Raw genomic sequence first — 54318 nt, 5'->3', positions numbered from 1 at the left:
CACCACGTTGATCCGCCCGTCGTAGTCCTCGCGGATCCGCTCCATGACCGGGAACTGGGCGCGGCAGGCCTCGCACTCGAAGTCGAGGAACTCCACGACCGTCACCGGCGCCTCCTCCACCCGGTCGAGGTGGCGGCTGTCCTCGCGGACCAGGATTCCGGCCGGTGCGGTGGGCGCGGCCTGCGGGTCGGCGGAGTCGTTCGGGGCCGCGGGGGCGGCGGTGCCGCCCCGGTCGTCGAGGGCGATGAGGAGGCCGAGGCCGATGACGGCGACCATGATCAGGCCGAGGGTGATACCGAGGTTCTTGCTCATGTGGGTGTCCTGGGGTGCGGGGCGCGGCGGGGCGCGCCCGGGGAAGCGGTCACGTGGAGGGGGCCGCGCGGGGCGCGGCCGCGGACCTCCTCGCGCGGGGCGCGCGAGGAGGTCGGGTGACCGTGTTCTAGACCCGTTGGACGCAGAGCAGGGTCAGCAGCCCGTACCCGTGGGGGGCGAGGGGCGGGCGGCTGACGGGGCGCGGGGCCGGTCCCGGCCGCGGGGCCATCAGGAGCGCGAGGGCCAGGGCGACGCCGAGGGCGACGAGGAACAGGGGCGGCGCGGTGGGCAGTCCGTGTCCCTCGGTCACCTCGCACGCGTGTGCGGCCTGCGGAACCTGCGGGGCCGCGGCCGGGTCCACGACCGGAACCGCGGCGGCTTCTCGGGGTTGTTCCGGGCAGTCGGCGGCAGCGGCGGACGCGGAGACGGCCTGGGCGACCGGGCCCGTGCTGTGGCACAGGGCGCACATGAAGCACATGAGCACCAAGGCGACCAGCGGCACCGCGAGGGTGCGCAGTCGCCGCGTGGAGGTGTGCCGGTCCATGTCAGGAACTGTAGCGGTGGTGTCGCCGGGGTGTTCGGCGGCCACCCGACAAGTCCCGCCCAGGCCTGCCTCCACGGCGGAGAACGGCCGGTGCGTGCAGCGCGACCGGCGCAGGCGGCGCCGAGGTCCCCGGTGCTCGTTCCAGTGGCGCCTGGGCCGGGCACCGGAGCGGTGGGACTCCGGCAGGCGCGAACCGGCACGCAGGTCTGCGCCCCGAGCACCCGTGCCCCGGGTGGCCTGACACGTCGGTGGCGGCCGCTGTCGAAGGAGCGGTGCCGCGGCCCAGGGACGGATTACCGCGAAAGCGGTTCGGGGATGCGCTCCTACCAGCTTCGGTACCAACCGAGCTCCCCGCGGCGACGTTGACGGCCGGCCAGCGCTTTCGCTTCGCCGTGTGCTCGCCCCTCCGAAAGGCGGCTGACCCGTAGTCCTCTCGAATCGGGTGCCGCCAGTCGGGTACCGCGGTCCTCGGCGCTGGGGCCCGCCCGGTGCTCCGGGCGGGCCCCAGCCCTGTGGAGGCCAGCGGCGACAGAACAGCCACGACCCCGGGTCCGCGGGGAGGGCAGGGAGCCCTGACACGCCGTGGCCGGGCACCTTGCGGAGTCTCTCTCCCGACCGCGACCGCGGTTGCCCGCCTCAGGGCTCCCTTCGTCCCCTAAGTGGACTTTTTTCATCGAAAGGGACAAAAAAGGTGCCTGGCACCCATTTGTCAGTCTCTCATGAGAGAGGTCCTCGCAGAACCCCCGGTGTCGGTTGTTACAAAACGTTCCACCGACGGGGAGGGGAGTCCCCGTATGTACGTGACCAAAGAATTTCCACCGCGTAAGAGCAGGTGAGAAGGCACGTTACATAATGATACGCCCATCTTTGCCCTGACGCTCACCTGAGGGGCCAGCGGCCTGCCATAGTTCCCCTAGAGAGGAAAGGCATTTCTCTCCCCATAGCGCCATCTGTGCCTTCATGCGGGTTCTCTCCCCGTTTCGGCATGGTCACGCATCCATCGAAATCCGACAAAAGAAGCCTGCATCAACAGAGGAGCAAGCCCGTGTCCCATTCCCACGCCTGCGACGGAACGAACACCGTGCCCTGGTCCAGGGTGGTCGTCACCGTCGTCGTGATCGTCCTGGTCATGTACGCCATGGTCCTGGGTTACGAAGCGGTCGGCGCCGTCGCCCTGGCCTCGGCCGCCGGTTACACGGCGGTGTCCGTGTCCCGCCGCCTGGCGCGGTAGCCCACGACGTGGAAGAGAACCGCCACCCGCCGAAGACGATCCACGAGCTCCTGGAGGAGCACTTCCCCCTGCACCGCTACTCCCAGGAGGACCGCCTGAACGCCCTGCTCTTCGCGCTGCGCGTCGAAGGGCTGGTCGACGTCCTGCTGGCGGACCTCCTGAGGGAGACGGAGAAGAACCACCCCGTGGGCATCGTGCACGACCTGTTCAACGGGCGCACCGAAGCACTGCGCTCCGAGGTGGACCGCAGACGTGGCCGCGCGCTCCTGGAGGCCCTGTTCTTCATAGACGAAAAGAAACAAACCACCGAGCAGAGGAAGGAGAGGCAGAACAAGCCGAAGCCCGAACTGCGCATCGTGTTCGAGAGCGAGCTCACGCGGTTGCGGAACGACACCGGCCGACGGACCCACATCGGCACCGACGAACTGCACGAACGTGGCTACCGGCTGATGGGAAGGCGAGCCCAGCTGTCAGTGCACGAGCTCAGCGACCCCTGCAAGGTCAACTCCTTCCCCGAGCTGGTGCGGGCGTTGCAGGCTCTGCACAGGACCCAGGGCTCTCCCAGCCTGAGGGAGATGGCGGCAGGATCCGAGCAACGCTTCCGCGGAAAGTACAGGAGCATGTACCAGACACGCTCCCACGCCGCGCTGCGCAGAGTCACCCTGGCCGGAGCGAGGCCCACTCTGGCCTCGGTGCTGGCCTTCGTGCGCGGATGTAACATCCTGGGCTCCGAGGAGGCCCACGAGTGGATCCAGGCGCATGCCCGCGCGGTGACGTTCGCTGAGGAGTAACGGCCAGACCGGGGACCGTCTCCCGCACCGGTGAGATCGCGCAGGCGGACCCGGTCCGGGGCGATCGGCACGGTCCGCCGGAGGTCGCGGCCCGTCCGTCACAGCGGGCCGCGACCGCCCGGTTCCGCCTGAACGCACTGGCGCACCGCTCAGCCGTGTCACGACACGTCGCGTCGACAGCAGCCGCCGGACGGCCCGCCGCCCTCGTCCCCTGCCGGGTCGGGATCCCGACGGTGCTTGTGGCCAGAAGGGCCCGCCAGGACCGCCCCCTCCACCGCGATCTTGTACTTATAGCGAGGCTCGACCGTCCAACCTCGCTACAAGTACAAGATCATCGCAGTTCAGGGCACTCGTGACACACCAGCAACGGTTCCGGTCAGCCCGCTAGACGGCGCGGATCATCGGCAGGACGGCGTCGTCGAGGACCGCCTCCAGGTAGGCGTCCGGGACGTCGGGGCCGTGGGTGACGAAGTGATAGACGAGCATGGCCGGAGCGACGCTCACGGTCTGCTCGTTGGCCGCCCCCGGCCGGAACTCACCGGACTCGACACCCGCGCGGATGATCTCCAGGATGCGGGCACGGGTGGGTTCGACCACGCGTTCCTGGACCACCGGGCCCAGGCCGCCGTCGATGCCCTTCTTCGCGGCCCGGAAGGCGGCGTCCTGCGAGAGGACGAAGGCCTCACGGACCCCGCGCATCAGTTCGAGCATGTCGGCACGGGCCTCACCGGTCAGCCGCACCTCGGACGGTTTGGGCAGCGCACTGGTCAGGGCGTCCATGACCAGTTCGTCCTTGTTTCCCCAGCGCCGGTACAGCGCCGCCTTGCCGGTGCCCGCCGCGGCGGCCACCCCGTCCATGGTCAGGGCCGCGTAGCCGACCTCACGCAGCTGGTCCAACGCGGCGGCGAGGATCGCGGCGACCAGGACCGCGCCGCGGCGGCGGGGCCCCGACCGGTCGACCGGAACCGAGGCCGTGCCCGACGAACCCATCAAACCCTCCGATGACCGATCGCACCCCTGGCCGGCGCGCAAGGGGCGTGCAATAGTGAACGAGGGTGTTCACTATTTTCTGACTCCTCCGTCATTATGTGACGCCCGGGAACCCGTGTCCACAGCACGGAGCACCGCCCGCGGCCACCCGCAGGACCTGGTCGACCGGGCACCCTCCCTCCAGAAGCCAGCGACGCCTGTCGGCTCCACCGGACAGGACAGGGTCAGTGAAAGGAAACGGCAATGCGATCTGTTCCTCTCGGGGGATCGGGGTCCGAGGTATCGGCCCTCGGTCTCGGCTGCATGAGCATGAGCGACCACTACGGTCCGGTCGACGACGAGGAGTCCTTGAGGACCCTGGCGCGCGCCGCCGACCTCGGCGTGACCTTCTGGGACACCGCCGACGTCTACGGGGCCGGCGCGAACGAGCGGCTGCTGGCGCGGTTCCTCACCGCCGGCCGACGTGACGAGATCACTCTGGCGACCAAGTTCGGCGGCGTCCTGGACGACGACGGCAACATGACCATGGACGTCCGCGGCGAGGCCGCCTACGTCCCCCTGGCCTGTGACGCGAGCCTGCAACGCCTCGGCGTCGACCACATCGACCTGTACTACCTCCACATCCCCGACCCGAAGGTGGAGATCGCCGAGACCGTCGGCGCCATGGCCGAACTGGTCGCCGCCGGCAAGGTCCGTGCGCTCGGCCTGTCCAACGTGTCCCCGGAACAGATCCGTGCCGCCGCCCGGGTGCACCCCGTCGCCGCCGTGCAGATGGAGTGGTCGCTGTTCGACCGCGGCGTCGAGGAGTCCGTCCTGCCCGCCTGCGCCGAGGTCGGTGCCTCGCTGGTCGCCTACTCACCGCTCGGCAGGGGCTTCCTCACCGGTGTCCACACCTCTTCGGAGGGGCTTGACGAGACTGACGTGCGACGCTCCGTCCCCCGGTTCAACGAGGAGAACCGCGACCACAACACCTCCCTGCTGCGTCCGCTCCAGGAGGTCGCCAAGGCCCACGGTGCCACGCGCGCGCAGGTCGCTCTGGCCTGGCTCACGAGGCAGCGGGAGAGGTTCGGCACGCCTGTCGTCCCGATCCCGAGCATGCGCCGTCTGTCCCGGCTGGAGGAGAACTCGGGTGCGGCCGGGGTGGAGCTCACCGGCGCGGACCTCGCCGCGCTGGAGCCCCTCGCCGACCAGGTCCGGGGCTCCAACCGTCCCCCGCTGCCCCCGGAGGTCGCGGAGCGGTTCGGCCTGAAGTAGGGCCTCGGGCACACCCCTCCCGCTCCGGCACACCGCGGTGGCGGTCAGCGGCCGGTGCGGCCGTCGACCAGCTCGCGGAGGATGTCCAGGTGTCCGGCGTGGCGGCCGGTCTCCTCGATCATGTGCACGAGCGCCCACCGCATCGACGGGGCCGTCTTGCCGCGGTGCCCCGCGTGCGCGGGCCGGCCGAGGTCGTCGCAGTCGGCGATGGCCCGGTCGGCGGCGGCCACGGCGGCGCGGTACCCCTCCAGAACGCCCGCCGTGGTCTCGCCCGCGTCGGCGTGGAACGTGGCCTGCCAGTCGCTGACCTCCTCCCCGAGGAAGAGGGAGCGCTCGACGTGGGCCAGGTGCTTGACCAGGCCGAGCAGGTTCGTGCCTGAGGCGACGCCCGGGGCGCGCACGTGCTGCTCCGGCGCGCCGTCCAGCTTGGCGAGGACGCTCTCGCGCAGATAGGCCAGGAACCCGGTGAGGACCTCCTTCTCCCCGGTCCCGGTCCTGGGCGGGGGCTGGTCTCGTCGGCGCGGCTGTGCGGCGGGCGTCCTCGCGGGCCCCTTCGGCGTCGCCCCCGTACGGCGCCGGGCCACCACCACGTTGTCGCTCACCCGCGCGCTCCGGCCGTCGGGGCCGTGGGCCGTCCGCGAACGCCGCTCGCACACGAGGCCGGTCCACTCGGCTCCCAGGTCCAGCGACCGCCACAGGTCCTCGGGGGCGGGGAAGTCGTCGCGCTGCTCCCAGGACCAGGGCGCGCTGGACGCGTGGTCGAGCACGACCAGCAGCCCGCCCTCGCCCACCGACCGCGACACCCGGCGCAGAACGGCGTCACGGTCGATGTCCACCGGGGTCTGGAAGTAGTTCGCGTAGACGAGGTCCCACGACCCGGTGTCGGGGACGGACAGCGCCAGGTCGTGGCGCCGTGTGGTGAGGCGGTCCTCGACTCCGGCCCGGCGGGCCCGCTCGCCCAGCACGGCGAGGACGTGTTCCGAGACGTCGACGGCCGTGACGTTCCATCCCCGGGCCGCCAGCCACAGGGCGTCTCCGCCCCGGCCGCAGGCGAGTTCGAGGGCGCGGTGTGCGCCCGTTCCGCGTTCCGGTTCCCGCAGCGGCACCAGAGCCAGTTCCCCGGCGAGTTCGGCGAAGGCCGCGTTCGGTCCGGGCGGTGGCGTCGAGGGGTCGTCGCCCCGGTAGTGGCGTTCCCAGAACTCCCGGCTGGGTGAGGCGTCCTTGTCTGTTTCCATGGATGCCAGTGTTCGCGCTGCAGACGCCCCGGGACCAGCTCTCGTGCAGAAGTGCAAAAGCGCGTGTGCGCGGCGCGAGCCGGTGGCCCCCGGCCTCTCCCCCCGACGCCCCCGCTTCCGGCGGACCGCGGGCGGGGCCGCCACGGGCGGGGCCGCCACGGGCGGGGCCACCGACCGCTCCGTGCGACCGGCCCCTCAGCTCCCGTGCAGGTGCACGCGTTCGCCCTGGGTCCCGAAGATCGCGATGGCCTCCGCCGGTCCGTGCTCGGAGGGGTTGCCGATCCAGTGCGGGGTCCGGGTGTCGAACTCGGCCGCCTCCCCCGCGCCCAGCAGCAGGTCCTGCTCTGCGCCGAGGATCAGCCGGATGGTTCCCGAGAGCACGTAGAACCACTCGTGTCCGTCGTGCGTGCGCAGCTCGGGCGGCGGCAGCGTCCGTGCTGGCGGGTAGAGGACCTTGTACGCCTGGACCCCGCCCGCACGCTGGGTGAGCGGGATGAACGTCAGGCCGAAGCGGCGCACCGGGTGCAGGTGCACCCGCGGATCGCCCACCCTGGGCGCGTCCACCAGCTCGCCGATCGGCACCCGGTAGGCGCGCGAGAGCGGGAGCAGCTGTCCCAGGGTCGGCTGCACGCGCCCGGTCTCCAGGCGCGACAGCGTGCTCGGGGTGATCCCCGTACGCTCCGACAGCTCGGCGAGGGTCAGCCCCGCCCGGTTGCGCAGACGTCGCAGTCGCGCGCCCACGGCACGCAGCACCTCGGCGTCGCCCTCGTCGGCATGATGGTTCGCCCTCTCACCCATATCCGCAACCTACCTTGCATCGGTGGGAACATCGTCCCGCCCCGGGCGGGACGATGCGTCAGGGGGTACCTCGCGCCGGTCGTGGCGTACGGGTTCTTCCGTTGCATCCGACGTTTCCGACAGAACGGCACCCTCTCGTCCCAGGACGCCCAAACCGGTACGCAGTGCCTCCGATTAGGCGTACTGCACACCTTGTGGCAGCACTCCGCTACACATAGCATCAGGCCGACCCCACCGGGTCACCAAACAGCATCAGCCCCCTCACCCCCGGGAGACCCCCATGCTGAGACGCGTCCTCATGCCCGTCCTGATCGCCCTGAGCGCTCTGGCGCTGACGCTGGTGGGCACCGCGCCGGCCACCGCCGCGCCCGCGGAGCAGACCCAGCCGCTGCGCCAGACCGTCCTGTACTACGACGCCAGCCAGGCCGCGGAGTACACCTCCGCCGTCGCCTCGGCCGTGCGCGTGTGGAACTCCAGCGTCAGCAACGTCCGCCTGGAACCGGCCTCCACCGGACGGCGCGCCGAGATCCGCGTCATCGCCGACGACGGCTGGCCCCGCGCCCACCTGGGCCCGGTGCGCCCGGGCGGGCAGGTCACCGTCTGGATGGGCCGCCAGGGCACCGCCCAGGGCTACGACGCGGTGCGCATCGCCGCGCACGAGCTCGGCCACAGCCTGGGGCTGCCCGACGCCAAGCCCGGACCGTGCTCGTCGCTGATGTCGGGCTCCACCGGCGGCGTGGACTGCACCAGCGTCCACCCCAACGCCTCCGAGCGCTCGCGGGTGGAGGCCAACTACGGCAGCGGCCGGACCGGCCAGCGCGCCGCCGACGGGCAGCTCCTGGTCGACCGCTTCTGAGCCGACCGCGCCTGGACGGGCGCACCGGCTCCGGGCCCGACGGCCCCGGGCGCGGGCCCGCACCGACGGGTCGGCGCCCGGGGCGTCACGCTCCCGGTGCGCCCGTGCGGGACCGGCCCTCGCGGACAGCGAGGACGCCCGCCTTCCTCCACGTTCCCGATGCCGCGGCTCCCGCACCGCCTGCACACCGCACGTCCCCGGACACCGCCGCCTTCTCCGAAGCCGACCCCATCCCCAGCGAGAGCGTTCGGAGAAGGAAGCGGAGAAAGTCGCCCCCGGCACGGGACAACCGCCTTCTTCCGGCGCGCACGAAGCACACGCCTACTCCTCGTCGCAGCGCTCCAGAACCAGACGTACGGAGCCCTCTTCGAGGCCGTTGTGCTCCTCCAGGTGCAGATGGGTTCCGTCTCGGGTTCCGTCCTCAGCGAGTGTCAGCAGATGACGGGCCAGGGTGCGCAGCCCTGCGGCATTCGCCTCGATGACGATCTCGCCCCCGAGATCGCGAACCCCGATACGGGCGTCGTCCCCCCATACGAAGCCCCTCATGACCCCATCGGTCACCACGTTGACGTGAGTGCTTGTCGGCGGAACACCGGTCGGCCCATCAGACATGGCTCCATCATGGACCGCCGGCCGGCCACGCTGCGCCCCATCAGTTCGGACGTCTCAGCCGGCACGGACACCCCGACTCATGGTCCTCCTCATGGCGGAGAAGCCGCTCGCGGTCCTCCGGGATGCTCTCGCCCTCGATACGGCCGACGCCCAGGATCCTCCCGCTCCGCACGGACCGCCACCCGACGCCGAACCTCCCGATGAACCCAGGAGTCAGGCGACGATAAGGTGTCCGCATCTTCCCCCGGTGCCTCTGCGCCGCCGATCCCCGGAGGGCGCCTTGCGAAGACCCGCGCCGTGGGCCGCGCTCACGCTCGTGGCCGTCCTCACCTCCCTCGTTCTGGGCGCCGGGTACCTGCTCGTACCGGCGCACCGCCCTTTCGAGTACGGCGGCGGAATCAGGCTTCAACTCCTGAGCATCTCCCACGAGAACGTCAACGGGGAGGAGAGGGTCACGTGGGGGGTGCAGGTCATCAACGGGACAGGCGCACCGCTGGACCTGAGCTTCTCCTCGACCTGCCGTGACGGCGTACCACCCCGCCAGTCCGGCCCCTCCGCCCTGGCCGAACGGGGCGGTGAGAGGGTCTGGCTACCGGCGGGCCTGGTCACGAGTGTCGCGGACTCCTGCCCGTCACCGGCGTCGGGCCGGTGGTGGGCCTACACCCTCACGTTGGAGAGCGACACGGGCGACGTCGGCTCCCGCAGCGTCACCTTCATGGGCAGGGCCCACTGACGCCGCGGTGTCGAACCGGCCGGCGGCCTGTCAGGGCTCTGCCGCCGCTTCGATGACGGTGACGCCGTCCGGATTCCCGCGCGCGGATGGCTGGTCACGGCCGCCCGGCGGCCGGTTCGTTCGGCGGACGGAGTCAGTCCTGTGCGCCCAGCCGGGAGATCTGCCTGCTCACCGCGCGAAACCCCTGTTCGAGGGCGCGCAGGTCCTCCATCGGCAGGCCCATGAGGATGTCGTCGCGAAACGGCCGCGCCACCATCAGGCGCCGCACGACCGAGGCCCCCAGGGGCGTGGCGCGGACGCGGCGGACGCGCTGGTCCTCGGGGTCGGCCGAGCGCACGGCGACGCCGTGGGCCACGAGCCGGTCGAGCACGCCGGACATCGACGCCATGGAGACGCCGAACGAGTCCGACAGACCCCTGCCCGTCGCGCCCTCCTTCGTGGTGACCAGGACCATGAGCACCCTGAGCTGCTGGATGGTGAGGTCCATCGACAGCAGGTTCTGGAGGAGGGCGGCCATCACGGTCTCCTCCATGGCCCCGTTCAGGGTCTGGATCTCGCGCACGATGCGTTCGCGTTCGTGTTCGCCCTGTTCGGACACCTGTTGCCGCATGACGCCATGATAGGGCGCCGCAACGGGCGCCCCCGGACCCAAATGCTTAGCCTGATGCTAACCTTTTTGGTGCACGGTTCAACAACACCGCCGCCGCATCGGGATGGCAGCCGCCCGGATCCCGTTCCACGCTCCCGTGAGCACCACGGCCATCCCCCGCGCGAGCCCGGCGCCGCGTCCGCGTCGCGATGCGACGGCAACGAAGTGAGGACGGCACATGGGCACAGCCTCCGACACGACCGCCGACACCGACGACCGCACCGAGGAGATCGACCTCGACGCGCTGCGGGCCAGATACGCCCGCGAGCGCGACCGCCGCATCCGCCCCGACGGCACCGGCCAGTACCGCTCGGCCGCGGGCGAGTTCGGCTACTACGCCAAGGACCCCTACACCCCGTGGACCGAACGCGAGCCGCTGACCGACACCGTGGAGGTGCTCGTGATCGGCGGCGGCTTCGGCGGCCTGACCACCGGCGCGCGGCTGCGCCAGGCGGGCGTGGAGTCGATCCGGATGATGGACGAGGCGGGCGACTTCGGCGGGACCTGGTACTGGAACCGCTACCCGGGCATCCACTGCGACATCGAGTCCTACTCCTACATGCCCCTGCTGGAGGAGGTCGGCTACGTCCCGAAGTGGCGCTACGCCCCCGGCGAGGAGATCCGCCGCCACGCCGTGGCCATCGCCGAGACCTTCGGCCTGTACCGCGACGCGCTCTTCCACACCCGCGCCACCGCGCTGACCTGGGACGAGGACGCGGACGAGTGGGTGGTGGAGACCGACCGCGGCGACCGGATGCGCGCGCGGTTCGTCATCACCTCCTCGGGCACGCTGACCCAGCCCAAGCTGCCGGGCATCCCGGGGATCGACGCCTTCAAGGGCCACACCTTCCACACCAGCCGGTGGGACTACGGCTACACCGGCGGCGACCAGACCGGCGGCCTCGACGGCCTCGCCGACAAGAGGGTCGCGGTCGTGGGCACCGGGGCGACCGGCGTGCAGGTCATCCCGCACCTGGGACGCGACGCCCGGCACCTGTACGTGTTCCAGCGCACCCCCTCCTCGGTGGACGTGCGCGACAACCGCCCCACCGACCCGGAGTGGGCGGCCTCCCTCAAGCCGGGCTGGCAGCGCGAGCGCATGGAGAACTTCCTGGCGATCGTCTCCGGCGAGCAGGTCGAGACCGACCTGACCCGGGACGGCTGGACCTCCACCGCCCGGCTCCAGCGCAAGATGATCTCCGGCGCTCTGGACACCAGCGTCTCCGCCGAGGAGCGCGAGCGGATCGACGAACTCGTCGACGCGCGGAAGATGAACCAGATCCGGGCGCGTGTGGACGAGGTCGTGGACGACCCGGCCACGGCCGAGGTGCTCAAGCCCTGGTACCGCTACATGTGCAAGCGGCCCTGCTTCAGCGACCACTACCTCCAGACCTTCAACCGGCCCAACGTGACCCTGGTGGACACCGCCGACCACGGCGGCATCACCCGCATGACCGAGGACGCGATCGTCGTCGGGGACACCGAGTACCCCGTGGACTGCGTCGTCTTCGCCACCGGGTTCGACGTCGGCGTCTCCGGAGTGATGTCGGGCACGCTGCCGGTGCGCGGGCGCGGCGGACGCGGCCTGCTGGAGTCCTGGAGCCGCGGACCCAGCACGCTGCACGGCTTCTACAGCAACGGGTTCCCGAACCTGTTCCACCTGGGCCCGCTCCAGAACGCCAACTCGGTGAACTTCGCGCACATCCTGCTGGAGCAGGCCGAGCACATCGCCGCCGTCGTCGCCGAAGCGCGCAAGACCGGGGCCCCGGTGGTCGAGCCCTCCCAGGAGGCGGCCGACGCGTGGGGCCGGACCGTCCGGGAGAGCGCGCACGACAACTCCGCGTTCCAGGCCGAGTGCACGCCCGGCTACTACAACCGCGAGGGCGCGGGCGTACACGGCGGGTCCTCCTACAGCCCCGGGCCCGTGGCCTTCCACCGGCTGCTGGCCGACTGGCGCGAGAGCCGCATGCACGAGGTCCTGGAGACACAGCCCTAGGTGCGGTGACCGGAAAGGTTCGCCGGGGAGTGCGTATCGAGGATGATCTTGCTTCCAGAGGCACTGTCGACGGTCCACAGTGGCACCAGGAGCAAGATCACCGGGGAGGAAGGTCCCCGGCGCCACACCGGCAACACTTTCGGCCAGCCCACTAGCTGACCCCGGCCCGGCCCTGACTTCGCTCGGCCCCGGCCGCCCGGGCCGGGAGCCTTCGCGGACGTCCCACGACCGAGACCCCGAGACCCCGAGACCCCGAGACCCCGAGACCCCGAGGGAACCGTATGGAACCGCACTGCCCCAGGCCGCGACGAACGGTGGCCGCCCGCGCACTCGCCGCGCTGGCCCTGACCGGCGCGGCGGCCGGATGCGCCGCCCCCGCCGCCACGAGTGAGGACGGAGAGGACGGCGGGACCGAGCGCACCGCCGAACTCCTGGTCCAGGTGACCTCCGTCCACGAGGAGACGGGGATGACCCTGCTCGAAGGCCCGACCTTCGACGCCGACGGGCGTCTGCTCGTCGTGGACGTCACCGCCCCCGCCGGAAAGCCCAAGGTGCTCGGGGTGGACACCGAATCCCGGGAGGTGACCCCGGTGTTCACCGACGAGACCAGCGCCTACACCTCCGCGCAGTTCAGCCCGCACGACGACCGGCTCTACCTGACCGACTTCGCCGGTGGGAAGATCGACAGCATCACCCCCGAGGGCGAGGACCAGACCACGTTCTTCTCCGGGGAGGTCGACGGCGCTCCGATGCAGCCGGACGACCTGGCCTTCGACGAGGCCGGGAACATGTACGTCAGCGACTCGTCCGGATTCGACGGCCCGGCGTGGGAGGCCCGGGGCAGGGTCGTGCGGATCGACCGCGACACCGCGGAGGCGACCGTCCTGGCCGAGGAGCTGCCCGCGCCCAACGGCATCTCGTTCACCCCGGACTACGCGGGTCTGTGGGTCGGCCAGTACGGCGCGAACCGCGTCGACCACCTCGCGCTCAACGAGGACGGGACCGAGGTGGAGACCTCCCACCCCGCCCTGTACTTCGACGGCGGCACGAGCCGGATCGACTCCATCGCGGTGGACGCCGACGGGAACCTCTACCAGGCGGTCCACGGCCAGCCGAGCATCTTCGTGTACAGCCCGCTCGGTGAGCACCTGACGACGGTCGGCGTCCCGGCCGACGCCGCCGAGGGGCTGGACTCGGCGACCAACGTCGCCATCGCGCCGGGGACGACCGACGCCTACATGACCGTCAGCGGTTCCGACGGCGGGTTCGTCTACTCCTTCGACGCGCTCGCCGAGGGGGTCCGCCAGTCCAACGGCGGCTGACCGTACGTTCCCGTGCCGGGGGGGCGTGGAACCCATCGCACGTCCTGCCCGGGGGCGCGTCGGCCAGCCCCCGGGCAGGAGAGGAGAGACCCAGGTCACGCCCACCCGTGTCACAGGGCGTCGGGCCACCTCGTCTCAGGGGGTGTAACCACCGACGACCACGAGGGAGCACCCCATGGACGCGCGTCTGAACTACTTCACCAGCCCGACCGCCGGCAAGGTCATCAAGCCCTTCATGTCCGTGGGCAGGGCGGTCAAGGACTCGGCGCTGCCGGCCGCGACACAGGAACTGGTGGCGCTCCGCGTGAGCCAGATCAACGGCTGCGCCGTCTGCCTCGACATGCACACCAAGGACGCCGCCGCTGCCGGTGAGACCGCCGTGCGGCTGAACCTGGTCGCGGCGTGGCGGGAGGCCACGGTCTTCACCGACGCCGAGCGCGCCGCGTTGGAGCTGGCGGAGGAGGGCACCCGGGTCGCGGACGCGGCCGACGGGGTCAGCGACGAGGTGTGGGAGCGCGCCGCCAAGCACCACGACGAGGAGCAGCTCACCTCCCTGGTCATGCTGGTCTCTTTCATGAACGCCGTGAACCGGCTCAACATCATCACCCGGCAGCCGGCCGGAGACTACGAGCCCGGGCAGTTCCACTAGGTTCTGGCACGGGGCGCGGCTGCGGACCTGGAGTCCCGGCCACGGGCCCCGGGGCGCCGGTCCGGCCCGCCCGCGGGGGCCGGACGGCGCGAGCCGCCCGCGCCGGGGAGCACGGCCGGGCGGAAGGGTTCGGGGAGAGGGGCGGGTCGGCGTGGGCAAGGTGGAGGACTTCGAGGAGCTGCGGCCGCTGCTGTTCTCGATCTCCTACCGGATCCTGGGCAGCGTGAGCGAGGCCGAGGACGCGGTGCAGGAGACGTGGCTGCGCTTCGACCGCTCGACGACCCGGCCCACGTCGACCAAGGCCTTCCTGTCGGCCGCGGTGACACGGATCTCGATCGACGTGCTGCGTTCGGCGCGGGTGCGGCGGGAGGAGTACGTCGGACCGTGGTTCCCCGAGCCGCTGCTGAGCGACCCGTACCAGGACCCGGCGCGGTCGGTGGAACTGGCCGACTCGGTGTCGATGGCGGCGCTGCTGCTGTTGGAGCGGCTCAGCCCGCTGGAGCGGGCGGTGTTCCTGCTGCGGGAGGTCTTCGCCTTCGGGTTCGACGAGGTCGCCGCGGCGGTGGGACGCTCGGAGTCGGCTTGCCGACAGCTGCTGGTGCGGGCGCGACGGCACATGGCGACCGGGCGGCCGCGGTTCGCGGCGGACCGTCGCGAGCAGCGGGAGCTGGCGACGCGGTTCTTCGACGCGCTGGAGAACGGCGACGTGGACGCTCTGCGGGACCTGCTGGCCGCCGACGTGCGGTTGGTCGGGGACGGCGGCGGCAGGGCCCCGCAGCTGGCCAGGGCCGTCACGGGTGCGGCGAGGGTGGCCCGGCTGCTGGGCAGGGTCTTCCCCGAACTACTCCGGGTCGGCGTGGTGTTGGAGCCGCAGGAGGTCAACGGCCAGCCCGGCGCGCTCCTACGCGACCGGGACGGCGGGGTCATCCAGGCGCTGGTCCTGGATGTGCTCGACGGAAGGGTCCAGACCGTCCGCGGGGTGGCCAACCCCGACAAACTGGGCCACCTGGGCCCGGTCGCCGACGCCTGGGCCGTCGACCGCGAGGTGAGGCGGGCCCGCACACGGTCGGACTGACCCCGGCCGGGACCGGCCTCGACCGGGGGGCGGGCCGAGGACCGGGCCGGAGGATCCTACGGCGGCTCCTCGCGGAACCCCGTTCAGACGGTCTGGTTGACGCGCACGAGGTTGCCGGACGGGTCGCGGAAGGCGCAGTCGCGGACCCCGTAGTCCTGGTCGATGGGTTCCTGGACCACGTCCGCCCCGGCCGCCTCCAGGCGCTGGAAGAGGCCGTCGAGGTCGTCGGTGGCCAGGGTGATCGCGGTGTAGGTGCCCTTGGCCATCAGCTCCAGGACGGTGCGGCGCTCGTCCTCGGTGACGCCGGGGTCGACGGCGGGCGGGTGCAGCACGATGGAGGTCGCGGGATGCCCGACCGGCCCTACGGTGATCCAGCGCATGTCCTCGTAGCCGACGTCGTTGCGGACCTCGAACCCGAGGAGGTCGCGGTAGAAGGCCAGGGCGGCCTCGGCGTCGGTGTGCGGCAGGAAGGCGTGGTGAATGGTGATGTCCATGCCCCCAACGCTAGGACCGGCTACGGGGTGCGCGCTTCTTGATTCCTGACCGGTCTGGTCACCTGTTTGGCCAGGCAGGGCGGGATGCCCGCCGCCGCCCGCGAGTGGTCGCGGCGGTAGACGCTCGGCGGCACGCCGACCAGCTCGGTGAACCTCGTGCTGAACGTGCCCAGCGAGGACGAGCCCACCGCGAAGCAGACCTCGGTGACGCTGAGGTCCCCGCGCCGCAGCAGCGTCATCGCCCGTTCGATCCGCCGGGTCATCAGGTACGAGTACGGCGACTCACCGTAGACGCGGCGGAACTCCCTGCTCAGGTGCCCGGCCGACATGTGCGCCCCGCGGGCCAGCGCCTCGACGTTGAGGGGCTGGGCGTACTCGCGGTCGATCCGGTCGCGGACACGGCGGATGGCGGCGATGTCGCGCAACCGCTGTTCCTGTGCGTCCCTGTCGGCCATGGACGCCATCATCCCACGCCGCGCCCGGGGCGGGCCGGTCGCGCTAGGCGTCCGAACGCGGGGAGGAGGCGGCCGGGTCGCCGTCCCGTCTCTCACCCGCGGCGGGGCCGAGTGACGTGGTCGGTCAGGGGTGCACGGACCATGCGCAGGTTCGGAAGCCTGCCCCGCCAGAGCTGCTGTTCGCCGGTGGCTGTTAATCCGTAGCGCTGGTAGAAGCGGATGGCACGCTCGTTGCAGGCCGTCACCCACAGGCGCATGGGAGCCTCTCCGGCCCAGTCGAGGAACGCGTTCATCAGCAGACCGCCGATGCCGCCGCCCTGGGCCTCTCGCAGGAGGTACATCGGTCCGAGGTCGACGGTTTCCTCCTCGCGGCGTCCGCACAGGACCCCGACGATCTCGCCTCGGCACCGCACGACACGGCAGAAGAACTGGTCGGGCTGGCGCGCGGCGCGGACGATGAACTCCCGCCATGGGGCGATCGCCTCGGGCGTGGTGACAGAACCGCGGTGTTCGCGGATCCAGGCTTCGTCGATCCCGGCTTGCCTGTTGGGATAGGTCTGGATCCAGGCGGTCAGCAGTACCCGCGCGATCGCGGGTGCGTCCTCGGCGAGGGGGCCGTCGATCACGTGGTCCACAGGACTCCTTCCGAACGCACCCGGAGGTGGGCGTTGTTCGAGCCGCCCTCCTCCGCAGCTCCCAGGAGCCACGAGGCCGGAAGGCCCTTCGGCTCAACGGTATGCACGACCGACGGCGGGGACGCCTCTCCTCCGCCCGGACCAGACAGGGTGACCGCCGCGCCCTGGCGCATCCGTGCCGTGCGGCGTTGGCCGTCCGCCCGGGAGGCGCGTGTCGGAATAACAGGGGACGCCGTCCCGCCCGTGGCCCGGGCGGGACCGCGCTCCTCACAGCCTCAGGAGGAGGCGGGCTCGCCCGCGCCGCGCAGGTGGGACATGCTCCCGTACAGCTCCTGGAGCCGCCGCACCTCGTCGGCGTCGACGAAGCGGGCGATGCCGCGGCCGTAGTCCTTCGCGGTCTCGATGACGAACCGGACCGCGCTCTCCACGCTGCGCAGGTCCGTGGCGCCGGTGGCCGACCCGGCCACGGCCTCCTCGGTCACGATGGCCACGCCCACGACCGGGGCGCTGGTGGCCGTGGACGGCTGCAGGATCGAGTTGACGTGGTAGACGCCGTTGCCGTACGGGGTGATGTCCTGCATGGTCAGCGGCATGACGACCGGGGCACGGCCGGTGGTGCGGGAGACGATGTCGAGCAGGCTCTCCGGAACCCGGACGATCCACCCGTCGACGACGGCCGGGGTGATGGCGATGCCGTGGTGGTTGCAGATCCGGTTGCCCTTGGTGGTGTCCACGGACAGGATCGCGTCCATGGCGGGCAGGACCTCGTGCCGGTTGCTGACGTCCTGGTCCACGACCGAGCCCATGAACGGAACGGGGTCGTGGGGCTGGGTCGGGGCGTCGGGGTCGATGTGGGTGGCCAGCACGACGTCGCCGGGCAGGGTGTCGCCCCGGCGGCGCATGTCCAGGAGCTTGGCCGCCGCGGAGACGGCGGTGAGGGCGCCGTCGCCGTCGCTGACGAAGCCGATCTGCTCCGGGCGCGCGCCCAGGCCGCCGAGGCGGCCGAGGATGCCCAGGGTGGGCGCGGAGCCGCCGGAGGCGGCGCCGTCGGTACCGGCGATCGTCACCCGGACGAAGTCGGTGGACCCACCCTCGCCCGCGACGGTCTCCACGAGGACCTCGCCGTCGGCCGCGCCGTGGCGGCGCAGGTACTCGGCCACGGACGCCCCGTTCGCGGCCGGGGTGTCGAGCAGGTCGTGGGTCTCGATGACGTGGCTCCAGGACATGGGTTCCCTCTCTCAGGTGGTGGACCGCCCGGTCCGGCCGGGCGCCGCGGTCGGCGCCCCGGCCGGGGCGGTCGTTCGTGTGGTCGCCGCGCGGCCTGTGCTCGCGGGCGACACGGCTTGTCGCGCCGCCGTGTTGTCGCGGTTTCGGACTCAGCCCCGGGCCGCGCCCTCCGCCGCGCCCTCCGCCGCGCGCACGGCGGCGCGCGCCCCGGCGCGGACGGCGTCCACGACGGGGACGCCGACCCGGTCGGTGAGGCGGGCGGCCAGGCCGATGGTGGTCATGCCGGTGCAGGCGAACATCAGGGTGTCCGCGCCCATGGCGACCAGGCGTTCGGCGGCCCGGACCGAGGCGGCCAGGCCCGCGTCGGTGCGCAGGTCGTGGGTCCGGCGCACGCCCTCGGGCACGAGCGCGGCGACGAGGGCGGACCCGAGCACGGAGGTGACCGAGTCCGGGGTGCGGGTGGTCAGGTCCAGGACGCCGACCTTCGAGCCCAGTTCCAGGGCCCGGCGGGCCGCGGCCTCCCCCGCGCCGACGACGGGAACGCCGACCGCGGCGCGGGCCCGGGCCAGACCCGGGTCGGCGGCGCAGCTGACGAGCAGCGCGTCGACGCCGTCCTCGCGTTCCATGCCCGCGGCCAGGTCGGCGACCTTGGCCGAGGCGAGCGTGAAGGTCGTGTCGTCGTGCACGCCGTCGGGCTGGTCGGGCAGGCACCGCGAGACGGTGTCCACGCCGAGCTCCCCGCGGATGACGCGGCCGTGCGCGTCGAGCTGCTCCTGGTCGTCGGTGGTGACCACCCGGATGACGCCGATCCTCATACGGCCGCCTCCGTCCGCGCGCCGAGCGAGTCCAGGACCTCCGAGGCCAGGCGCACGCACACCGACCGGGCCAGGACCACCGGAAGGCCCGAGGCCGCGGCCGCGCGGGCGCGCATCCGCTCGGTGTAGCCGACGCAGTCCAGGGCCAGGAGGTCGGCTCCGGCGTCGGCCAGGCGCCGCGCGGCGGCGGCGAGGTCGTCGGAAGTTCCGGTGTAGGGGGAGCACACGTCGGTGAGCACCCGGGACCCGGCGGGCAGGCGGCGGCCGAACTTGGCCTCGGTGTCGCGCCTCTGCTCGGGCAGGGGGCACACGACGCCCAGGCGCCCGGTGTCGCCGAGCAGGGCCGCGGCCCCGAAGGCGATCATCCGGTCGGGCACGAAGAGCGGCTTGGTGTGCTCCAGCTCCGGGAAGGCGCCGGTGCAGGCGAGCAGCACCGCGTCCACCTCGTGTTCCAGGTCGGCGAGCAGTCCCGGCAGGCGCTCCATGACCAGGGACTCGCCCAGGACGACGGAGGTGCCGTCGGCGAGGCGGGTGGTGAGGGCGTGGTCGTCGGGGGCGAGTGGCCGCGCCTCGATCTGGGCGCGGGTGAGGCCGTCCAGGACGCCCCGCTCGACCACGGTGGCCTCGGGCACCAGGGCGGTGATCTCCGGGGTCAGGTCCGTGCGCGGCGCCTGGCCGATGGTGACGACTCCGAGTCGTGTCATGGTTCCTCCCGGGTTCAGCGGCTGAAGATGGTGCCGACGGAGTGGACGGAGTCCCCGGCGATGAGTCCGGCGCCGACCAGGGCGATCTCCTGCTCGCCCTTCTCGCCGCGGCGGCGCTCCCACACCAGGCGGATCGCCAGCCCGGCCAGGACGAGCCATCCTGCGTTGGGCGTGGCCACGAGCAGGCCGGTGGCGAGCAGGACGCCCATCTGGCGCCGGGGGCCGCCCAGGAGCTGCACGATCGCGCCGGGCACGGCCCACAGGGCGAGCTGGAGCAGGACGGAGGGGTCGCTCAGCCCGGCCTTGATGGTGTCGGCGTAGACGATCGAGGTGGGCGGCACGGCACCGTCCTCGAACAGGCCCTGCCAGAGCAGCGCGACCATGCCGATGGCGACGGCGAACCCGATCATGGAGGAGATGAGCTGCTGGCGGCGTCCGTCGAGCTCGTAGGCGGTGTAGGGGCGGCGGTCGCGGCGCAGCACCCACCCGGCCTTGAAGTCGTAGCCCATGTCCGCGAAGGCGGGGCCGGTGGCCGCGCAGTAGCCCACGAGCAGGGCCAGCGGCACCCCGGGGATGCCCAGCGCCAGGCCGAGGATGAGGAAGATGAGGGTGACCGCGAAGGCGGGGAACCAGCCCGCGTGCATGGCGGCCAGGCCGACGATGAGTTCGTGGACCAGGGCGGCCACGGCGGCGAACAGGACGAATCCGAGGATGCCCAGCCAGCTCATGTCCGCCCAGATCCCGCCGGTGACCGCGAGCACGAGGGCGCCGAGGGCGAACAGCACGTAGCCCGAGCCCAGGGCCCGGCCCAGGGTGGCGCGGTCCACCGTGTAGGCCAGGGACGGGTCGTCCTGGGCGGCGCGGTCGCGGGCGGCCTCGCGCTCCCTCTCCCGGCGGCTCTGGCGGCCGGCGAGGATGACCACGATCTGCGCCAGCGCGACCACGCCCGCGCCGATCATGACGCCGTGCGGCACGTAGACGGAGTTGAGGTCGATCCCGATGACCGCCGGGGAGTACTGGGCGACGAGCAGGCCCACGGCGAACATGAGCAGGGCCCAGACGTTGCCGATCATGGCGATGCCCGCCGCCGACATCGGCATGCCCAGGAAGGACGCGCCGAGCCCGACCGCGCCGCCGCCCACCAGGATGGCCGCATGGCGTCCGCCCCGGTCACCCGCCTTGATGGTCTCGGCGGCCGCCACCCCGGGCGGCCAGGCCGCGTCGGCGGGCAGGAACCGGGAGCCGAACGCCTTGTACAGCACGAACACGTCGATGAGCAGGCCCAGGGACGCGCCCAGCAGCATCGGCCACACCAGGTCGGGGCGGCCGAAGAGGAAGGGGATGGCGATCGGGGTGAGCAGGGAGTTCGCCGAGGCGAAGGTCGCGCCGGAGATCGAGGACTGGATGAGGTTCTGCCGGTGGGTGTCGCGCATCGAGCGCAGCCCCAGGAACCCGATTCGGCCGATGAGCATGGCCACGACCGCGCCGATGACGCTGGTGTTGGGCGAGACCCCGAGCGTCGTGATCATGTGAATGCCGATCACCGCCCCGAGGAGGCTCACCAGGACGGTGACGATGACGACGACGGGTTCGAACGCGCGCGGGTGGCGGGCGTTTCCCGGGGTCTGCGGTTCGGTGGACGAACCAGGTGCCGACGGTTCCATGTGTGTCCTTCGGGGATGACTCACGTCCGTCGAGGACGGAGTGTCGCTGGTCAAAGGCCTGCGGTGCGCGGCTGCCGCGTCCTGGCCCGTCACGCCCAGGCTGCCTTCCGTTCACCCGCCGGAGCAAAGGTTTCCCACTATGTGGGAGTTAAGATCACATTTCGATCCCCGGAGCCGGGGTGCCGGTCCCTGCGCTGCACGTAGGGTGGGCTTCCATGTCCACCGGTTCCACGGAACGCACCGGCCCGCTCCAGACGGTCGACCGGGCGCTCGACGTCCTCCTCAGCTTCGACGAGTACCGCACGAGCTGGGGCGTCCTCGAACTCGCCGCCGAGTTCGGCCTGTCGAAGTCGACCGCCCAGCGCCTCCTGGCCTCCCTGGCGGGCAAGGGGTTCCTGCGCGCCGACCCCGACACGCGCCGCTACAGCATGGGCCCCGCCATGTGGCGCATGGCCGGGCTGTGGGAGCGCTCGGGCGGCCTCTCCGTCCTGGCCGAGCCCCTGCTCGCCGATCTGGCCCGCTCCAGCGGCCGCACCTGCCTGTTCTGCGTCCCCGACGGCGCGCACGTGCGCTGCATCGCCGCGGTCGGCGGCTCGGAGGGCCCGCGCCGCTCCCACCCCTTCCTCGACGAGCTCTACCCCGCCCACGCCGGGGCCACCTCCCGGGCCTACTTCGCCTTCCTGGACCCGGCGGAGCGCAGGGCCCTGCTGGCGGGGCGCCCCTCCGCCCGCTTCTCCGACCTCACGCCCTTCGACGAGCAGCAGGTCGAGGAGCTCTTCGACGAGGCCGTCGAGCAGGGCTACGCGCTCTCCCAGGGCGAGTACGACGCCGCGTCCCGCGCGCTGGCCGTCCCCGTGTTCGGCGGCAAGCGCCCGGTCGGCTCCGTGACTCTGGTGGAGAACAAGCACTCCGACCACGACGACGACCTGCTCGACCACCTGGCGCCGCTGCGCGCCGCGGCCGACGGTCTCACCGGGCTGCTGTCCAACCGCCGCCCGGCACCGCCCACGCGCAACTGGAGGCGGGGGCACGGCTCCCGCCCCTCCCCGCGCCCGACCGCTCCCTGAAGGGGGACCATGCCCGAGCTGCTGCTCTTCTCCAACTCGACCAACCACGGCCGGGGCTACCTCGACCACGCCTGGGGGGATGTGGAGGCCTTCCTCGACGGCCGCGACACCGTGGCGTTCGTGCCGTTCGCGGGAGGCGACCACGGCGCCTACACCGCGCGGGTGGCCGAGGCCTTCGCGGCGCGCGGGGTCCGCGTGACGGGGGTCCCGGCGGACGCCGGGGCCGCGCGGGTCCTGGACGAGGCGCAGGCCGTCTTCGTGGGCGGGGGCAACACGTTCCGCCTCGTGGCCGCCCTCCAGCGCACCGGGCTCCTGGAGGACCTGCGCGACCGCGTCCTGGCCGGGCTGCCCTACATGGGGGCGAGCGCGGGCACCAACATCACCGCTCCCACGCTGCGCACCACCAACGACATGCCCATCGTGGAGCCGTCGTCCTTCACCGCGCTGGGCTTCGTCCCGTTCCAGATCAACCCGCACTACCTGGACGCCGACCCCCGGTCCACGCACCAGGGCGAGACCCGTGAGACCCGGCTGACGGAGTTCCTGGAGGCCAACGACGTGGACGTCCTCGGCCTGCGCGAGGGGACGCACCTGCGCGTGCGGGGCGCGGGGTCGGACGTGGTCCGCGCGACCGTGGGCGGCGCCGCGGTGCAGCCGGACGCGCCGGGCCCGGCGATCGTCTTCCGCCGCGGCACGGCCCCCTTCGAGGTGACGGGCGAGGTGACCGACCTGTTCGCGCGCACGCCCCGCTTCGACCAGCCGGTCTAGGGTCCGCGGCGCGGGACCCCGCGAAGGGGTGCGGGGCCCGCGCCGTGCCCGTCGGGCCGGGACGGGGAGACGGCGGTGCCGTCCCCCGTGTCCCGCTCCCGGTCACCGTCGTCCCGCACCCGGTTCCCGCCGCCCCCCCTACGCGATCCCCCGTCCCGTGCACGCCCCTCGCTGTTCCGGGCCCTCCCCACGCCGTCCCGTGTGCGGTCGTGCGGCCGGGAAGCCCCGCGGCCCGCGTCCGGTCCCCTCGCCCCGCGTGCGACCAGTCCGGCCAGGAAGCACCGAGGGCCCTCAGAGCACGGAAGTCACCCGCCTTCACATCAGTCGGTCGGCCCTGGGCAAAAAGTGCTACACGAACGTGTAGTTCGCTACATGAACGTGTAGTCTGACGACATGAGCTCCACACCACCGCCGCCCAACGAGGACCTCACCGGGCGGGCGCGCATCCGCGACGCCGCCCTGGCGGTCTTCGCCGACCGCGGGGTCAAGGGCGCCACCGTCCAGGCCATCGCCGCCGAGGCGGGCGTGTCCACCGGCCTGATCCGCCACCACTTCGGCTCCAAGGAGGGCCTGCGCGCGGCCTGCGACGCGTACGCCATCGGCACCCTGCTCGAACAGGCCCGCAGCAGTCTGGGCGAGGACGCGGCCGCCCCCGGGTTCGGGGCGGCGATGTACCGGGCCAGCCACACCAGCACCCGTTACCTCGCCCGAGCCCTGGTGGAGGGGTCCGACTCGGCCTCGGAGTTCTTCGACACCGGCGCCGACTTCGCCGAGCGCTTCCTCAGCGAGCACTGGCCCGACCGCTATCCGCCGGGAGCACGGATCACACGGGACACCGCCGCGGTCATGGGCGCCATGCACCTGGGAACGCTCGTCCTGCACCTCCACCTGTCCCGCCGCATGGCGGCCGACTCGCTCGATCCCGAGCACGCTCCGCGCGTCGGCGCGGCCATGGCAGGGGTCTACACCGCCATGGCCGACTTCTTCTCCGGCGAGCAGGGACGGCGGATCGCCGACGCCCTCCCCCACCCCGAACCCGACTCCGACCCCCCGGGAGAAGAACCATGACGGACGCGATCCATGTCGCGGGCCTGACCAAGCGCTTCGGGCCCACCAGGGCCCTGGACGGCTTGGACCTGCGCGTACGAACCGGGGAGGTCCACGGCTTCCTCGGGCCCAACGGCGCGGGCAAGACGACGGCGATCCGCGTCCTGCTCGGACTGGCCCGGGCCGACTCCGGCACCGCGCGCCTGCTCGGCGGCGACCCCTGGCGGGACGCCGCCGTCCTGCACCGCCGACTGGCCTACGTCCCGGGCGACGTCGCCCTGTGGCCGGGGCTCTCCGGCGGGGAGGTCCTCGACCTGCTCGGCCGCGTGCGCGGCGGGACCGACCAGCGGCGCCGCGACGCACTCGTGGACCGCTTCGAGCTGGACCTGCGCACCCGGGGCCGCGCCTACTCCAAGGGCAACCGGCAGAAGGTCGTGCTGGTGGCCGCGCTGGCCGCCGACACCGAACTCCTGGTCCTGGACGAGCCCACGTCGGGTCTGGACCCGCTCATGGAGGAGGTCTTCCGCCACGCCGTCGCCGAGGAGAGGGCCCGGGGCCGCACCGTCCTGCTCTCCAGCCACGTTCTGTCCGAGGTGGAGGCGCTCTGCGACCGGGTCAGCATCATCCGGGCCGGACGCACGGTGGAGAGCGGGACCCTGGACGAGCTGCGCCACCTGTCCCGTCTGACCGTGACCGCCGAACTCACCGGGTCCCCCGACGGGCTCGCCGCCCTGCCCGGTGTGCACGACCTGGCGGTGGAGGGCTCACGCGTACGCCTGCACGCCGAACCTTCGGGGCTGGAGCCCCTGTGCGCGCGACTGGCCGGGCTGGGGGTGCGCGACCTGACCGTGCGGCCGCCCACGCTGGAAGAGCTGTTCCTGCGCCACTACACCGCGGTCGAGCGCGGCGGCGAACACCCGGAGCGGGTCCGATGAGCGCGCCCGTCGCCGCACGGCCTCCCCGACCGGCCTTCCCGCTAGCGACCGGGACGCGGCACCTGGCGCGGCTGTCCCTGCGCCGCGACCGGATCCTGGTCGCCGTGTGGCTGACCGCCACGGCCGGTATCGCCCTGGGCGGCGCGGCGGCGGCCGACGCCACCTACCCCACCCCCGAGGCGCGCCAGGAGCGGTGGGAGCAGCTCCAGAGCGTGCCCGTGTTCGTCCTGTTCCAGGGACGGGCCTTCGCCGCGAGCGCCGAGGCCCTGGTCGCCCAGCAGGCGTTCGCCGCCGCCACCATGTGCGCCGCCCTGGGCGCGGTGCTGCTGGTGGTGCGCGGCACCCGCGCCGAGGAGGCCTCGGGCCGGAGCGAACTGCTCGGGGGCGCGCCGCTGGGCAGGCACGCGGATCTGGCGGCCGCGCTCACCGTGGTACTGGCCTCGGCGGCCGTACTGGCGGCCGTCGTCGCGGCGGGCCTGCTCGCCCTGGGGCTGCCCGTGGCGGGCTCGGTGGCGCTGGCCCTGGTCACCGCCGCCGCGGCGGGGGTGGGCGCGGGCCTGGCCGCCGTCGCGGTGCAGTGCACCACCCGCCCGGGGACCGCGGCGGGGCTGGCTCTGGGCGCGTTCTACGCCATGCACATGGTGCGCGGCACGGGCGCCATGGCGGGCGGGGACGCCCTGTGGCTGACGTGGGCGGTGCCCAACGGATGGCTGGAGAACGTGCGCCCCTTCGCCGACGAGCGGTGGTGGGCCCTGCTCCCGGTCCTGGCCTGGATCGCGCTGACCGTCGTGGCCGCGTTCGCCCTCGCCGGTCGGCGCGACCTGGGATCCGCCCTGCTCTCCCGGCGGGGCGGCCCCGTGCGGGCGGCCGTGTGGCTGCGGTCGGTGCCCGCCCTGGTCTGGCGGCTGCACCGCGGCTCCGTGCTGGTGTGGACGGCCGCCCTCGCGGTCATGGGGCTGGTGATGGGCCGCACCGGCGCGGAGGCCATGGCCGAGTACGCCGACATGCCGTGGGTGCGCGCGATGGCCGCCGAACTGGGCGTGGCGCCCGCCGACACCTTCTTCGTCTACGTCGTCTTCGCCTTCGTGTTCCCCGTCGCGGCCCACGCCGTGCTCACCGCCCTGCGCGTGCGCACCGAGGAGAACGCCGGAACGGGAGAGCTGCTGCTCGCCGGGCCGACCGGCCGGACGGCCTGGGCGCTGGCGCACGCCGCGGCGGCCTTCGCCGCGCCCGTGGTCCTGCTGGCCGCCCTGGGCGCGGCCGTGGGCCTGGGCGCGGGTCTGGGCGGCGAGCGGGTGTGGGCCGACGTCGGGCGCTTCACCGCGCTGACGCTGTCCCTGGCCCCGGCCGTGTGGGTGGTCGTGGCCGTCACCCTCCTGGCCTACGGGACGGTTCCGCGCGCGTGCGCGGCGGTGGGCTGGGGGTTCCTGTCCGTCGGGATCCTGACCGAGATCGCCGTGAAGGTGAGCCTGGTGCCCGATGTGGTGTTCGTACTGGTCTCGCCCTTCGCCCACGTCAATCCGTACTACCGGGAGACCCCGGCCGCCTACGCGCTGCTGACGGCGCTGGCCGCGGTGCTCACCGCTGTCGGGCTGTGGGCGCTGCGCCGCCGCGACCTGCCCTCCTGAACGGAACCGGATGGCCTCTCCCCCGGCCCCGGGAGGTCCCGGGGCCGAAGGACGGCGTCCCCTGCCCGCGGTCTCGCCGCGGGCAGGGGACGCTCTCCGGCCGCGCGTTCGCCTACGCGCCCTCGATCCGCCGCAGGGTGCGCCGCAGGAAGAACGCCAGCGCGGCGGCGGCGACCAGGATCCCGCCCGCCAGGCACAGCCACGGTCCCAGCGGTCCGGCGTCGTAGCCGGGCAGGGCCAGGGCGGGCCAGGACGGCGGGAGCGGCAGCAGCAGGAGGTTCCAGGGCGCGGGCAGGGCCCATGCCGCCACGGGGGTCAGGACCAGGAACGCGCCGATGCCCTTGACCACGACCAGGGCCTCCACCTTGTTGGCCGCCAGAGCCGTCATGGACGTCGTCAGCAGGGGTGCCTGCAGGGCCGCGAGCACGAGGGCGACCCCGACCGGCGCGGACCACCCGGAGGCCATGAGCCCGCTCAGCGGGAGTGCCGCGGCGAGCCCGGCCAGGGACAGGGCGGTGACCAGGGCCGTCCGGTAGCCGAGGTAGGCGGGCACGGACACGGGCGAGGCGCGCAGCACGAGCAGGACGTTCTCGTCGGAGTCCTCGACGGCGCGCAGGCCGCCGACCACCCCGAACATCATGGGCACGTGCAGCAGGACCAGCGCCGCCAGGACCACGGGGGTGTGCGGTGCGAGGTCGAACCCGTAGGAGCCGAGGACGAACTCCGAGGCCGCCGGGAAGGCGAAGCGGATGACCAGCGCCAGCAGCACCGGTGCGCCGAGCATGAGCAGCAGCAGGGGGTCGCGCCCCGTACCGAAGAGGTCGACGCGGGCGAAGCGCGCGATCGCCGGGAGGCCGCCGCGTCCGGTGACCGGCCGGACGGGTCCGGTCGCGCCCTGGCCGTTCGCGCCCCTGACGTTCGCCCGCCGCCGGGGCTCGGGGGCCGCTCCGCGCTCGACCGCGCGGGAGGCGGCGACCACCCCGGCCGCCGCCCACGCCGTCGCGTAGACGGTGCCCGCGGCCAGAGCGGCGGGGGACGCGTCGAGGGAGCCGGGCGCGGTTCCCATGCGGATGAGGTCGGCGCCGACGGTGGTCGGGACCGCGTACAGGAGCGGGTGCTCCAGGATCCCGCTGACGTGCACGAGGGGGACCAGGACCAGCGGCGCGACGGTGAGCGGGGCCGCCAGGAGGAAGCCCGACAGGTCCCGGGCGCGGGCGCCCACCGCCAGGCACACGGTGAGCAGCAGCAGGCAGGTCAGCGCCACCCCGCCCAGGACCGGCGGCAGCGCCTGCGCGAGGTCGGCGAACCGGCCCCGCAGCGCCGCCGCGAGCATCGGCACGGCGATGAGCAGCGTCAGCGCGGTGAGCACCGCGAGCCGGGCCGCCACCCCCTCCCCCGCGCGCAGCGGGGTGACCGTCAGCGCCGAACGCGTTCCCTCGGTGCGTTCGAAGAGCAGCAGGGCCGCGGCGAAGAGCGCGCCGAAGCCCGCCGTGTCGAGGAAGAGCAGGTAGGCCGCCACCGTCCCGGCCGCGTCGGCGGGGACCGCGAGCAGAACCGGGGTCCACACGGCGCAGAGGGCGGCGGCCACGGGAACGATGCCGTAGCGCAGCCCGATCCGCGACTCCAGCGCGGCGGCCGCGAGCAGGCGGTTCACAGCCTCTCCCGGGTGACCGTCGCGAAGACCTCGTCCAGCGAGGCCTCGCGGGTGTGCAGCGTCTCCACCTCGCCCCGCCCCAGCAGCGCCAGGAGTTCGGAGTCCTCGGCCAGGGCCTCCATCGGCATCTCCCTTGGCGCCTGTCCGCGCACCCGGGCCACGAGCCCGGGTCGGCCGTGGCGGAGCTTGAAGTCGCGCGGTGTGTCCACGGCGGCGATCCGCCCCCCGGCCACGAAGGCGACCCGGTCGCACAGCAGGTCGGCGGTGACCATGTCGTGCGTGGTGAGGAAGACCGTGCACCCCCGGTCGGCCGCCTCCCGGATGACCTCCCGCAGCAGGGCGGAGCGCACCGGGTCCTGGCCCGAGGTGGGCTCGTCCAGGAAGAGGAGCTCGGGTCTGTTGACCAGCGCCCGGGCCAGGTTGAGCCGCATGCGCATGCCCTTGGACAGGTCGTCGACCCTGCGGTCGGCCGCGTCGGCCAGGTCCACCCGGGCCAGGAGTTCGCCGGGGTCCTCGACGGGTCCGCGGTACAGGGAGGCGAAGGCGGCGAGGTTCTCGCGGGCGGTGAGCTTGCCGAACCCGGCCGGGAGCTCGAAGCCCACGCCCACGCGCTCGAAGTAGTCCGCGCCCCGGTCGCGCAGCGGCTGCCCGAGGACGCGCACCTCGCCCTCGTAGCGGCGCAGCAGCCGGGTGAGCACCTTCTGGGTCGTGGACTTTCCGGCGCCGCTGGGGCCGAGGAACCCGAAGACCTCGCCGCGGGCCACGGAGAAGCTCATCCCCGCGACCGCGGGCCGGTCGGCGTTCGGGTAGCGGACCAAGAGGTCCTCGACGGTGATGACCTGGTCGGTCATGGGGGTCCTCAGGATCGGTGGCGGGTGGGTGAGAGTGCGCGCAGGGCCAGGAAGGCCCGGTCGACGAGTACGGGGAGTTCGTCCTGTCCGCCCGAGTCGACCCAGGCGACGACGGCCTCCGACAGCGCCGCCGAGCAGGCGGCGGCGACGGCCCTGGTCTCCAGGTCGGGTTGGGTCCCGGGCGAGGGCGGAGCGGGGGCAGGGGCCTCGGGGCCGGGCGGGTCCGGGTCCGGCTCGGTTCCGGGCGGGGCCAGACCGGGGGCCTCACCCCGGGCCGGGGCCAGACCGCGTTCGAAGGCGGTGCTCGCCGAGGCCAGGTTCTCTCCGACGCGTGAGCGCAGGGCCGGGATGGACAGCAGGAGGCTGGCCCGGGCGAACAGCGCCTCCCGGCCGTGCTCGTAGACCTGGCCGAGTCCGACCAGGGTGGCCCGGTGGATCCGCTCGACGGCCGGGAGCGTGTCGGGCTGCTCGCGGACCAGCTCCTCCAGCATCGGGTCGTACTCGTCCCGCAGGACCACGTCCTCCTTGGAGGGGAAGCAGCGGAAGAACGTCATGTGAGAGACGCCCGCCTCACGGGCGATCTGGGCGACCGTGGTCGCCTCGTAGCCCTGCCGCTCGAACAGGCGCAGGGCGGCCTCCTGGATGGCGGCCCTGTTGCGCTGCCTGCGGCGCGTGCGCTGGTCCATGTCCGCCCCTCCCCGACCGGCCCCGGCACAAGAAGTGTTACTCGCTAACACGAGTTCGTCAACCTCTGCCGTGACGGCCCAGAGCCCCGAGGAGCCGCGGGGCCGCCCAGCGGAGAGAACGCGCGCATGGGCGTGTCCAGAACACTGGTGGCGTCCGACGACATGCGCGCCCACCCCGTCGGCCGCTGGATTCGGCTCTGCGGCGACCCGGGACGCACGGGGGCGAGCCCCCGCCCTGCGCATGCCGGTGGACCACCTGCTGTTCATGGAGCGCGAACCGCAGGCGCGGGACAGGTACCAGCGGCTTCCGGAGGAACGCCGGGCGTGGTCCCCCGCCGGGGTCACGGGCGTGTTCCGACAGCTGGTCCCGGACGGCGGCCACGGGCACGGCACGGCCTCCGTCCACGCCGAGTTCGCACACTGGCGCGGCTGGCCGGAACCCGACCGCGTCCTGGACGCCCGAGCCTCGACGCCCACACGTGCGCGCAGCGCCGCCGCCAGACCCACAGCCGTCCGGTGCGGACCGTCTTCGTCCACACTCCTCGCCTCCCCGCCGGGAGGGGTCTACGGGACGGGCTCGCCGTTCTCCAGGTAGAGCGTCGTGCCCTCCTGGCGGGCGCGTACGGCCTGGGTGACCCTGCGCACCAGCGGAGGGATCGTGACCTGCGCGATCGCTCCCACGTCGTGGAACCCGAATCCGGTGAGCTCGCCCGGGTCGAGGACGATCCGGTCCAGCCACTGCTGGTCCAGCACTCCCCCGTCGAAGACGAACAGCTGCTTGTCGCCCTCGGCACGCGTGGGCGCCCAGTCCACCGCCAGGAGGCGTCCGATCGGCGGAACGATCCCCAGCTCCTCCTTCACCTCGCGCGCCGCGGCCCGGCTCGGCGTCTCCCCGCGCTCCATGTAGCCGCCGGGGATCTCCATGTGGTCCTTGTAGGAGGGGACCACCAGCATCACCCGGCCGAGGTGGTCGAAGAACAGGGCGCCGGCGGCGACCCGGGGGCGGGCGAAGGACGCCGTGGGATCAGAGGCCATGCCCCGACACTAACGGCTCCGGGGCGACCGCACCCCGCCGCTCCGGGCCTCCTCGGGCGGGTCGGGCCCACCCGTGCCGCCGAGCGGACGGACCGGTGCCGGTCAGCGGCCGCGTTGCGTCGCCGGGGTGCGGTCTCCGCCCGTTCAGGACTCGACGGTGACCCGGACCTTGTCCGGCTGGAAGGCGACGTGCCCGGCGATCTCCGCGACCGCCGGGTAGGGCTCCTCGTACGCCCACACCGCGTCGACCAGCTCCTCACCCTCCCCGACCGCGAGGGTGCGGTAGGTGGCGGTCCCCTTGTAGGGGCAGTGGGTCGTGGTCGGGCTCGGCCGCAGAACTCCGGGGTCCACGTCGGCGAGCGGAACGTAGTGGACCGGCGGGTAGGCGGCCTCCCGCAGCACCAGCGCGGCCTCGGTGTCGGCGACGACCCGGTCCCCGACCCGCGCGACGACGCGCGCGCCGGAGGGTTCGACGGTGATGGGGTGGTCGGGTCCTGGTGTCCTGCCCTGTCCTGTCATGGTGGTCCTCCCTCTCCCCGCCGAGGCTACTCCGCGCCCGAGGGGGCCCGCGGGTCGGCGACACGCCCCTCCCCCGCGGAACCCGGGCACCGCGGAGGCGGTCGTCCCCGGGCCAGGCGATCGTCCGTCCGTCTCCGGGGTCAGGCGGCCGTCTCGGCCAGCACGGCGGCGAAGGCCGCCAGCCGCGTCCCCCGGGACGCGGTCCGCCAGACCAGCCCCAGCTCCGACGCGGCCAGCCCGGTGACCGGCACGTAGGTCACGTCCGGCCGCCGGTTGTACTCGGCGGCCGCTCCGCACACCAGCAGGGCGCCCCGACCCGCCGCGACCAGCGACAACCCCTCCTGGAGCGTGCCCGCCCCTCCCTCCTGGGGGATGGGCGCGCCGCCCGGGGTCACACGGGGCGAGTTGACGTGCCGCCAGTACGCGGGCGCCTTCCCGGCCAGCGGGACCAGCCGCACACGGGCCAGCTCCTCCGCGCCGATCCCGTCCCGCCCGGCGAACGGGTGGGCGCTGGACAGGGCCAGGGTCTGCGGCTGCCGGGAGAAGGTCAGGCCCAGGGTCAGGTCTGGTTCCCGCACGGGCGTCAGGACCACGGCCGCGTCCACCCCGCCCTCCCGCACCGCGCCGAAGGGGTCGGCCAGCGGGATCTCCACCAGGTCGACCGCGACCAGCGGGTTGCGCCGCCCGAACACGGTGAGCGCCCGTGCCAGCGGCTCGTAGACGGCCCCCTGGAACCCGATCCGCACCCGTTCGACCGTGGAGCGCGCCCGGGTTCGGGCGTCCTCGAACACGCTGACCAGCGCGCCGTAGGACGGGCGCAGGGTCTCCAGGAAGTCGGCGCCGAACTCGCTCAGCCGGACGCGGCGGCTGGTGCGCTCCACCAGGCGTGCGCCGACCCGGCCCTCCAGCGAGCGGATCAGCTGGCTGACCCGGCTCTGGGAGACGCGGAGGCGTTCGCCGGTACGGCCGAAATGGAGCTCCTCGGCCAGCACCAGGAAGCACTCGATCTCGTGGAAGTCGATCTCACGCGCCACGGCCGCCCCCCTTCCGGCGTCGGTGCCCGGGCGCCGCGGCCGCGGACTCCGGGATCGATGAGCCCGGCTGATCGAAGTATGAGGGATTCGCCGTTGTTCGGCGACCGGGAGGGCACTTGACTCTGAGCATGTCCACGACCCCGTCACCACAGGCCTCATCGCCGCAGGTCCCGCCACCGCGGACCCCGCCGCCCCTGTCCTCCCCCGTCCGGGGGTGGTCCGCCGTCGTCGCGGTGGCCCTCGGCACCTTCACCGTCGTCACCACCGAGATGCTGCCCGTCGGGCTGCTGACCCCCATGGGCGCCTCCCTGGAGGTCACGGAGGGCACCGCCGGTCTGACCCTGACCGTCACCGGCCTGGTGGCGGCGGCCACCGCGCCCTTCGTCCCGACCCTCATCGGCCGCGCCGACCGCAAGGTCGTCCTCGTGGCGCTCATGCTCCTGCTCGCCGCCGCCAACCTGTTGTCGGCCTGGGCGCCGGACTTCACCGTCATGGTCACGGCCCGCGTGCTCGTCGGTCTGGGCATGGGCGGCGTCTGGGCGCTGGCGGCGGGGCTCGCGCCCCGGCTGGTGCCCGAGCGGTCGGTGGGGTCGGCGACCTCCACCGTCTTCAGCGGGATCGCCGTCGCCTCGGTGTTCGGCGTCCCGGTGGGCGCCTACATCGGGGCCCTGGCCGACTGGCGCGCCGCCTTCGTGTCGTTCGCGGTGCTGGCCCTGCTCGTCGCGGCCGCCATGGTCGTACTGCTGCCGCGCCTGCCCTCCGAGCGGGCGGCCCGCCTGAGCGGGGTGACCGGCCTGCTGCGCAACCCCCGGGTGGCCACCGGCCTGCTCCTGGCGGTGCTGCTGGTGACCGGCCACTTCGCCGCCTACACCTACGTCCGCCCCGTCCTGGAGACGACGGCGGGCGTCAGTGCGGGGCTCGTCGGCACGATGCTGCTGGTCTACGGCCTGGCCGGCGTCGTCGGCAACTTCGCCTCGGGCCCGCGCGCCGTCCGGGCCCCGCGCGCCACCCTCGTGGTGCTCGGCGCGGCCCTGGGCGGATCGGTGTTCCTCCTCCCCTGGATCGGCGTCACGGTCCTGGGTGCCGGGGTGCTCATGGCCGTGTGGGGCCTGGCCTACGGCGGGGTGTCCGTCAGCGCCCAGACCTGGATGATGCGCGCGGCCCCCGAGAAGCGCGAGGCCGTCTCATCGCTGTTCGTCGGCGTGTTCAACGGCAGCATCGCGCTCGGCGCGCTGGTGGGCGGTCTGGTCCTGGACGGCGCGGGCGGCACCGCGCTCCTGTGGCTAGCCGCCGCGCTGGCCCTGGGCGCGCTCGCCACGGCCCTCCTGGGCCGGGCGCCCGCGCGGACGTCCTGAGCCCTCCCTCCTCCCGGACGGGTGCGCCCGGCAGCCGCGCCCGCATCCGGGCCCCGTCCCGCTCTTCGGCACACGGCCGCCCCGGCCGAAGCGGAGTCTCCGCCCCGGCCGGGGCCGGGCCGGGGCGGCCCCGGGGTCACGCCTGCTCAGGGGTCCGGGGCGCGTGCGGAAGGACGTCCTCCAGCAGGGCCGCGAACTCGTCGGCGTCGGGTTTGGTGTCGCTGAGCAGGGTGTGCAGGAGGATGCCGTCGATGACCGCCGCCACGTTCCGGACCCGCACGGGATCGTCGGTGTAGCACCGTGCGAAGGCCGAGACCGCGGCCAGCCAGCGGTCCGTGGCCCCGCGCAGGTGGGGCTGGCGGGCGGCCAGCAGGAACAGCTCGTACTCGGCCAGCAGGCGGCCCGGGTCGGCGGCGACCTTGGACAACAACTCGGCCAGGTCGCGTCGGCGGTCGCCGCCCGAGGACATGCGGCGCATCCGCTCGGAGTCCTCGTCCATCACACTGGTCAGGGCCTCGGTCAGCAGGTCTCCCAGACCGGTGAAGTAGTAGGTGGTCGCGGAGGTGGGCACCCCCGCCTCCTGGGAGACCGTGCGGTGGCTGACCCCGGCGACCCCGTCGCGTTCGATGACGCGCAGGGTGGCCTCGATCAGGGCCTGGCGGCGCTGCTCGCCCTTCAGGCGGCGTCCGTCCGAGTGTTTCAACGCTTCTCCTCCGGTTCGGGACGGGTGTGCCGCGGGGCGGAGGCCGGTGCGGGCCCCGGAACCCGCTCACCCGGCGGCACCGGCCGCCTCCCCCTCAGCGGCCTGCTCCTCCTGCGCCTGCCTGGTCCGCTCCTGGACCCGGCCCAGGAGCGGGGCGAACGCCAGGGCCAGGACCAGGGCGAGGGCGCCGGCCGCGACCGCGACGAGGAAGCCGCCCGTGGCGCCGCTCTCCTCCACCGCCAGACCCGAGGAGAAGGTGCCGATCGCGGTACCGATGGTCAGACCGGTCAGGGCCCAGGTCATGCCCTCCGTCAGCCTGGACGGCGGGACGGTCCGCTCGATCAGCGTCATCACCAGGATCATCGTGGGGGCGAAGAAGATCCCCGCGAAGAACACGGCCACGGACAGGGTCCAGATGCTACCGACCACAAGGAGGGGAAGGGTGGTCGCGAACGTGCCGGCCACGGCCACGATCAGCATCCTGTGGAGCCGCCAGGGCAGGTTCAGCACTCCGAAGGTCAGACCGGAGATCGCCGACCCCAGCGCGTAGGCCGACAGCACGACGCCGGTGGCGCTGGTCACGCCGAGCGACTCCGCGAAGGCCACCGCGACCACGTCGACCGCGCCGACGATCACGCCTCCCGCGAGCAGGGTCAGGACCAGGACCAGGAGGGTGCCGCTGAACGCGGTCGCGCCCTTGTCCCCCTGCTGCTCGGCGGCCCGGAGCGGCGGCTCCGTACCGCGCTGGGCCACGAACAGGGTGACGCCCAGGGCCAGGAAGGCGGCGGCGGCCAGCGGACCGGCCTGAGCGAAGGCCATGGTGCTCAGCGCCACCGACAGCGCCGGGCCGGTGATGAAGGTGAGTTCGTCGGCCACGGACTCGAAGGAGTAGGCGGTGTGCAGCCGGGGCGAGCCGCGCAGCAACTCGGTCCAGCGCGCGCGGGACATCGCGGACATGTTCGGCATGGCCCCGGCGGGGACCGCGAACGCGAAGAGTGCCCAGTACGGCGCGTCGAACCGCACGCACAGCAGCATCAGGAGCAGGGACGCGACGCTGACGGCGGCAGCGGGGGGCAGGACGCGGCGCTGGCCGTGGCGGTCGGCCAGACGCGAGACCTGCGGCGTGATCAGTGCCATGGACAGGGTGAAGGTGGCGGCAACGGCGCCTGCCAGGGCGTAGCTGCCGTGGGTGGTGGACAGCATCGTGATGATGCCGACGTTGGTCATGGCCACGGGCATGCGCCCGATGAGCCCGGCGGCGGTGAAGCCCTTGGCTCCACGCACCGCGAAGATCCGCGCGTACGGATTGGGCATGACGGAGGGGTCCTTCCGCGTGTACGGGATTCGTGGCCGGGGAGCACCCCGCCAAGAAACTGGGACGTCCGTCCCAATTTCTACCCGGCGCCGCCGGAACGCAAGCCGAAGTGACGCACGGCACATGACCGCGCACTGCCGCGCGACTGCGCGGCTCCGCTCTGGAGGGCCGTGAACACCCGGACCCGACCCCATCCCCCGAACGGCACGGTCACGCCGACCGCGGAGGGCGGCGGCACCGTGTCACGGGACCGGGAGGCACCGACGAAAGTCGGTCGGCGCACCGACCAAAGCGACGCCGGGCCCCCGGGACGCACCGCCTTAGGAGCCGCCCCGGTGGGTTCCCCAGGTGGATGCGCTCCCGCAGGTCACGCCCCTAGTCTGGTGTTCGTCCCCGCGGGGGCGCCCGGTCGGCCCGCACCGACGGACCGCCGGGAGCCCGTCCGCCCGCGGATCCGCCGCGGCCGGACGGGGACACGACGCCCGACCCGGACCTCGAAAGGGAACGACATGCCACTCCTGGCGCTGAACGACTCCGGCCTCCTCGCCACCGGACTCCCCATCCTCCTGCTGATCGGGTTCGTGGTGGTGTCCCTGGTTGCGGTCGTGCTGATCATCGCTGCGGTGTTCAGCATCCTCACGTCGCGGGTGGACGGGGCGATGAAGGTCGTCTGGCTCATCTTCGTCTGCATCGCGCCCCTGATCGGGGCCATCCTGTGGTTCCTCGTCGGGCGCAGCCGCGTTCCCTACTGACCGGCGTCCCCGGCCTCCCGGGAAACGGGAGGCGGGATGCGGAGCGCCCGCGTCTTCCCCACCGGCCGCGGGCCAGGCCCAGGGCGGGGCGGGGCTTCACCCCTCCCCTGGTCCCCGTCCCCGGCGAAGGCGCGACCGTGCCCGGTCACGGGTTCACCGTCCGCCGAGGTGGCGCGAGAGGAAGCGGTCGATGGCGCCGAACATGGTGATCAGGTTCTCCGTCGAAACCCCCGGAGGGGTCGAGGCCCTGGACCCAGACGTTGAGCCGGTCCCTCCACGGCGCCAGGCAGGCGATGCGGGTGCCGTCCGGCGAGATCGTCGCACCGGCGCGCTCCGGCGCACCGCAGAAGTCCTCGACCGGGACCAGGTCGGGCAGCGCCATGTCATCCCTCTCGTCGGTGTCCGGTGACGGGGGCCGCAGACGGGAGGGCCGTGCCCTCGCGTCCGTCCGCGGCGTCGGGTGGACCATGTCTTTCGGTGTTCTCCCGGCCGCGGGGCGCCACCAGTGACACCGCGCCAGGAGGCGGGAGGGGAAGCGTCGTGCCGGGGCGGTGGCACCGTCCCGTCACGGGAGCGCGTCACGGCTTGCGGTAGGTCAGCCTCCGCAGCAGGACCTCCGCCGGTCCGCGCCTGCCCGCGCGGTCGAGCCAGAACGCCGCCGCGACGGTCAGCAGCCAGGTGCCCACCGCCACCAGCACCGCCGACCAGCTGGACAGGTGCACACCCAGGCCCAGTCCCCAGGCGGCCAGGAACGGGGCGAAGGCCACCGACTGGGCGAGGTAGCCGCTCAGGGAGCGCCGCCCCAGGGACACCAGCGCCCGGACCGGCAGGGACCGCCGGGTCCCCCGCGCGGAGAGCCGGTGCGCGATGAGCCCGAAGAGCGCGGCGTAGCCCACCCCGGTGAAGATCCCGGTGTAGAAGTGCACCGAGGAGACCGCCGAGATGTGGGTGGCGTCCAGGACGCCCACGTGCTGGAGGCCCAGCACCGCTCCGGCGGCCCACCCCGTGGAGATGCCCAGGACCGCGACCCGGCGCAGCAGCGTCAGGTGTCGGGCCGGGTCCTCCAGGAACCGGTGCCGCGCCGCGAGCAGGCCGATCAGGAACACCGTCGGCAGGGCCAGGGTGAACAGGCCGGAGAAGAGCCCGAAGAACCAGGCCGGGAGGCGGAACACGGCGGAGAGCAGGTAGCCCGTCTCGGCGATGCTGGCCCTTTGCATGTCGGTCGCCGCGGCCGTGGACACCGCATCCGGCGCCAGGAGGACCGAGGCCACCGAGACGACGGTGACCAGGGCGCCCAGGGCCAGCAGGACGGACAGCCAGATCTTGAGGGTGCGGTCGCTGCGGTTGAGGAACAGCGGCACCATGACGAGCCCGATCAGGCCGTAGGTGCCCAGGATGTCGCCCTGCCACAGCAGGGCGGCGTGCACCGCGCCGAAGACGAGCATCCACAGGTGGCGCCTGCGCAGCAGCCCGTGGGCCTCCTTCCCGCCGGTGCCGCGCGCCCTCTGCCGGCGGTACATCTGCCCGATGCCGTAGGCGAAGAGGAAGCCGAACATCGTGTGCGTCCGGGCGTCCACGACGACGATCGTCATGAACTGCGCGACCCTGTCCGCGAGGTCGCCGTCGACGGGGTGCAGCATGGCCAGGCCGGTGGGCGCCTGGTACAGGAACCACGGCACGTGGGCCAGCGCGATCAGCAGCAGCATCATGCCGCGGGCCAGGTCCGGGGCCAGGGCGCGTTCGGCGACCGGCGTCGAACCCGCCGGGGCCCGGGTGTCGGCGGCGGCTGCGGGCGGGGCTTCGGCGCCGGGGACGGGGGGCGGGCCTTCGCGGTCGGTCGTCATGGTGACGGGCTCCAGAGGGTCTTCGCGGCGATCGGTCTGCGTTCGGGGGACTGGTGTCCATTGCAGCCGTCGTCGCGCTCCGGGGGCAGTGGGACCACGTCACCACCCGGCCGTGACGTTTGTCGGGTCCAGGCCATGACGCGGCGTCACTGGTGCACGCGGCGGAGTCGGAAGGATACTGGGGGCGCACCCGGCGCCCGGGCACGGAGAGCGCCCTCGCGCGGACGCGGCCCCCGGCCGTGTCCGGGGAGGGCGGCACACCCGCGCTCCGCCCGGCCCCAGCCCGGGCACCGCCGCTCCGACGGCGGAGGGACCTGCGCGAGGAGCGTGCGCTGTGGTGGACGCGAACCTGGAGGGGACACTCTTGACGTCCGAGAAGACCGAGGAGACGCAGGGACGGCTGCGCAGGCTCCACGTGGACCTCGTGTCCGGCGCGGTCTCCGCCGTCGGGGCGCTGCTGGTGGCGGTGAACGCCACCGCATGGCAGGACGCGCTCCTCATGGCCGTGAGCCTGGCCGTGACCCTGCTGGTCGTCAGCCGGTGGCACGTGGGCCGCCTCTCCCGAGCCGCGTTCGCCGGCCTGGTCGTCACCGCTGCCCTGTGGCTGCTCGGCATGCTCCTGGTGGACGTCTCCATGCCCGCCTACGGGTTCGCCATCGTGGCCACCGTCATCATCCTCGACCTGCCGCGCCACCAGTGGGCGGCGACGGCGGGGATCGCCGCCTTCGCCGTCGCCGGGCTCACGGCGAAACTGGTGGTGTCGCGCGACGGCGTGGTCGACTTCCTGCTGCAGCACGTGGTCGCCTCGGCGGGCGTCGCCCTGGGAGGGGTCGTGCTCACGATCCTCGCCCACGCGATACACGGCCTCGTCTCGGAGTTGGCGGCGGCGCGTGAGCGCGAGGCGGAGCTGGCCGTGGCCCAGGAGCGGATGCGCTTCGCCAGCGACCTGCACGACATCCAGGGCCACACCCTGCACGTGGTCAAGCTCAAGACCGCGCTGGCCCGCAAACTGGTGCGCGCCGACCCCGACCGGGCCGAGGAGGAACTGGGCGAGATCCAGACCCTGGTGGGCGAGACCATCACCCAGACCCGGGAACTGGCCCACGCCCAGCGGCGCCTGAACCTGTCCGCGGAGCTGGAGAACGCCAAGAACCTCTTCGAGGCCGCCGGCATCGACGTGCGCGTGGACCGCGGGGCCGAGGCGGCCCCGGGCGCGGGCGAGCTGCTGGGCCAGGTCCTGCGCGAGACCACCACCAACATCCTGCGCCACGCCCAGGCCGCGCGGGTGCGCATCACCCTGACCGAGACCGGCATCAGCATCGTCAACGACGGCGCCTCCCAGGAGCCGCCCGCACGGCTACGGGGACTGGCCGCCCTGCGCGAGCGCGTGGCCGACAGCGGCGGCGAACTGACGGTCCACCACGACCAGGGCCGGTTCACCACCGCCGCGGAGTTCCCGCACCTGACCTCCGTGCCGGGTCCGGAGAACACCGCGCGGGGGCGGGCGCTCCGCCCCGGCTCAACCCGGTGAGGCCCCGGGCGGGGGCGTCCGGGGCCGGGGCGCCGCCGTCCGCCGCGAAGGGCTCCCCCCGGTTCCGCCCGACACCTCGGCGGGTCAGACCACGACCTCCCTGCACACGTCGACGAAGGCCTCCATCCGCCGCACCGGTTTGCGCCCGGAGAGCCGCATGACCTCGATCCCGAGCCCCTCGGACCGGATGTCGAGCTCCCTGGTCGCGTAGGGCAGGTCCTCGTAGCTGCGCTCCAGCACGGTGCGCTGGGTGAGCAGGGCGTTGCCCAGGCCGCGGGCCACCAGGGCGCGCACCATCTCGAAGCTCGTGGTGCGAAAGCGCACGTTGGGCGTCAGCCCCGCCCTGTCGAACAGGCCGAGGAAGTAGTCGCCGCCGGGCGGCAGGTCGAAGAGGATCAGCGGCTCGACCGCCAGGTCCGCCAGACTCAGCTCGCCCTTCGCGCTCAGGGGTCCGTCCACCGGGGTGAGCGCGTAGGGGGGATCGGACCGCAGCCACTGCGAGGTCACGCCGACCGCCGGGCGAACGCTCGCCAGCTCGTAGTGGTAGGTGATCGCCAGGTCGATGCGGGAGTTGAGCAGGTCGTCCACGAGGGTCCCGTGGGACGCCTCGACGAACGAGAGCCGCACCTGCGGATACCGGCGCGAGAACTCCGCGATGACCCTGGGCAGCAGGATCGGCGCGATGGTCGCGTAGCAGCCGATGGTGAGGTCCCCCTCGACCTCCTCCCTCTCCCGGCTGGCGGTCTCCCGGAGCTGTTCGAGGCTGGCCCGCACGTCGTCGGCCACGGCCAGGGCGCGCTGCCCCGACGCGGTGGGGCGCATCCCCTTCGGGGAGCGGACGAAGAGGGTGACCCCCAGCGCCGACTCCAGGTCGGTCAACGCCGTCGACACCGTCGACTGCGAGACGAACAGCTCCCGCGCCGCCGCCGTCACCGAACCGAGCCTGGCTATGGCCCTGAGGTACTCCAGCTGCCGCAGGCTCACGTCGCCCATCGGTCCGGCCCTCCTGCCCGAGGTATCGCTTTTTCCGAAGGAGATCTTCGGAACTATGTGTTTTACAGATCCTAGGCCCCGCCTGGATAGTAGTGACCCATGACACAGGCAGGTCGGATACCGACGGCGCCGTGGGCCCCACCCCGCTCCCGCCAGGCGTTCGAGACCACACTCCCGCGAACGAGCGGCCTCCTGACCATGTACAGGGACGCCCCGACCGGGGAGGCCGCCGCGGCCTCCCCGACCCCGGTGCGCGCCAGGACGAGACCCCAGGAGAAGAGATGACGAGCGAGGTCGCGGAACAGGTCGACGAGAAGGACCTGCGGCGGGGTGTGTTCGCCGGGGCGGTGGGCGTCTTCGTCCACTGGTTCGACTGGGCCGTCTACGCCTACCTGGCCACCACCATGGCGCAGGTGTTCTTCCCCGAGCAGGACGGCACCACCGCCCTGCTGTCGGTCTTCGCGGTCTTCGCCGTGGCGTTCTTCGTGCGTCCGCTCGGCTCGGTGCTCTTCGGCCACCTCGGCGACCGCTTCGGGCGCAAGACCACGCTGTCGATCGTCATCATCTCGATGGCGGCGGGCACGCTCATGCTCGGGCTGCTGCCCAGCTACGAGTCCGTCGGCATCCTCGCGCCGATCCTGCTGGTGGTCGCCCGCATCATCCAGGGGCTCGCCGCGGGCGGGGAGTTCGGCTCGGCCGCCGCCTTCCTCGCGGAGTTCTCGCCGCCCAAGCGCCGCGGGTTCGGGTGCTCCTGGATCGAGTTCGGCTCGGTCGGCGGGTTCCTGTGCGCGTCGTTCGCCGTGTGGGCCCTGCACGCGTCCTTCCCGGCCGAGGTCGTCCTCGACTGGGCGTGGCGGATCCCCTTCCTGCTGACGGTGCCCATGGCCGCGGTGGGCCTCTACATCCGCCTGCGCATCGAGGACACGCCCGAGTACCGCGCGCTGGAGGACATGAACAACGTCCCGAGCCAGCCCGTCGTCGAGGTGTTCCGCTCCAACGGCAGGCAGTTCCTCCAGACGGTCGGCATCGAGACCTTCATGAACTCCACCTTCTACATCGTCCTGGTGTACCTGATCACCTACCAGGAGGAGATCGTGGGGGTGCCCGCCGACCGGGCGGCCCTGCTCTCCGCGGTGGCCTCGGTCGTCGCCATGGGGATCATCCCCCTCTCGGGCAGGATCTCCGACCGCGTGGGCCGCAAGCCGGTGCTCTACACCGCCGCCGCGCTGCTGATCGCGGCCTCCGTGCCGCTGTTCTGGCTGATGCAGGTGCAGACCTCGTGGGCGGCGTTCGCCGCGACCTTCGGCCTGGCCGCGATCCTGGCGGTCATCCTGGGCACCCACGCGTCCGCGGTGGCGGAGCTGTTCCCGACCCGGACCCGGCAGAGCGGGCTGTCGATGGCCTACAGCGTCGCCGGGGCGTTCTTCGCGGGAACCCTGCCGTACCTGATGACCTGGCTGATCTCCCTCACCGGCAGCAGCATGGTCCCCGCCTTCACCATGGTCGTGATCGGCGTCATCGGCGCGGTCACACTGCGCACCATGCCCGAGACCAGCGGCTCCGACCTGCTGCACGAGAGCGACCGGGCCTCTCGCTGAACCCTCCCCCCCACCCGTCCGGGTCCGGCCGCGGCCGGACCCGGGGGACGGCGTCCGCGCGGCCGGGGAGGCACGCGGGGCGCACCCGTCCCGAACACACGCGTTGACCAGAGCCTGGAGGCTGTGCATGTCACTGGAAGAGATCGAGGTCGTCGTCGTCGGAGGGGGGCAGGCCGGGATCGCGATGAGCGAGCACCTCAGCGACCGCCGGGTGCCGCACGTCGTCCTGGAGAGGAGCCGCGTCGCCGAGCGCTGGCGCTCGGAGCGGTGGGACTCGCTGGTCACGAACGGGCCCGTCTGGCACGACCGGTTCCCCGGACTGGAGTTCACCGGCCTGGGCCCCGAGGACTTCGCCTCCAAGGACGGCGTCGCGGACTACCTGGCGACCTACGCCGAGAAGATCGGCGCGCCGATCCGGTGCGGGGTCGAGGTGACCTCGGTGCGACGCAACACCGGACGCCGGGGGTTCCGGGTCCGGACCTCGGACGGTGACCTCGACGCCCGCTACGTCGTGGCCGCCACCGGACCGTTCCAGCGGCCGGTCGTCCCCCCGCTCATCCCCGAGGACTCGGGTTTGGTCCAGCTCCACTCCAGCGCCTACCGCAACCCCGCGCAACTGCCCGAGGGCGGCGTGCTCGTGGTCGGGTCGGGCTCCTCGGGGGTCCAGATCGCCGACGAACTCCGCGCCGGCGGCCGACGGGTGTACCTGTCCGTCGGTCCGCACGACCGCCCGCCGCGCCGGTACCGGGGGCACGACTTCGTCTGGTGGCTGGGCGTCCTCGGCAAGTGGGAGGCCTCGGCCCCCGCGCAGGGCGCCGAGCACGTCACGATCGCGGTCAGCGGCGCGCACGGCGGCCACACCGTGGACTTCCGGGCCCTGGCTCAGCGCGGCATCACGCTGGTCGGCCGGACGGAGTCCTTCGACGCCGGAACCGTCCGCTTCGCGCCCGACCTGCGGGACAACATCGCCCGCGGCGACGCCAACTACCTGTCGCTGCTGGACGAGGCCGACGCCTACGTCGAACGCAACGGACTCGACCTGCCCGAGGAGCCCGGGGCCCGCGTCCTGGGCGCCTACCCGGAGTCGGTGACCGACCCCCTCCGCGAACTCGACCTCGCCGCCGCCGGGGTCCGGACCGTCCTGTGGGCGACCGGCTTCACCGCCGACTACGGCTGGCTGCAAGTGGACGCGTTCGACGAGAACGGCAGGCCCAGGCACCAGCGCGGGGTCTCCTCCGAGCCCGGCGTCTACTTCATGGGGCTGCCGTGGCAGTCCCGCCGCGGTTCGAGCTTCATCTGGGGGGCCTGGCACGACGCCAAGTACGTGGCCGACCAGATCTGCATCCAGCGCGGCTACATGGAACACCACGACGCGCACCCGCACCCGTCCCACACCCAGGGGTGATCACACCATGACCACGCACACGCGCATCCGCAAGTTCAACACCAGGGACACCTACCCCGAGCAGAACCTCGACAACGACCTGTGCCAGGCGGTGGTGGCCGGAGGGGTCGTGTACCTGCGCGGCCAGATCGGCCAGGACCTGGACACCCGCGAGTCCGTGGGCGTCGGCGACGTCCGCGCGCAGACCGAGAAGGCCATGGCCAACATCGACCTCCTGCTCAGGGAGGCGGGCAGCGGTCTGGAGGACATCGTGAAGGTGACCGTCTACCTCACCGACCCGCGCTACCGCGAGGAGGTCTACCGCGAGATGGGACGCTGGCTGAAGGGGGTCCACCCGGTCTCCACGGGCATCGTCGTCCAGGCCCTGGCCCGGCCCGAATGGCTCGTGGAGATCGACGCGACCGCCGTGATCTCGGGAGGCGACAAGTGACCTTCTCCATCGCGGCCCACCAGGACGGCAGGTTCGGCATCGCCGCGTCCTCGTCCTCCCCCGCCGTCGCCGCGCGGGTCGTCCACCTGCGCGACTCCGTCGGCGCGGTCGCCTCGCAGAACATCACCGACCCGCGGCTGGGAACGGCGCTGCTGGACCGGCTCGCCGCGGGCGCGAGCCCCCGAGCGGCGCTCGACGCCGTGACCGGCACCGCGCCGGACATCGCCTACCGGCAGCTCACCGTGGTGGACGCCTCCGGCGCCGCGGCCACGTTCAGCGGCGGCCTCACCCTCGGCGTCCACGGCGAGGCCACCGGCCCCCACTGCGCCGCCGCCGGGAACATGCTCTCGGACCCGGGCGTCCCCGCAGCCATGTGCGAGGCCTTCGGCTCGGCCCGGGGGGAGCTGGAGGAACGCCTGCTCACCGCCCTGGCCGCGGGCCTGGCCGCCGGAGGCGAGGCCGGACCGGTGTACTCCGCGGGGCTGTCCACCGTGTCCGCGCACGGCTGGCGCGACACGGACCTGCGCGTGGACTGGCGCGAGGACCCGATCGGGGAGTTGGGCGAACTGCTCAAGGTCTGGCTCCCCCAGCGCGACGACTACGTCCGGCGCGGCCTGGAACCGGCCGCCTCACCGGGATACGGGGTGCCGGGCGATGACCGCTGAACCCGGCGCGCCCGAACACGGCGCGCTGCCGAGCGCCGCGGAGCACCTGCCAGAGCTGGTCTCCTACTCCGAGACGCTGCACGCCCACCCCGAGACCGCCTGGGAGGAGCACCGCGCGGCACGGTGGACGGCGGAGCTGCTGGAGCGGTTCGGTTTCGCCGTCGAGAACGCCTACCTCGGCTTTCCCACCGCGCTGCACGCCACCTACGGGTCCGGTCGGCGCCGGGTCGGCTTCGTCGTGGAGTACGACGCGCTGCCCGGCCTGGGCCACGCCTGCGGGCACAACCTGATCGCCGCGATGTCGGCGGGCGCGGCGATCGCGCTGCGCCCCTGGGCGGACCGGCTCGACCTGCGTATCGACGTGATCGCCGCCCCGGCCGAGGAGGGCGGCGGCGGCAAGATCGAACTGCTGGACGCCGGAGCCTTCCGGGACCTGGACCTGGCGCTGATGGCCCACCCCGGACCGGTGGACGCGCCGCGGGCCGAGCCCTACGCCGTCGCCCACGACCACGTCCGCTTCACCGGCCGGTCGGCCCACGCCGCCGCCTACCCGCACGAGGGCCGCAACGCCAACGACGCCTTCGTGGTCGCCCAGGTGGCCCTCGGCCTGCTGCGCCAGCAGCTCCCGCCGGGAACCCGCGTCCACGGGATCCAGACGGTGGGCGGGCAGGCGCCCAACGCCATCCCCGCGGTGACCGAGGGCCGCTGGTACACCCGGGCCGAGAGCCTGGAGCAGCTGGAGCCACTGCGCCGCCGGGTGGAACAGTGCTTCCGGGCCGGAGCGCTGGCGACCGACACCGCCCTGGAGTTCACCCCGGAGTCGCAGCCCTACTCGGAGTTCCGTACCGACGAGCGCGCCCTGGAGATCTACACGCGTCACGCCCTGGCGCTCGGGCGGCGGTTCGACGCGCCACCCGAACACCAGACGATGAACCGCGCCTCGACCGACATGGGCAACGTCTCCCAGCACGTTGCGGCCATCCACCCCTACATCGGCCTGGGCTGCTTCCCGGTCAGCAACCACCAGCCCGAGTTCGCCGCCGTCTGCGTCGGGGAGGCAGCCAACAGGGTCATCTCCGACGGCGCCACACTGCTCGCCCGCACGGCGCACGAGTACTTCGCCGCCCCGGCGCCGGAGTCCGGCCCCCTCCGGGCCGGCTGACCCGGGGCGGGCTCAGTCGATCGCCCTGATCACGCGGGCGGGGACTCCCCCGACCAGGGTGCGGGCGGGGACGTCGCGGGTGACCACCGCGCCCGCGGCGACCACGGAACCGGCGCCGATGGTCACCCCCTGCGTGACCACGGCGGCCGCTCCGATCCAGACGTCGTCCTCGATGACGATGGGGGCGAAGGAGAGGTACTCGCGGCGCTCGGCGAGGGGCAGGGGGTGCCCGCCGGTGATGAGGCTGACCCTCGGCGCGATCATGACGCGGCTGCCGACGCGGATGCCGCCCCTGTCCATGAACGTGCAGCCCTGGTTGACGAAGACGTCCTCCCCGAACGCCGTGTTGAGCCCGTACTCGGTGAAGAACGGCGGATAGATCGTCACCGACTCCGGCAGCGAGTCGCCGAACACAACGGATAGTAGTTCGGCGCGGCCCTCGCTGTCGCTGAACGGCAGCACGTTCAGCCGGGACGTCGCGTCGGTCACCTCCGCGATGCGCTCCACGTGACGTGCGAACTCGGGCGTTTGGACGTACATGACCTGCTCTGTGCGTGTGGACATGCGCTGATCCCACCACCCGGCGGAACGCGTGGTCAAACAACCGCACGATCCACCGGACACAACCAGAGGTTGTGCAAGTAGGCTGGAGCCGTGGATGTCGAAGCGCTGCGCACGTTCGTGGCCGTCGCCCGGACCGGCCAGTTCCAGGCCGCGGCGGACGAGCTCGGGATCAGCCAGCAGGCGGTCTCCAAGCGGATCGCGGCCCTGGAGCGACACCTGGGGGCCGCGCTCCTGGTGCGGACCTCCCGGGGCTCCAGACCGAGCCTGGACGGGCAGGTCCTCCTGCCGCACGCCCGGAGGGTCCTCGCGGCCCTGGAGCAGGCCGAGCGGGCCGTGCGCCCCGGCAGCCGACCCCTGCGCGTGGACGTGCTCAACCGGCGCATCGCCCCGGCCCAGGCCGTCTACCGGTTCTACCGCTCCCACCCCGGGGCGGAGCTGGACGCGGTCACGCTGGGCGGCGAGAACGCCGCCCGGGCCGCCCGGGCGGTGCTCGAAGGAACCGTCGACGCGTCCTTCCGCGCTCTGTCGGCCGAGCGGCTCCCGGCCGGGATCAGCGCCGAACGGCTCCTGGACTCACCCCTGGAGCTGCTGGTCGGGCCAGCCCACCCGCTGGCGGACGCACCCGAGGTCAGGCCCGCGGACCTGGCCGGTCACCGGATCTGGATCCCCGGGATCAGGCCGGACACGGAGTGGGCGGAGTTTTACCGCGCGCTGTCGGAGGCCTTCGGTCTGAGCATCGACGCGCTCGGCCCCGACTTCGGCGACGAGGCCCTGATGGACGCGCTGGCCGACTCCGCCTCCCTGGCCACCCTCGTCGGCGGCGGGGACCGGTACCTGTGGCCCCGGGCCCACGACCTGCGGCGTGTCCCCCTGCGCGACCCGACGCCGGTCTACCCGCACGTGCTGCTGTCCCGCAGCGGGGATCGGCACCCCGTGCTGAGCGCGCTGCGCGAGTACCTGCGCGCCTCGGGCCCGCGGACCCCGGATGACGTGTGGACCCCGGACTGGGTGGTCCGCCGGACAGACGGGTGATCCGGTCGCCCGCCCGCTCCGCCTACGGCGGGAGGTCGGCGGAGGATCGTTGGCGAGGGCGCGGCCCCGCGACCTCCACGGAAGGCGATCGGCGGCAGAAGGGCTCCGGGAGTGCGGCCCCGCTCCGTCTACGGCAGGAGGTCGGCGGGAACGCGGCCCCGGTCTCCACGGAAGGCCATCGGCGGCCCGGGTTCGGTCCGGAGCGCGACCGCTCGCGGGACACGCCCGGCGGAGCCCGCACGACCCGTCGCCTCGCGTTACGCGGGCGCGGGTGGGAACTTAGTCCCATGAGCACCATCGACCACACCATCACCCTCGCCGCCGCCCACGGCCTGCACCTGTCCGCGCGAGACGCCACGGTGAACGAGGCGGGCCTGGACTACCGCGTCGTCATGGCCCGCGACGCGACCGGCCGGAAGTGGGTGCTGCGCGTACCCCGCCGCGCCGACGTCTCCGAGGGCATGGCCGCCGAGACGCGCGTCCTCGACCTGGTCGCCCCGGTCCTGGCCGAGGACGGCGTCGCGGTCCCCGACTGGCGGGTCCGCTCCCCCGAGCTGATCGCCTACCCGGCCCTGCCCGGCGCCCCGGGCCTGACCCTGACCGACTCCGGGGAGCCCGTCTGGCACATGGACCCCGCCAGCCCCGACTACGCCGAGCGTCTGGGGCACCTGCTGGCCCGCCTGCACTCGATCGCCCCGGAGCGGGCCGAGGCGGCGGGCGTCGAGGTCCGTACCCCGGCCCGGGTACGTCAGGCGTGGCGGGACGACATCGCCCGCGTGAGCGAGGCCTTCACCGTCTCCCCCGCCCTGACCGAGGCATGGAGGGCGTGGCTCGACGACGACACCTGCTGGCCCGAGCGGACCGTCATGACCCACGGCGAGATCTACCCCGCGCACGTGCTGCTCGACGAGGAGGGCGCGGTCACCGGGGTCCTGGACTGGACGACCGCCCGCGTGGACGACCCCGCACGCGACCTGTCCGCCCAGTACGGCGCCGCGGGCGAAGAGATGCTGCGGGCCACCCTCACCGCCTACGAGCGGGCGGGCGGGCACGTCCACCCCGGCCTGGCGGCGCAGGCCAGGCACCTGTGGGACGCCTCCCCGATCGGCTACGCCCTGTACGCGCTGACCACCGGTGCTGACGCCGACCTGGCCGCCGCGGCGGCGGTGCTGGACCCTCAAGGCTGACGCGCCGCCCGGAGCGGGAGGGCACGCCCTCGTCGTTCCCGGAAAACCGTGGGGTGCATCGAGGTGGATTAAGCCCCTCCGCGTTTGACGAGAACCGTCACCGGTCCCCGAAAAGGAAACCGATCAGACGTGCCGAGTAACGGGTCGCGTCCCGGGCCCCCGGTCTCTGAGGGAAGCCCGGTCCAGTTCGGCTCGGCACCCGCGCAGGGCACCCTCTGGTACGGCACGGCTCCGCGCTTCGACGGACTCAACTCGGCCGACGCCACCAAGGATTCTCAGCTATACAGGAAAACCGAGCTTTCGGTACTCCACCGCCTGCCGAACTCCTATGAATTCGCAGCCACCGGTCTCCCTATCCACCCTAATAGGAGCGTTTCCAATAAAGCACTCCTCCCATTTCCCCTCCTTCAGGAATGCGATCGAATCCCAGGGAAGGACAACGTACTTTTCATGACAGAAAATATCCCGCTCCGATATCATTCCTCCCTGGAGAATTAATTTACCAACCGCATCATCAAAGAATTTTCTGGCGACTTCAATTGCCTCTTCTTTTGTCATCATGGAACACATGTCCTCATCAGTAGACAGCAGCGTCAGCACGCTTCGTGGTCTGCGAATCCAATCTGCATACTACGGCCAGGGGCGATCTGGTATCTCGGAAAAACGCTTCAGGAGTGCGGTGGGGGTCGTGGTGCTCCCAAGGGTGTGGGCGTAGGCGCTGGTGCGACGTCAACGGCCCGGTGGAAACAGGGCGGCTGTTGATGGTCAGGGTTCCGGTGCAGTCATGCTCGCTGTCCGGCAAGAGCAAGGGTGAGTGTTCCCCGACTGTTGGTGCATTGGAGTCGGCTGGGAACGAAAACGAGTCGACGGTGCAGCGCATGGGTGCACGGTTCCTGAAAGCCACGCACTTCCCTACCTGGACCTGGCCCCCACCACGCGCTCAAGAGACACCGCGCTGAGGTGCGGACCCGGCCTCGGGTCAGCGCGGCGGGGTTTCCTGGACCCAGGCGCGGGCGTCCAGGCACAGGGCGTCGCCGTCCACCGCGAGGGTCTCCCGCCCGCCCCCGTCCCGGTCCACGCGGACGCGGCCGGTCCCGTCGAAGGCCGGGGTCCGCACCTGCAGCCGGACGGGGTCGGTCGCGGTCAGGACGCGCATCCGCCACGGCCCGTCCCGGTCCTGGCCGGGCACGGCCAGGTGCATCATGGCACTGGCCTCGCGGCGGACACGCCCGTCGGTGTGCTCGGCCGTGTAGGAGACCATGCGCAACGCGGCCCGTTCCGGAAGTTCGGTGACCTCCCGGGGTGTGACGGGGGCGCGCGGGGCCTCTCCCCGTGCGAGCAGCTCCTCGCGCACGCCCCGAGCCAGCTCCCCGGCGTCCGGAACACCTCGAAGGAGCATTCTCCAGTCCGCCGCCAGATCGGTTCCGCCGCGCCGCAGCCACTCGGCGGTCAGGGCACGGAACGCGGCCTCGCTCCGCCGCGGCCGCAGGGCTCCCGCCGCCAGGACGTCCCGCCCGGCCCCTTCCAGGGCACGGCAGTACGCGTCCACCGGCACGCGCGCGACCTCACCGGGATAGCGGACCCTACGGATCGTCAACATGGCCCTGCCCAGGAAGGTCGCCGCACCCCAAGCGGAGCCCTCCACACTCCCCTCCTGCGGCGGCTGGGCGGGCCGGGGCCCGTCCCCACGGGGCGGGGTCCGCGCGTCGGCGCGGCGACCGGCTCCCGACAGGTGCCAGGAGCCGTCGTCGAGCCGTAGTGAGGCCGACCGGGCCCGCAGCGCTCCCCCGTTTCCCAGGCCGACCACGACCCCGTCCGCGTCGAAGTCCAGGCGCACTCCGTGCGCCGAGTCGGAGTCCACGTCCACCCAGGTCAGGTCCTCCAGGTGCACGTCGAGCGTGGGAGGGCCGCCGGGAGCGCTGGCACCGGGGTCGTAGGAGCGGGCCGGTTCCAGGGTCAGGAAGCCGCACAGGCGTGCGCCCTCCCGTTCGATCCGCACGTGGCGCAGGGCGGCGGCGCCGAGTGCGTAGTCGTCCGCTAGGTCGGCCAGCGCCTGCGGCGTCCACCGGGAGTACGCCGGACGGATCTTGCCCCGGTAGTCGCGGTAGGGCCTGTCGAAGTACACGGGCGGGGGCGGGACGAGCGCGTCGAGGCGGTGCCCGCACAGCGCGGCCTGCTCCACCATCCAGTCCCAGCGCGTCGGCCGCAGGCGCGCCGTCCACTCCAGGGCCGCGCGGGCGCGCCGTTCCCGCTCCGGCCCGGGGCGACCCGTCGCGGCCCGGAACAGGGGCAGAACGGCGTTGTCCCACAGGTCGGAGACGGCCCGGACGGTCTCGCGATCGAACGTCCGCGCGTCGCGTGCGGCCTCCGCGATCTCGACGACGGAGCGGTCCACCAGGACGCCCAGCGCGGCGAGGGCCGGTTCGTCGGATCGAGGGGAAGCGGGGGGATGGGCGGAGGGCTGGGGGCTCATAGCCGAACCCTTGCACAGGGCAGCGACCCGGGTGTCACCGGCGGCCGGGAGCGGGGCTGTCGGCCGCCGCACCCGCCCGTCCGGCGGCCGACGGCCACCGGACCCCGCGTAGTAAGGAGCCGGTCCCGCAACCCGGCCACCGGCGAGCACCGCGCAGGGCCCAGACCTCCGACCGGCCACCGGCGGGCACCGCGCGGAGCCCGCCCCGCAGCCCCGCAACTCAGGAGCCCAGCAGCCGACGGGCAGGGCACCAGCGGCTACCTGACGTTGAGCTTCCGCTCCCGGGGGTCGAAGGCCACCGACCTGGCGTCGGAGCGCAGGGCCCGCACGATCGCGTCCACCACCTCGTCCACGGGGTGGGGTTCGGGCAGGTTCCCGGGCGCGGTCCCGGCCAGGGGGCGGTCGGCGAGGCCGGTGTCCATGTGCGGCGCGCGCACGTCCAGAGCCGCGACGCGCCTGGCGCGGTAGTCCGCGCGCGCGGCGGCCAGCCAGGCCGACAGGGCGGCCTTGCTGGCCGAGTAGGCCGCCATGCCGTGGGTCGGGTACTCGGCGGTCACGGCGGTGACCGCCGCCACCGCCCCGCCGGGCTTGACCGCGTCGACCGCCGCGCGCAGCATCGCCATCGGCGCGAGCGTGTTGACCTGGAACATCTTCTCGACCGCGGCGTCCTCGATGCCGCCCTCGGAGTCGGGGCCGGTGTCGAAGGCCACGACGCCGAAGGCGATGACCAGTCCGTCCAGACCGCCCTGCTCCTCGGCGGTGCGGCGCACGAGCGCCGCGCAGCCCTCGGTGTCGGCCGCCTCGAACACGGCCGTGGAGGACCCGTCGAGTTCCCGCGCGAGCGCGTCGAGCGCCTCCTCGTCGCGTCCGGCGAGCACGACCCGCGTGCCCTCCCGGTTCAGTGCCCTGCTGATGTGCCCGCCGAGTACGCCCGTGGCCCCGGCCACCAGGACTCGGGCTCCCTCAAGATCCATACGGTCAGTATTTCCGCAGGTGGTACGGGCACCGGGCACCGACACGCGTCCCCGGGCGCCGGTGCGGCCCCTCCGGACGAGCGCCCCGGCGGCCAGCGGTACGCGGCGGTAGGGCCAGTGGCGGGACACCCCGAGGCCGAACGTTCACACGAACAGGAAGGCCGCCAGGACCACCGCCAGCAGCACGACGTAGGAGACCGCGTGCACCCGGTCGGGCACCCGGCCCACCAGGCGGCGGGTGACGGCGATGGCGGGCAGCGACCCGGCGAGCAGGAGGGCCCCGGCCACGAGGTCCACCGAGCCCAGGTGGCCGGGACCGGCGCCTCCCCCCTCGCCGAACAGCGCGTACACCGCCGTGCCCGCCACCGCGACGGGCAGGCTGAGCGGATTGGCCATCGCGGTCGCCTCCCCCATCGGCAGGCCCCGGCGGCGCAGCAGGGGGACGGTCATGACGCTGCCGCCCACCCCCAGGAAGCTGGTCACCGCGCCGATGGCGACCCCGCCCGCCGTGGTGGTGCGCCGCCCCAGCAGACGGGGCCCGGCGTCGGGGTCGCGGGTCAGGAAGCCCTTGCGCAGGAGGGTGTCGAGCAGGGTGACGGCGATGTAGGCGATGAACAGCACGCGCTGGGCCCCTCCCCCGACGACCGTGGCGACCAGGGAGCCCAGCACCGCGCCGACACCGATGTAGGCGGCCAGCGGCCACACGTAGTCGCGGCGCAGCCGTCCGGCCCGGCGCTGGGAGAGGGTGGCGCTGAGGGCGTTGACGACCATCACGGCGGTGGAGGTGGCCACGGCCACGGCCATCGGGTCCACGCCGGGGTCGGCCTGGGCGCGGGTGACGTGGTAGACGACGGGGACGACCACGAAGCCGCCGCCGAAGCCGAACAGGACGGTGGTGACGCCGGTCAGCAGGCCCAGGGCGAGCAGGGGAAGGACGAAGGTGAGCACCCGGACCACGTTAGGCAGACAGTGGTTGGCGCGCTTTCGAAAGAACGCCACCGTCCTTCGCGCAGCGGACAACACCCGGTAGCTTCGGTCCCGTGCGTAACATCCCCGTCGCCGAGGTGGACTCCATCGACCGGCCCGTCCTGGCGATCGGCACCGACTACCCGCCCGAGCACGTGCTGCCCGCCCACCGGCACCGGCGGGCGCAGTTCCTCTACGGTGCGACGGGGGTGATGCGGGTCCAGACCGAGGACGGGGAGTGGACCGTGCCGCCGCACCGGGCCGTGCTGATCCCGGCCGGGACCGATCATCGGGTGGTCATGACGGGAGTGAGCACGCGCAGCCTGTACCTGGAGCCGAGCGCGGTCGCGTGGTTCCCGGGGCGCTGCCAGGTGGTGGAGGTGTCGCCGCTGCTCCGGGAGCTGCTGTTGACGGCGGTGGACCTGGAGCCGCGCTACCCCCCGCACGGCAGGGACGCGGCGGTGTTCGCGCTGGTGCTGCATGAACTGCGTCGGCTCGTGCCGCTGCCGCTGGATCTGCCGCTGCCCGGGCACGAGGGGTTGAGGCGGATGTGCGAGGAGTTCCTCGGGGCGCCGGACGTGCACGATCCGCCCGCACGGTGGGCGGGGAGGTTGCACGTCAGTGAGCGGACGGTGCACCGGCTCTTCCGGGCGGAGACGGGGATGAGCTTCGCGCGGTGGCGGCAGCGGGCCTGCGTGCTGCACGCGCTGCCGCTGTTGGCCCGGGGTGAACCGGTGACCAGGGTGGCGATGGGGCTGGGGTACGAGAGCCCCTCGGCGTTCTCCACGATGTTCCTGCGCGTGCTGGGGTCATCACCCCGGGACTACGCGGCCGGACAGTGAACGGCCCCGCCCGGTTCGTCTGGGCGGGGCCGTTCGTGTCTGTGGACTACTGGGCGCGGACGACGCTGACCAGGGCGGTCCACTCGACGGTGGGGGTCGCGAGGTGCCCCAACTCGCGGTTCTGGGTGTCGCGGACCAGGACGGCGGCCTGGTCGCGACGGGCTTCCAGGCAGTTGCCACCGGTGCCGTTGCTGTAGCTGGACTTGCTCCAAGCCTCGGTCATCATGTGATGCTGTCTCGAATCTCTTCCATGAGCGATCCG

Annotated in this window: 57 protein-coding genes (1 of these 57 cut by a window edge); 26 read left to right on the top strand and 31 right to left on the bottom strand. The window is 73.1% G+C overall.

Annotated features, from left to right (window positions below):
* Together HGB44_RS14685 and HGB44_RS14680 are read right to left on the bottom strand one after the other, a co-directional pair.
* On the bottom strand, window positions 1–312 hold the start of the coding sequence (locus HGB44_RS14685; protein WP_061078817.1) for a DsbA family protein. 375 nt of this gene lie to the left of the window's left edge; the window shows 312 of its 687 coding nt (coding positions 1–312); the start codon lies at window positions 310–312; its stop codon lies beyond the left edge, outside the window.
* Window positions 313–439: 127 nt separating this feature from the next.
* Entirely contained in the window at window positions 440–856 is a 417-nt protein-coding gene (locus tag HGB44_RS14680) for a hypothetical protein (RefSeq protein WP_061078816.1), read from the bottom strand.
* Window positions 857–1901: 1045 nt separating this feature from the next.
* On the opposite strand from HGB44_RS14680, the gene HGB44_RS14675 reads away from it, so the two are divergent.
* The gene (locus HGB44_RS14675) at window positions 1902–2087 is read left to right on the top strand and encodes a hypothetical protein (protein WP_061078815.1); all 186 of its coding nucleotides are present in this window, start codon (window positions 1902–1904) and stop codon (window positions 2085–2087) included.
* Between the two features lie 8 nt (window positions 2088–2095).
* The gene (locus HGB44_RS14670) at window positions 2096–2878 is read left to right on the top strand and encodes a hypothetical protein (RefSeq protein ID WP_061078814.1); all 783 of its coding nucleotides are present in this window, start codon (window positions 2096–2098) and stop codon (window positions 2876–2878) included.
* Window positions 2879–3262: 384 nt separating this feature from the next.
* Here the strand turns inward: HGB44_RS14670 and HGB44_RS14665 are convergent, their stop codons facing one another.
* Window positions 3263–3868, bottom strand: coding sequence for a TetR-like C-terminal domain-containing protein (locus HGB44_RS14665; RefSeq protein ID WP_061078813.1), 606 nt, complete (start codon window positions 3866–3868; stop codon window positions 3263–3265).
* Between the two features lie 243 nt (window positions 3869–4111).
* On the opposite strand from HGB44_RS14665, the gene HGB44_RS14660 reads away from it, so the two are divergent.
* Window positions 4112–5122, top strand: coding sequence for an aldo/keto reductase (locus tag HGB44_RS14660; RefSeq protein WP_061078812.1), 1011 nt, complete (start codon window positions 4112–4114; stop codon window positions 5120–5122).
* A gap of 44 nt (window positions 5123–5166) precedes the next feature.
* Here HGB44_RS14660 and HGB44_RS32710 read toward each other — a convergent pair whose 3' ends face one another.
* Together HGB44_RS32710 and HGB44_RS14650 are read right to left on the bottom strand one after the other, a co-directional pair.
* Window positions 5167–6357 carry a mycothiol transferase gene (locus tag HGB44_RS32710; protein WP_061078811.1) on the bottom strand — a complete coding sequence of 397 codons (1191 nt, stop codon included), beginning with the start codon at window positions 6355–6357 and terminating at the stop codon, window positions 5167–5169.
* A gap of 195 nt (window positions 6358–6552) precedes the next feature.
* Window positions 6553–7155 (bottom strand): helix-turn-helix domain-containing protein, encoded by a 603-nt coding sequence (locus HGB44_RS14650; RefSeq protein WP_061078810.1) that lies wholly within the window; start codon window positions 7153–7155, stop codon window positions 6553–6555.
* Window positions 7156–7435: 280 nt separating this feature from the next.
* On the opposite strand from HGB44_RS14650, the gene HGB44_RS14645 reads away from it, so the two are divergent.
* Entirely contained in the window at window positions 7436–8011 is a 576-nt protein-coding gene (locus tag HGB44_RS14645) for a snapalysin family zinc-dependent metalloprotease (RefSeq protein ID WP_061078809.1), read from the top strand.
* Between the two features lie 321 nt (window positions 8012–8332).
* On the opposite strand, the gene HGB44_RS14640 is transcribed toward HGB44_RS14645, so the two are convergent.
* Window positions 8333–8557 (bottom strand): Imm32 family immunity protein, encoded by a 225-nt coding sequence (locus tag HGB44_RS14640; protein WP_168444023.1) that lies wholly within the window; start codon window positions 8555–8557, stop codon window positions 8333–8335.
* A gap of 346 nt (window positions 8558–8903) precedes the next feature.
* Here HGB44_RS14640 and HGB44_RS14635 point away from each other — a divergent pair, with 346 nt between their 5' ends.
* A complete protein-coding gene (locus HGB44_RS14635) occupies window positions 8904–9356 on the top strand; it encodes a hypothetical protein (protein WP_061078808.1) in 453 nt (150 codons plus the stop codon).
* Between the two features lie 133 nt (window positions 9357–9489).
* On the opposite strand, the gene HGB44_RS14630 is transcribed toward HGB44_RS14635, so the two are convergent.
* On the bottom strand, window positions 9490–9966 hold the full coding sequence (locus tag HGB44_RS14630) for a MarR family winged helix-turn-helix transcriptional regulator (protein WP_061078807.1): 477 nt from the start codon (window positions 9964–9966) through the stop codon (window positions 9490–9492).
* A 217-nt stretch (window positions 9967–10183) separates the two neighbouring features.
* Between HGB44_RS14630 and HGB44_RS14625 the strand changes: the two genes are divergently transcribed.
* From HGB44_RS14625 to HGB44_RS14610, 4 genes are all read left to right on the top strand, one after another.
* Window positions 10184–12001, top strand: a complete 1818-nt coding sequence (locus tag HGB44_RS14625) for a flavin-containing monooxygenase (protein WP_061078806.1) — start codon at window positions 10184–10186, stop codon at window positions 11999–12001.
* Between the two features lie 281 nt (window positions 12002–12282).
* On the top strand, window positions 12283–13323 hold the full coding sequence (locus HGB44_RS14620) for an SMP-30/gluconolactonase/LRE family protein (protein ID WP_061078805.1): 1041 nt from the start codon (window positions 12283–12285) through the stop codon (window positions 13321–13323).
* A gap of 175 nt (window positions 13324–13498) precedes the next feature.
* On the top strand, window positions 13499–13972 hold the full coding sequence (locus HGB44_RS14615) for a carboxymuconolactone decarboxylase family protein (protein ID WP_061078804.1): 474 nt from the start codon (window positions 13499–13501) through the stop codon (window positions 13970–13972).
* Between the two features lie 151 nt (window positions 13973–14123).
* Entirely contained in the window at window positions 14124–15047 is a 924-nt protein-coding gene (locus HGB44_RS14610) for an RNA polymerase sigma-70 factor (RefSeq protein ID WP_061078803.1), read from the top strand.
* Window positions 15048–15130: 83 nt separating this feature from the next.
* On the opposite strand, the gene HGB44_RS14605 is transcribed toward HGB44_RS14610, so the two are convergent.
* The 7 genes from HGB44_RS14605 to HGB44_RS14575 all read right to left on the bottom strand — a co-directional run bounded on the left by HGB44_RS14605 (window position 15131) and on the right by HGB44_RS14575 (window position 21041).
* Window positions 15131–15541, bottom strand: a complete 411-nt coding sequence (locus HGB44_RS14605; protein ID WP_061078802.1) for a VOC family protein — start codon at window positions 15539–15541, stop codon at window positions 15131–15133.
* Between the two features lie 20 nt (window positions 15542–15561).
* Window positions 15562–15996: a helix-turn-helix transcriptional regulator gene (locus HGB44_RS14600; protein WP_061078801.1), complete on the bottom strand. Its 435-nt coding sequence runs from the start codon at window positions 15994–15996 to the stop codon at window positions 15562–15564.
* Window positions 15997–16088: 92 nt separating this feature from the next.
* Window positions 16089–16631: a GNAT family N-acetyltransferase gene (locus HGB44_RS14595; protein WP_061078800.1), complete on the bottom strand. Its 543-nt coding sequence runs from the start codon at window positions 16629–16631 to the stop codon at window positions 16089–16091.
* Between the two features lie 275 nt (window positions 16632–16906).
* Window positions 16907–17857 (bottom strand): DUF1177 domain-containing protein, encoded by a 951-nt coding sequence (locus HGB44_RS14590; RefSeq protein ID WP_061078799.1) that lies wholly within the window; start codon window positions 17855–17857, stop codon window positions 16907–16909.
* A gap of 150 nt (window positions 17858–18007) precedes the next feature.
* Complete coding sequence (locus HGB44_RS14585) at window positions 18008–18673, bottom strand: aspartate/glutamate racemase family protein (RefSeq protein WP_061078798.1); 666 nt, start codon at window positions 18671–18673, stop codon at window positions 18008–18010.
* A complete protein-coding gene (locus tag HGB44_RS14580; protein WP_061078797.1) occupies window positions 18670–19377 on the bottom strand; it encodes an AroM family protein in 708 nt (235 codons plus the stop codon). Before HGB44_RS14580 ends, HGB44_RS14585 begins: the two co-directional genes overlap by 4 nt.
* A gap of 14 nt (window positions 19378–19391) precedes the next feature.
* Window positions 19392–21041 carry an OPT/YSL family transporter gene (locus HGB44_RS14575; RefSeq protein WP_061078796.1) on the bottom strand — a complete coding sequence of 550 codons (1650 nt, stop codon included), beginning with the start codon at window positions 21039–21041 and terminating at the stop codon, window positions 19392–19394.
* 215 nt (window positions 21042–21256) lie between these two features.
* Here HGB44_RS14575 and HGB44_RS14570 point away from each other — a divergent pair, with 215 nt between their 5' ends.
* The 5 genes from HGB44_RS14570 (at window position 21257) to HGB44_RS14550 (ending at window position 26486) form a co-directional block, all read left to right on the top strand.
* Entirely contained in the window at window positions 21257–22108 is an 852-nt protein-coding gene (locus HGB44_RS14570; protein ID WP_061078795.1) for an IclR family transcriptional regulator, read from the top strand.
* 9 nt (window positions 22109–22117) lie between these two features.
* Window positions 22118–22876, top strand: coding sequence for a dipeptidase PepE (gene pepE, locus HGB44_RS14565; RefSeq protein ID WP_061078794.1), 759 nt, complete (start codon window positions 22118–22120; stop codon window positions 22874–22876).
* A gap of 393 nt (window positions 22877–23269) precedes the next feature.
* Window positions 23270–23944: a TetR/AcrR family transcriptional regulator gene (locus HGB44_RS14560; protein ID WP_061078793.1), complete on the top strand. Its 675-nt coding sequence runs from the start codon at window positions 23270–23272 to the stop codon at window positions 23942–23944.
* Complete coding sequence (locus HGB44_RS14555) at window positions 23941–24858, top strand: ABC transporter ATP-binding protein (protein WP_061078792.1); 918 nt, start codon at window positions 23941–23943, stop codon at window positions 24856–24858. The genes HGB44_RS14560 and HGB44_RS14555 overlap by 4 nt, the downstream gene beginning before the upstream one ends.
* Window positions 24855–26486: an antibiotic ABC transporter gene (locus HGB44_RS14550; protein ID WP_061078791.1), complete on the top strand. Its 1632-nt coding sequence runs from the start codon at window positions 24855–24857 to the stop codon at window positions 26484–26486. Before HGB44_RS14555 ends, HGB44_RS14550 begins: the two co-directional genes overlap by 4 nt.
* Window positions 26487–26598: 112 nt before the next feature.
* Here HGB44_RS14550 and HGB44_RS14545 read toward each other — a convergent pair whose 3' ends face one another.
* From HGB44_RS14545 to HGB44_RS14535, 3 genes are read right to left on the bottom strand one after another with little or no spacing between them, the layout of a single operon-like run.
* Window positions 26599–28140 carry a fluoroquinolone export ABC transporter permease subunit gene (locus HGB44_RS14545; protein ID WP_061078790.1) on the bottom strand — a complete coding sequence of 514 codons (1542 nt, stop codon included), beginning with the start codon at window positions 28138–28140 and terminating at the stop codon, window positions 26599–26601.
* Window positions 28137–28991, bottom strand: a complete 855-nt coding sequence (locus HGB44_RS14540) for an ABC transporter ATP-binding protein (RefSeq protein WP_061078789.1) — start codon at window positions 28989–28991, stop codon at window positions 28137–28139. The genes HGB44_RS14545 and HGB44_RS14540 overlap by 4 nt, the downstream gene beginning before the upstream one ends.
* An 8-nt stretch (window positions 28992–28999) precedes the next feature.
* Window positions 29000–29677, bottom strand: a complete 678-nt coding sequence (locus tag HGB44_RS14535) for a TetR/AcrR family transcriptional regulator (protein ID WP_061078788.1) — start codon at window positions 29675–29677, stop codon at window positions 29000–29002.
* Window positions 29678–29918: 241 nt separating this feature from the next.
* Here HGB44_RS14535 and HGB44_RS31935 point away from each other — a divergent pair, with 241 nt between their 5' ends.
* Window positions 29919–30272 (top strand): hypothetical protein, encoded by a 354-nt coding sequence (locus HGB44_RS31935; protein ID WP_231972248.1) that lies wholly within the window; start codon window positions 29919–29921, stop codon window positions 30270–30272.
* Here HGB44_RS31935 and HGB44_RS14525 read toward each other — a convergent pair.
* From HGB44_RS14525 to HGB44_RS14515, 3 genes are all read right to left on the bottom strand, one after another.
* On the bottom strand, window positions 30242–30712 hold the full coding sequence (locus HGB44_RS14525) for an NUDIX domain-containing protein (RefSeq protein ID WP_061078787.1): 471 nt from the start codon (window positions 30710–30712) through the stop codon (window positions 30242–30244). The genes HGB44_RS31935 and HGB44_RS14525 overlap by 31 nt on opposite strands.
* A gap of 144 nt (window positions 30713–30856) precedes the next feature.
* A complete protein-coding gene (locus HGB44_RS14520; RefSeq protein ID WP_061078786.1) occupies window positions 30857–31231 on the bottom strand; it encodes a DUF427 domain-containing protein in 375 nt (124 codons plus the stop codon).
* Window positions 31232–31371: 140 nt separating this feature from the next.
* Window positions 31372–32265 (bottom strand): LysR family transcriptional regulator, encoded by an 894-nt coding sequence (locus HGB44_RS14515; RefSeq protein WP_061078785.1) that lies wholly within the window; start codon window positions 32263–32265, stop codon window positions 31372–31374.
* A 128-nt stretch (window positions 32266–32393) separates the two neighbouring features.
* Between HGB44_RS14515 and HGB44_RS14510 the strand changes: the two genes are divergently transcribed.
* The gene (locus tag HGB44_RS14510) at window positions 32394–33620 is read left to right on the top strand and encodes an MFS transporter (RefSeq protein ID WP_231972246.1); all 1227 of its coding nucleotides are present in this window, start codon (window positions 32394–32396) and stop codon (window positions 33618–33620) included.
* Window positions 33621–33756: 136 nt separating this feature from the next.
* On the opposite strand, the gene HGB44_RS14505 is transcribed toward HGB44_RS14510, so the two are convergent.
* Together HGB44_RS14505 and HGB44_RS14500 are read right to left on the bottom strand one after the other, a co-directional pair.
* Window positions 33757–34269 carry a TetR/AcrR family transcriptional regulator gene (locus tag HGB44_RS14505; protein ID WP_061078848.1) on the bottom strand — a complete coding sequence of 171 codons (513 nt, stop codon included), beginning with the start codon at window positions 34267–34269 and terminating at the stop codon, window positions 33757–33759.
* Between the two features lie 120 nt (window positions 34270–34389).
* The gene (locus HGB44_RS14500; protein WP_061078784.1) at window positions 34390–35637 is read right to left on the bottom strand and encodes an MFS transporter; all 1248 of its coding nucleotides are present in this window, start codon (window positions 35635–35637) and stop codon (window positions 34390–34392) included.
* Window positions 35638–36147: 510 nt separating this feature from the next.
* Here HGB44_RS14500 and HGB44_RS14495 point away from each other — a divergent pair.
* The gene (locus HGB44_RS14495; RefSeq protein WP_061078783.1) at window positions 36148–36390 is read left to right on the top strand and encodes a PLDc N-terminal domain-containing protein; all 243 of its coding nucleotides are present in this window, start codon (window positions 36148–36150) and stop codon (window positions 36388–36390) included.
* Between the two features lie 145 nt (window positions 36391–36535).
* Here HGB44_RS14495 and HGB44_RS14490 read toward each other — a convergent pair whose 3' ends face one another.
* Window positions 36536–36772 (bottom strand): hypothetical protein, encoded by a 237-nt coding sequence (locus tag HGB44_RS14490; RefSeq protein WP_168444020.1) that lies wholly within the window; start codon window positions 36770–36772, stop codon window positions 36536–36538.
* A 196-nt stretch (window positions 36773–36968) separates the two neighbouring features.
* Window positions 36969–38234 carry a DUF418 domain-containing protein gene (locus tag HGB44_RS14485; protein ID WP_061078781.1) on the bottom strand — a complete coding sequence of 422 codons (1266 nt, stop codon included), beginning with the start codon at window positions 38232–38234 and terminating at the stop codon, window positions 36969–36971.
* 337 nt (window positions 38235–38571) lie between these two features.
* Here HGB44_RS14485 and HGB44_RS14480 point away from each other — a divergent pair, with 337 nt between their 5' ends.
* Window positions 38572–39765, top strand: a complete 1194-nt coding sequence (locus HGB44_RS14480; RefSeq protein WP_061078847.1) for a sensor histidine kinase — start codon at window positions 38572–38574, stop codon at window positions 39763–39765.
* Between the two features lie 84 nt (window positions 39766–39849).
* On the opposite strand, the gene HGB44_RS14475 is transcribed toward HGB44_RS14480, so the two are convergent.
* A complete protein-coding gene (locus HGB44_RS14475) occupies window positions 39850–40758 on the bottom strand; it encodes a LysR substrate-binding domain-containing protein (protein ID WP_061078780.1) in 909 nt (302 codons plus the stop codon).
* Between the two features lie 281 nt (window positions 40759–41039).
* Between HGB44_RS14475 and HGB44_RS14470 the strand changes: the two genes are divergently transcribed.
* From HGB44_RS14470 to HGB44_RS14450, 5 genes are all read left to right on the top strand, one after another.
* Window positions 41040–42356 (top strand): MFS transporter, encoded by a 1317-nt coding sequence (locus HGB44_RS14470; protein WP_013152701.1) that lies wholly within the window; start codon window positions 41040–41042, stop codon window positions 42354–42356.
* 127 nt (window positions 42357–42483) lie between these two features.
* On the top strand, window positions 42484–43761 hold the full coding sequence (locus HGB44_RS14465; RefSeq protein WP_061078779.1) for a flavin-containing monooxygenase: 1278 nt from the start codon (window positions 42484–42486) through the stop codon (window positions 43759–43761).
* A 7-nt stretch (window positions 43762–43768) separates the two neighbouring features.
* Window positions 43769–44191, top strand: a complete 423-nt coding sequence (locus tag HGB44_RS14460) for a RidA family protein (RefSeq protein ID WP_013152699.1) — start codon at window positions 43769–43771, stop codon at window positions 44189–44191.
* A complete protein-coding gene (locus HGB44_RS14455) occupies window positions 44188–44856 on the top strand; it encodes a DUF1028 domain-containing protein (RefSeq protein WP_061078778.1) in 669 nt (222 codons plus the stop codon). The genes HGB44_RS14460 and HGB44_RS14455 overlap by 4 nt, the downstream gene beginning before the upstream one ends.
* Window positions 44846–46018, top strand: a complete 1173-nt coding sequence (locus HGB44_RS14450) for an amidohydrolase (RefSeq protein WP_061078777.1) — start codon at window positions 44846–44848, stop codon at window positions 46016–46018. The genes HGB44_RS14455 and HGB44_RS14450 overlap by 11 nt, the downstream gene beginning before the upstream one ends.
* A 12-nt stretch (window positions 46019–46030) precedes the next feature.
* Here HGB44_RS14450 and HGB44_RS14445 read toward each other — a convergent pair whose 3' ends face one another.
* Window positions 46031–46558 (bottom strand): sugar O-acetyltransferase, encoded by a 528-nt coding sequence (locus HGB44_RS14445; protein ID WP_061078776.1) that lies wholly within the window; start codon window positions 46556–46558, stop codon window positions 46031–46033.
* 114 nt (window positions 46559–46672) lie between these two features.
* On the opposite strand from HGB44_RS14445, the gene HGB44_RS14440 reads away from it, so the two are divergent.
* Window positions 46673–47614, top strand: a complete 942-nt coding sequence (locus HGB44_RS14440; protein ID WP_061078775.1) for a LysR family transcriptional regulator — start codon at window positions 46673–46675, stop codon at window positions 47612–47614.
* 287 nt (window positions 47615–47901) lie between these two features.
* Entirely contained in the window at window positions 47902–48801 is a 900-nt protein-coding gene (locus HGB44_RS14435) for a macrolide 2'-phosphotransferase (RefSeq protein ID WP_061078774.1), read from the top strand.
* Between the two features lie 279 nt (window positions 48802–49080).
* On the opposite strand, the gene HGB44_RS14430 is transcribed toward HGB44_RS14435, so the two are convergent.
* The 4 genes from HGB44_RS14430 to HGB44_RS14415 form a co-directional block, all read right to left on the bottom strand.
* Window positions 49081–49401, bottom strand: coding sequence for a hypothetical protein (locus HGB44_RS14430; protein ID WP_168444022.1), 321 nt, complete (start codon window positions 49399–49401; stop codon window positions 49081–49083).
* A 379-nt stretch (window positions 49402–49780) separates the two neighbouring features.
* Window positions 49781–51274 (bottom strand): hypothetical protein, encoded by a 1494-nt coding sequence (locus HGB44_RS14425; protein WP_061078773.1) that lies wholly within the window; start codon window positions 51272–51274, stop codon window positions 49781–49783.
* A gap of 257 nt (window positions 51275–51531) precedes the next feature.
* Complete coding sequence (locus tag HGB44_RS14420; RefSeq protein WP_061078772.1) at window positions 51532–52248, bottom strand: SDR family NAD(P)-dependent oxidoreductase; 717 nt, start codon at window positions 52246–52248, stop codon at window positions 51532–51534.
* 144 nt (window positions 52249–52392) lie between these two features.
* Complete coding sequence (locus HGB44_RS14415; RefSeq protein ID WP_231972256.1) at window positions 52393–53205, bottom strand: sulfite exporter TauE/SafE family protein; 813 nt, start codon at window positions 53203–53205, stop codon at window positions 52393–52395.
* A gap of 83 nt (window positions 53206–53288) precedes the next feature.
* On the opposite strand from HGB44_RS14415, the gene HGB44_RS14410 reads away from it, so the two are divergent.
* Window positions 53289–54056, top strand: a complete 768-nt coding sequence (locus tag HGB44_RS14410; protein WP_061078770.1) for an AraC family transcriptional regulator — start codon at window positions 53289–53291, stop codon at window positions 54054–54056.
* Window positions 54057–54102: 46 nt separating this feature from the next.
* On the opposite strand, the gene HGB44_RS14405 is transcribed toward HGB44_RS14410, so the two are convergent.
* Window positions 54103–54282: a DUF397 domain-containing protein gene (locus tag HGB44_RS14405; protein ID WP_061078769.1), complete on the bottom strand. Its 180-nt coding sequence runs from the start codon at window positions 54280–54282 to the stop codon at window positions 54103–54105.
* Window positions 54283–54318: the final 36 nt, after the last annotated feature.

The organism is Nocardiopsis alborubida (assembly GCF_012396365.1).
In the GTDB taxonomy this organism is placed as follows: Bacteria; Actinomycetota; Actinomycetes; order Streptosporangiales; family Streptosporangiaceae; genus Nocardiopsis; species Nocardiopsis alborubida.
Note: the sequence above shows the minus strand (reverse complement) of the source record. Positions and strands in the feature narration are given on the sequence as shown.

What these genes read in the sequence shown, in the direction of transcription:
- HGB44_RS14665 (WP_061078813.1), bottom strand. Translation starts at nt 3,868, where the DNA reads ATGGGTTCGTCGGGCACGGCCTCGGTTCCGGTCGACCGGTCGGGGCCC.
- HGB44_RS14600 (WP_061078801.1), bottom strand. Translation starts at nt 15,996, where the DNA reads ATGGCCGACAGGGACGCACAGGAACAGCGGTTGCGCGACATCGCCGCC.
- HGB44_RS14615 (WP_061078804.1), top strand. Translation starts at nt 13,499, where the DNA reads ATGGACGCGCGTCTGAACTACTTCACCAGCCCGACCGCCGGCAAGGTC.
- HGB44_RS14485 (WP_061078781.1), bottom strand. Translation starts at nt 38,234, where the DNA reads ATGACGACCGACCGCGAAGGCCCGCCCCCCGTCCCCGGCGCCGAAGCC.
- HGB44_RS14555 (WP_061078792.1), top strand. Translation starts at nt 23,941, where the DNA reads ATGACGGACGCGATCCATGTCGCGGGCCTGACCAAGCGCTTCGGGCCC.
- HGB44_RS14405 (WP_061078769.1), bottom strand. Translation starts at nt 54,282, where the DNA reads ATGATGACCGAGGCTTGGAGCAAGTCCAGCTACAGCAACGGCACCGGT.
- HGB44_RS14625 (WP_061078806.1), top strand. Translation starts at nt 10,184, where the DNA reads ATGGGCACAGCCTCCGACACGACCGCCGACACCGACGACCGCACCGAG.
- HGB44_RS14490 (WP_168444020.1), bottom strand. Translation starts at nt 36,772, where the DNA reads ATGGCGCTGCCCGACCTGGTCCCGGTCGAGGACTTCTGCGGTGCGCCG.
- HGB44_RS14425 (WP_061078773.1), bottom strand. Translation starts at nt 51,274, where the DNA reads ATGAGCCCCCAGCCCTCCGCCCATCCCCCCGCTTCCCCTCGATCCGAC.
- HGB44_RS14535 (WP_061078788.1), bottom strand. Translation starts at nt 29,677, where the DNA reads ATGGACCAGCGCACGCGCCGCAGGCAGCGCAACAGGGCCGCCATCCAG.
- HGB44_RS14475 (WP_061078780.1), bottom strand. Translation starts at nt 40,758, where the DNA reads ATGGGCGACGTGAGCCTGCGGCAGCTGGAGTACCTCAGGGCCATAGCC.
- HGB44_RS14500 (WP_061078784.1), bottom strand. Translation starts at nt 35,637, where the DNA reads ATGCCCAATCCGTACGCGCGGATCTTCGCGGTGCGTGGAGCCAAGGGC.
- HGB44_RS14660 (WP_061078812.1), top strand. Translation starts at nt 4,112, where the DNA reads ATGCGATCTGTTCCTCTCGGGGGATCGGGGTCCGAGGTATCGGCCCTC.
- HGB44_RS14495 (WP_061078783.1), top strand. Translation starts at nt 36,148, where the DNA reads ATGCCACTCCTGGCGCTGAACGACTCCGGCCTCCTCGCCACCGGACTC.
- HGB44_RS14590 (WP_061078799.1), bottom strand. Translation starts at nt 17,857, where the DNA reads ATGTCCTGGAGCCACGTCATCGAGACCCACGACCTGCTCGACACCCCG.
- HGB44_RS14640 (WP_168444023.1), bottom strand. Translation starts at nt 8,557, where the DNA reads ATGAGGGGCTTCGTATGGGGGGACGACGCCCGTATCGGGGTTCGCGAT.
- HGB44_RS14570 (WP_061078795.1), top strand. Translation starts at nt 21,257, where the DNA reads ATGTCCACCGGTTCCACGGAACGCACCGGCCCGCTCCAGACGGTCGAC.
- HGB44_RS14540 (WP_061078789.1), bottom strand. Translation starts at nt 28,991, where the DNA reads ATGACCGACCAGGTCATCACCGTCGAGGACCTCTTGGTCCGCTACCCG.
- HGB44_RS14470 (WP_013152701.1), top strand. Translation starts at nt 41,040, where the DNA reads ATGACGAGCGAGGTCGCGGAACAGGTCGACGAGAAGGACCTGCGGCGG.
- HGB44_RS14605 (WP_061078802.1), bottom strand. Translation starts at nt 15,541, where the DNA reads ATGGACATCACCATTCACCACGCCTTCCTGCCGCACACCGACGCCGAG.
- HGB44_RS14560 (WP_061078793.1), top strand. Translation starts at nt 23,270, where the DNA reads ATGAGCTCCACACCACCGCCGCCCAACGAGGACCTCACCGGGCGGGCG.
- HGB44_RS14650 (WP_061078810.1), bottom strand. Translation starts at nt 7,155, where the DNA reads ATGGGTGAGAGGGCGAACCATCATGCCGACGAGGGCGACGCCGAGGTG.
- HGB44_RS14420 (WP_061078772.1), bottom strand. Translation starts at nt 52,248, where the DNA reads ATGGATCTTGAGGGAGCCCGAGTCCTGGTGGCCGGGGCCACGGGCGTA.
- HGB44_RS14645 (WP_061078809.1), top strand. Translation starts at nt 7,436, where the DNA reads ATGCTGAGACGCGTCCTCATGCCCGTCCTGATCGCCCTGAGCGCTCTG.
- HGB44_RS31935 (WP_231972248.1), top strand. Translation starts at nt 29,919, where the DNA reads ATGCCGGTGGACCACCTGCTGTTCATGGAGCGCGAACCGCAGGCGCGG.
- HGB44_RS14630 (WP_061078807.1), bottom strand. Translation starts at nt 9,966, where the DNA reads ATGCGGCAACAGGTGTCCGAACAGGGCGAACACGAACGCGAACGCATC.
- HGB44_RS14460 (WP_013152699.1), top strand. Translation starts at nt 43,769, where the DNA reads ATGACCACGCACACGCGCATCCGCAAGTTCAACACCAGGGACACCTAC.
- HGB44_RS14525 (WP_061078787.1), bottom strand. Translation starts at nt 30,712, where the DNA reads ATGGCCTCTGATCCCACGGCGTCCTTCGCCCGCCCCCGGGTCGCCGCC.
- HGB44_RS14575 (WP_061078796.1), bottom strand. Translation starts at nt 21,041, where the DNA reads ATGGAACCGTCGGCACCTGGTTCGTCCACCGAACCGCAGACCCCGGGA.
- HGB44_RS14620 (WP_061078805.1), top strand. Translation starts at nt 12,283, where the DNA reads ATGGAACCGCACTGCCCCAGGCCGCGACGAACGGTGGCCGCCCGCGCA.
- HGB44_RS14580 (WP_061078797.1), bottom strand. Translation starts at nt 19,377, where the DNA reads ATGACACGACTCGGAGTCGTCACCATCGGCCAGGCGCCGCGCACGGAC.
- HGB44_RS14450 (WP_061078777.1), top strand. Translation starts at nt 44,846, where the DNA reads ATGACCGCTGAACCCGGCGCGCCCGAACACGGCGCGCTGCCGAGCGCC.
- HGB44_RS14585 (WP_061078798.1), bottom strand. Translation starts at nt 18,673, where the DNA reads ATGAGGATCGGCGTCATCCGGGTGGTCACCACCGACGACCAGGAGCAG.
- HGB44_RS14680 (WP_061078816.1), bottom strand. Translation starts at nt 856, where the DNA reads ATGGACCGGCACACCTCCACGCGGCGACTGCGCACCCTCGCGGTGCCG.
- HGB44_RS14465 (WP_061078779.1), top strand. Translation starts at nt 42,484, where the DNA reads ATGTCACTGGAAGAGATCGAGGTCGTCGTCGTCGGAGGGGGGCAGGCC.
- HGB44_RS14435 (WP_061078774.1), top strand. Translation starts at nt 47,902, where the DNA reads ATGAGCACCATCGACCACACCATCACCCTCGCCGCCGCCCACGGCCTG.
- HGB44_RS14510 (WP_231972246.1), top strand. Translation starts at nt 32,394, where the DNA reads ATGTCCACGACCCCGTCACCACAGGCCTCATCGCCGCAGGTCCCGCCA.
- HGB44_RS32710 (WP_061078811.1), bottom strand. Translation starts at nt 6,357, where the DNA reads ATGGAAACAGACAAGGACGCCTCACCCAGCCGGGAGTTCTGGGAACGC.
- HGB44_RS14550 (WP_061078791.1), top strand. Translation starts at nt 24,855, where the DNA reads ATGAGCGCGCCCGTCGCCGCACGGCCTCCCCGACCGGCCTTCCCGCTA.
- HGB44_RS14520 (WP_061078786.1), bottom strand. Translation starts at nt 31,231, where the DNA reads ATGACAGGACAGGGCAGGACACCAGGACCCGACCACCCCATCACCGTC.
- HGB44_RS14445 (WP_061078776.1), bottom strand. Translation starts at nt 46,558, where the DNA reads ATGTACGTCCAAACGCCCGAGTTCGCACGTCACGTGGAGCGCATCGCG.
- pepE (WP_061078794.1), top strand. Translation starts at nt 22,118, where the DNA reads ATGCCCGAGCTGCTGCTCTTCTCCAACTCGACCAACCACGGCCGGGGC.